This is a genomic window from Pararhodobacter oceanensis, assembly GCF_003076755.1.
Lineage (GTDB): Bacteria > Pseudomonadota > Alphaproteobacteria > Rhodobacterales > Rhodobacteraceae > Pararhodobacter > Pararhodobacter oceanensis.
Window position 1 is genome coordinate 1 of record NZ_QDKM01000015.1, and the last position, 40,372, is coordinate 40,372.

Genomic DNA, 40,372 nt, shown 5'->3' on the forward strand with positions numbered 1-40,372 from the left:
GCATCAGGCATCATGTCCCGCGTCAGCGCCAATTCCGAATACTTGAGGTTCGGAATTGACCCTGCCGCTCACAACTGGGGAATTTTCAAACGGCGGTTTTGGGGAGATTACATCCGGCGATTACAGAAGGGGCATTACTATTCGCGGTCGGGCGAAAGCCTCGCCTCCTTGAGCCTCGCCAAGCTGGATGAAATCCGCGCCCAGACGATCACAACGGATTGGAGCGCGCAGCTGGTCGAAGGGGCGACGCTGGATGATCTGGATCCCGCGGCCATCGAGCGCGCGCGCAGTGATTTCGCCCTGAAACACCAGAACCGCATTCCCCCTGACGAGGTGCGCGGCTGGTCTGTGGCCACCCTGCTGGACCGTGCCAAGGTCACGCAACGCGGCCAGGTCACCCGCGCGGCTTTGCTGTTGCTGGGACGCGGTGAGAGCGCCCATCTGTTGTCGCCGAATCCTGCCCAGATTACTTGGAAGCTGGTGGGGCAAGAAAGTGCCTACGAGCATTTCGGTCCGCCGTTCCTTCTGGCGACTTCGCAACTGTATCAACGCATTCGCAATATCCAGCTACGTCTGCTGCCGGATGATGAACTGCTGCCGCATGAGGTGTCGAAATACGATCAGAAGGTCGTGCTGGAGGCACTGCACAATTGCATCGCCCATCAGGATTACCGCCTGAACCAACGGGTGATCGTCACCGAGAAGCCGGATCGGCTGGTCTTCGAGAACGCAGGCCGGTTTTTCGAGGGCATGCCCGAAGATTACGTGCGCGGTGATAAATCGCCCCGTGGCTACCGCAACCCGTATCTGGTGCAGGCGATGGTCGAGCTGAACATGATCGACCAGATGGGATACGGGATCCAGCAGATGTATGAAACGCAGCGCAGGCGCTATCTGCCGATGCCGGATTACGAAGTGTCGGATGATGCGGTCGAGATGACGATCTCTGGTGGCGTGGTCGATCCCGCCTATACGCGGGTGCTGATGGAAAATGGCGGATTGAAATTGGTTGACGTGCTGGCGCTGGACCGCGTGCAGAAGGGGCTGGAAGTGCCAGACAGCGCGATACAGGCGCTCAAACGCAAGGGGTTAGTTGAGGGACGCAAGCCGCGGTTCCGTGTGTCAGCGGCTGTCGCAGCGGCCTCTTCCAAGAAAGTGGATTACATCAAGCATCGTGCGTTCGAAGAGCAACATTATGCGGATTGGATCGTGCAGTATCTACGAGAGTTCGGCGCCGCCTCACGAAAGGACGTTGATGATCTGCTCTGGGATAAGCTCAGCGATGCGTTGGATGAAACGCAGAAGAAAAATAAAATAGGTAATATTCTCGGTAGCTTACGGCGTAAGAAAGTGATTTTCAACGCTGGCTCCAAGGCGGTTCCATCATGGAGGCTGTGCGAATGAAACGGGAACATTCTACGAAAGAAGTTACGAAAGAAGCGCCTCGTTTACGAAAGAGACTGCCATGAAAATCAAATTCAAATCGCAGCCCTACCAGACGCAGGCCGTGGATGCGGTTGTTGAATGCTTTGCAGGTCAACCTCGTCAGGATCCGTTGAAATACACCGTTGATCCTGGGGCCGCGGCTCAGTCCCAGATGGAAGTTGAAGGCTTTGGAAATGGGGCTATCAAGCTGACTGAAGACGGATTGCTGGAGAACATCACCAAGGTTCAACGTCTTGCGATGCTGCCGCTTTCAGACAGCTTGAGCTATTTTGCGGATGACAAAGGCAAAAAGAAGCCTGCTAGCTATAAACCCGGTGCGACGGTCAATCTGGACGTTGAGATGGAGACCGGCACGGGCAAAACCTATGTCTACATCAAGACGATGTTCGAGCTGCACAAGCGTTATGGCTGGTCAAAGTTCATCATCATGGTGCCCAGCGTGGCTATCCGTGAAGGGGTGGCAAAGTCGATCGAGATGACCGCCGAGCATTTTCAGCAGGAATACGGCAAGAAGGTCCGTTCCTTCGTCTACAATTCGAAACGTTTGCACGAGCTGGAGAGCTTTTCGTCGGATTCTGGCATCAACGTTATGGTGATCAATGTGCAGGCGTTCAACGCGTCTGGGGCAGATAACCGGCGGATCTATGATGAGTTGGACGATTTCCAGTCGCGCAGGCCGATTGACGTAATTGCCAAGAACCGGCCAATCTTGATCTTGGATGAGCCGCAGAAAATGGAGGGGCCGGCGACGCAAACGGCACTCCCGAAGTTCAACCCATTGTTCATCATACGTTATTCCGCGACCCATCGCACAGTCCATAACAAGGTGCATCGTTTGGACGCCGTGGATGCCTTCAACCAGAAGCTGGTCAAGAAGATCCGTGTCCATGGTGTGGAAACAAAGGGCCTAAGCGGAACCAATCCATACCTGTTTCTGCATCGGATCGACACGTCCAGCGCATCCCCAGTGGCTTTCGTCGATATCGAGGTAAAGACCAAGACTGGCATCAAACGGGTGCACCGCAAGCTGGAACAGGGGCGTGATCTGTTCGATTTGTCGAAGGGACTGGAAGTCTACCGCGGTTTCACGGTCAGCAACATCGATGCGCGCGACGATACAGTTCACTTTACCAATGGTGATGTGCTGCACGCCGGTGAGGCATCGGGCGATGTGACGGAGCGCGATATCCGCCGGATCCAGATCCGCGAAACGATTGCCGCGCATATCGATCGCGAGCAGGTGTTGTTTGCGCGTGGCGTTAAAGTTCTGTCGCTCTTCTTTATCGACGAGGTCGTGAAGTATCGGGACTACGATCAGGATGACGATAAAGGGGAATACGCTCGCGTATTCGAAGAAGAATACACCCAGGCAGTCGCCGATCTGCTGAGTGAACTGCCTTTGGAGAGTGTCGAATATCGTAAACACCTTGAAGGAATCGATGTTTGCAAGACCCACCGAGGTTACTTTTCGATCGACAAAAAGGGGCGGATGACGGATCCGAAGGCGGCCGCGCGCGGAGAGCTTGCCGGGCAATCGACTGAGCCCAGCGACTATGATCTCATCCTGAAGGACAAAGAGCGACTGCTATCATTTGACGAGCCAACGCGGTTTATTTTCTCCCACTCTGCCCTGAGGGAGGGATGGGACAACCCCAATGTCTTTGTGATGTGCATGCTCAAGCACAACGAGAGCCAAAACACGATTTCGCGCCGCCAGGAGGTTGGCCGGGGCTTGAGGATTGCCGTCAACCGGAACGGTGAACGGATGGATCATCCCGCCACTGTGCATGACATCAATGTGCTGACTGTCGTTGCATCCGAGAGCTACAAAGGTTTTGTGACTGGACTGCAAAAAGAGATAGCGGAAAATCTTTCTGCCCGCCCTCAATTGGCAGATGCTGACTACTTCGAGGGGAAATCTCTAAAGACCGGCGATCTGGAGTTGGTGCTGGACAAAAAGCTGGCCAAAAGTCTTGAGAGATTCTTGATTAAGAACGACTACGTGGATGAAGATGGTCACATCACCGAAGCCTATCACGAAGCGCGCCAGTCCGAAGTGCTAGCCGCGTTGCCGGAAGGCCTTGAAGCACATAGGGATGCAGCTTTTGCGTTGATAGATACGGTGTTCAGTAGCGCCGCCCTCAATGGCATGCTGAGCAATGGGCGTGCTCCGAAGAAAAACAAACTGAACGACAATTTCGACCGCAAAGAATTTCAAGAACTATGGCGGCGCATCAATCGTAAGGCCGTTTATCAGGTCGATTTCGACAGCGCCGCCCTGGTCAAAAGCTGCATTGACCGACTGGAACGGGACCTGTCGGTTGCGCCGCTGCAATACTTGGTGACTGAAGGCACGCTGTCTGATGGTGTCACGGATGAGCAATTTCGCTCGGGCGACGCCTTTGTTCAACGGAAGCTTCGCACCGAAACGGGGACCAGTGCTCATTCTCGTGTTTCCTATGATGTGATCGGTGCAATTTGCGAGAATACGGACCTGACACGCCGGACAGTCGGTGAAATTCTCGGCGGTATTCAGGCTGTTAAATTTGCTGAATTTGCAAAGAATCCCGAACAGTTCATCGCCGACGCGTCGCATATGATCCAGGAGCAGAAGGCGACTGCAATTATCGAAAAGCTGACCTATGATGCATTAGAAGAGCGGTATTCATCTGAACTGTTCACAGCGGGAGAGACCGGTAATGACTTCAAAAAGGCCACTGATAAGCTGAAAAACCACGTTTATGACTATGCCATAGTTGATTCCAAGGTTGAACGCGAGTTTGTTAAGGATCTCGATACCAGCTCGGAAGTAATCATCTATTCAAAACTGCCACGAGGGTTCCTCATTCCCACCCCTGTGGGCGACTATAATCCTGACTGGGCGATCGCGTTCAAAGAGGGAGGGGTTAAGCATCTATATTTCGTTGCTGAAACGAAGTCTGACTTGCCGTCAATGAAAATGCGCGAGCTTGAACAAACCAAGATTAAATGCGCGCGCAAGTTCTTTGACGAAATTGGCAGGCGGATCAACGAAGATCAGGTGAAATATGATGTCGTGACCAACTATTCAGACTTGATGAGGCTAGTTAAGGTTACCGAATAAAAAACTATTTCTCCGCTGGTCTTCGCTGCATTGTCGAGGTCCGGTATGTGATGTGCCTTGCAAAAGCGTGTCGCGTTCAATGAGATTCCAGCATTCACCTGTTAGCGTGAGGCAGTGTTGGCAACCCCAACGCGCTCACGCTAACAGGTGAACTCAATTGGGCGCGACATGCCCTAATCCGTGTTGAAAAAAGGGCTTCACACCAAACAGGGGAGGTGATTTAAGCTGGCTTTCTATTTTGGAAGCAGTAGCTGGTGCTGCCAAGTTACGCCTGCGTTGAGCTATAATTTCCCTCTCGATTATATTCATCGCGAAAGGTCATAGTCGGGCAAGGCGTCAATAGCTTTGACTTTCGCCTTGAGGGTCACGTCACCGTAGCCGTCGCCTGCTGTGCGTCCAGCATGTCCTTGTATGGCGTCGATAACGCGGTCTGAAATCCCAAGCTCGCGCGCAGTTGTTTTTAGTCTGTGCCTCCAGGCGTGGTTCGGCTGCACTCCTTCAGGTGCGATTTTCGAACGGCGTAGCCACTTTGCCAGTTCATCTGAAACGCTCGCCGAAGCCGTCGCATACTTCTCCGGATCGCTAGCGCCGTGGAACAACGGTCCGTCGTCCGCAGCATTCACAAAATTGATGAACCCGAGGACGATGATCTGCCGATGAAGTGGCACATCCCTCCAGCCACCAGCCTTAACTGTGCCTGCGTCGGGGGTAATGCGCATGATCCAGTTATCGCCTTCTTGGCGTATGTCTTGCTTGCGAAGCTGCGTGATCTCAGAAATCCTGGCACCAGAAAATGCACAAAGAAGTGGCGCCCACCGCTTTGCTGCTGTCATGTGTGAGGTTTCTCGGACGAAGCCAAATTGGTTTGCCTTTGGCTGATGTGCGAGAGAGGCCCTTAAGACTGCGAGGGCCTCGACGTCGGTGAACCCGCGCTCTCGCCCTTGCGTTCTACGAGGCTTTGGTTGCCGAACAGACGCAGCGACGTTTTCGCTTAAGCGGTCATTCTCGTGTGCCCATTTGAACAATGAGCGAATCGTCGAAAGATATATTCCGCTGACGGTTGTCGGACTTAGCTGGCAAACGTTGAGTAAATGGTCGCGCCACGAGAGCAGATCTTTCTTCGTGATCCGACTCGCGTCATCGTGCTTCAAGAATCGGCGTAGGTTTTTAAGCACTGGCTCCTGACGCTTGCCGCCATCTCTAATAAACCCGGCTTGAACCCGTGATGCGAGATAATCCGTCCAAAGATTTGACAAGCTCACCGGCTCGGGTTTTTCAGAGATAGTGTCGAAGTTTGCGAGAAAAGGATGCCCTACGGTTCCTGAGAAATCCCCCTCATCGCGCTCGACAACCCTCGAAAGCGCCTCGAATTCAGCGATGCACAGTGCGCGCGCTAGGCTGCGCCACGCATCTGAAGGTCGTGTCACATTCGTATTCCCCTGGCGCCGATAGTGCTCAATCCAACCTCCTGCAAGTGCATGCAGGCGGTCGTCGGGCAATTTCCCCGCGATTGCGTCTCGAAGTTCCCCGACAAGCATGTCATCCAAACCGATAGATGCATAGCGAACGTCGTTTCTCAGTTCCTCATCAAAAGAAAGGCGTCCTTGATAGTGGTGTGCTGCCATCTCTTGGGCGGACAACGGGAAGATAGCGCCGCGGACCTCGGCAGAATTGAGATTTGCCTTGCGTTCGGCTGTCGCAATCTCTCGCTGCAGGCGAGCGACAGCAGCGGAATGTTCTCGCAAAGCAATTCGACGATCACTGCCAAGAGCTTCAATAAGCTCTGTTCGCGGTTCGTCGAGATACGGCCGTAACCGCTCTGGGACAGCAACTCGAGCATAGAATCGCCCGCTCTTCTCTTTCCAATACCGCAACTTTCCTGCCATGCTGCCCACCACTTTGGAACCAATTCTGGCACAGAAAATGGCACAACGCTCTGATTTGCAAGCAATTGTTTTGATTCAATCGGTTGCATTGGTAGGCCCGGAGGGATTCGAACCCCCAGCCAAGGCGTTATGAGCGCCCTGCTCTAACCATTGAGCTACAGGCCCAGCCAGCCTCTGAGTAGCAGGTTGAGCATGGCCGTCAAGAACCGGTGTTGGCGCGCGGGCGATACCACCGGCGGTTGGGGAATGGCCGCGCGGGTGGGGTGATGGCGTCGATAGCTGCCTGCCATGTGCAATATCGCCGCCCTGCATTATAGTTAACGCCGCCCCTGTGTTCGCGTGGATTCGCTGTATGAACTGCCTGCCCCTGTCTGTCGCCCTGATCGCACTGGCCGTGGCTCCTTGGGCGCTGGCCGATCCGCTGCCCGATCCCCCGCCCAATCCCTTGCCCGCCGATCCCCTGCCCGAACCACTGCCCGCCCCTCTACCCGAAGCGCCGCCCGAACTGGCCGAAGACACCACCGAGGACACCGCCGAGGACGGCAGAGAGGACGGTTTTCTGTCCGAAGCCGACGATCCTACCCTCTATGCCTATCTGCGCCCCGAGGGGGTGGAGGTGATCAACTACGGAGTGCTGCTGGACGGCATCTATGGCGAGATATTCGCGGTGCAAACCGCGCTGAACGCAGCGCTTGAGACCTGCGAGATGGAGCTGCGGGTCGAGACCGATGGCGCGTTCGGCTTTGGCACGCGCGCGGCGATCCGGCAGTTGACCAGCTGCGATGATATCCGCGCGCAGCTACCGCGCAATTCCGCCGCCCGCGACGGCGCCGTGACCCGCGCGCTGTGGCAGGCACTGCTGCCCGAACGGCCCGTCCCCGGCCCCTATCAGCGTATGCAAGCGATCCTGCAAGCCTTTGAAGACACGCCGTTTCAAGCGCCCGCGCAGTGGAACTTCTGCCAGAATGCGCCGGTCTATGACCCACAGGAAGACCAGCTTGACTGCTATTCCAACGACAGTTCCTCGTATCTGACATGGGGGCCGCATGGGGCGACGGCGGGCTGGGGGCAGGAGTTGCTGATCATCCTCGCGCAGGTCGACGCGCAGCATTCCGCGCTGATCGACGCGGCCTTTGGCGATGAGGCCGCGGCGGTGCGGCGCAGCACCCATCTGGGCCGACGACTGCATCCTGTGCTCGACCGCGAGGTGATCGACGACAGCGAGGTCGAACGCTATCTATGCAGCGTGTTCATCGACCCCGCGCGGCGCGAGATCTGGGCCGAGGGCTTCGCCAATCTGGCCGCCAGCGCGCAGGTGCGCGAGATCTATACCGCGCTGTTTCGGGCCAATAATTTCGATGGTGGCAAGATATTCACCCTGCTGCGGGCCTGGCGCTCGGTGGGGCTGGAGCCGACCGAGATCGACTTCGGCTTTTTCATGGACCGCGCCGCGCATAGTTCGGTCCGGTTCTCCACCTATATTGCCGCGCTGGAGCGGATTCGCGCGCGCAACGGCGGCTTTCCCAGCCCGGCCGAGATCCGCCGCCAGATTTCGCGCGATATCCGCCCGCGCAACCGTGAGCAGCGGCTGCAACGACTGGGCCGCGATGTGGCCTTCTATTATGATGCGCTGCAGGCGGAGTTGAACACCTATGAGCGCCGCGCATGGCGCAATCGCGGGCGGCGGCGCGCGGCGGCCATCGGGTTGAGCGATGACCGCCCCGCACCCGAGATCGCCTTTGTTCCGAACCTGATCTGGACGCCCGATGGCAGCGCCCCCTTGACCGCCGAGGAGCGCGATATCTGCCCCGAGGTGGTGCTCAACCCGCGCCCGCAATCGGCCTCGCCCGAGTATCGCCGCTGATCCGCGGGATGATCCCGCCCCTGCGCCCACTGCCGCGCGCAGAGAGCGCAAACAGTGGTAATGGCGCATTGAAGCCCGCGGCATGATACGGTAACGCAGCGGCAGATTTGGCCCGGGAGTGCGATATGAGCAATAAAGACGAGCTGACCTATGCGCAGGCAGGGGTGGATATCGACGCAGGCAACGCGCTGGTCGACCGGATCAAACCGGCGGCGAAACGCACCGCACGGTCGGGCACGATGGCCGGATTGGGCGGCTTTGGCGCGCTGTTTGATCTCAAGGCCGCGGGCTATGATGATCCGGTGCTGGTGGCAGCGACCGACGGGGTGGGCACCAAGCTGCGCATCGCGATTGACACCGGCGTGGTCGACAGCATCGGCATTGATCTGGTCGCCATGTGCGTCAATGATCTGGTCTGCCAAGGCGCCGAGCCTTTGTTTTTCCTCGATTATTTCGCCACCGGCAAGCTGGATGTCGATCAGGCCGCAACGATCATCGAAGGCATTGCCGAGGGCTGCGCGCAATCGGGTTGCGCGCTGATCGGCGGCGAGACTGCCGAGATGCCGGGGATGTATCACAAGGGTGATTTCGATCTCGCCGGTTTTGCCGTTGGCGCGATGGAACGCGGCGCGGAGCTGCCTGCGGGCGTGGCGGCGGGCGATGTGCTCTTGGGCCTCGCCTCCAACGGGGTGCATTCCAACGGCTATTCCTTGGTGCGCAAAGTGGTCGAAAAGGCCGGGTTGGGCTGGGCTGATCCTTCGCCGTTCAGCGAGGGCACGCTGGGCGAGGCATTGCTGGCGCCGACGCGGCTTTATGTCAAACAGGCGCTGGCGGCGCTGCGGGCCGGCGGCGTGCATGCGCTGGCCCATATCACCGGCGGCGGGCTGACCGAGAACCTGCCGCGCGTGCTGCCCGAGGGTTTGGGCGCCGATATCGACCTTGGCGCATGGGATCTGCCGCCGGTGTTTGACTGGCTGGCGCGCGAGGCAAATCTCTCCGAGGCGGAACTGCTGAAAACCTTCAACTCCGGCATCGGCATGATCGTTGTCGTCGAGGCCGGTCGCGCCGAGGCATTGACCGCATTGCTAGAAGAACACGGCGAGACCGTCAGCCGCTTGGGCGAAGTCACCGCCACAGCGGGCGTGCGTTACTCGGGGTCCATCCTGTGACAGACCACCACAAACGGGTCGCCATCCTGATTTCAGGCGGCGGCTCGAATATGGTGACTTTGGCGCAATCCATGCAGGGCGACCATCCGGCGCGACCGGTGCTGGTGCTGTCCAACAACCCGCAGGCCAAAGGGCTGGAGCGCGCCGCCGAGATGGGCATTCCCACCGCCGCCGTCGATCACCGCCCGTTCAAAGGCGACCGCACGGCCTTCGAGGCGGCGCTGTTGCAACCCTTGCTGGAGGCGCGCCCCGATGTGCTCTGTCTGGCCGGGTTCATGCGCATTCTGACCGGCGGGTTTATCGAGCGCTTCCACGGGCGGATGCTCAATATCCATCCCTCGCTGCTGCCCAAATACCCCGGATTGAACACCCACCAGCGCGCACTTGATGCGGGCGACGCGCAGGCCGGCTGTTCGGTGCATGAGGTGATCGCCGATCTCGACGCCGGGCCGATCCTTGCCCAAGCCACGGTGCCGGTGTTGCCGGATGACACCTCCGAGACGCTGGCAGCACGGGTGCTCGAACAGGAGCACCGGCTTTATCCGGCGGTCCTGCGGCGCTTTGCCAGCGGCGATCGCAGCTTGCTCACCCTCTGATCACTGCCCCGCGCATCGGCTGTCTCTCGCCCTGCGACAGAGCGGCCGGTTGACGCCCCGCGCGCCGCGGCCCTACCCTGCGGCATGGCAATCAATGACACCTCTGAGGCGAAATGCGGGCAACATCCGGCCCGATTCTCGGGAAAAATGCGAAACCCGCACACGGAAATTTGCGTTGTGATCACACCCTTCAAAAGTGTGATCACAAACCCGAGAAAAACCCGCCTTTCGACAGTTTTACCTGATAAAACCTTTTATAATGCAGTGGTTTCATGCCATGACTTCTAGCAATTGCACCAGACAAGGGTAGTTCCGTGAACATTCATGAATACCAGGCTAAGGCCTTGCTTCGCAGCTACGGCGTTCCGGTCTCTGACGGCCGCATCGTTCTGCGCGCCGAAGAAGCCAAAAGCGCCGCCGGCGAAATGGATGGCCCGCTGTGGGTTGTCAAAGCCCAGATTCACGCCGGTGGACGCGGCAAGGGCACCTTCAAAGAGGCGTCGGCCGGTGAAAAAGGCGGTGTGCGCCTGACCAAATCCGTCGCCGAAGCCGCCGAGCAGGCCAGCCTGATGCTGGGCCGCACGCTGGTGACGCATCAGACCGGCCCCGCCGGTAAGGTGGTCAACCGCATCTATATCGAGGACGGCTCGGACATCGAGACCGAACTCTACCTCGCGCTGCTGGTCGACCGCGCCACCAGCCGCGTGTCCTTTGTCGTCTCCACCGAGGGCGGCATGGACATCGAAGAGGTCGCCGCGTCGACCCCCGAAAAGATCCTCTCGTTCACCGTTGACCCCGCCACCGGCATTCAGGGTTTCCACGGTCGCCGCGTCGCTTTCGCGCTGGGGCTTGAGGGCAAGCAGGTCAAGCAATGCGTCGATCTGATCAACAAGCTCTATAAGCTGTTCATCGAGCGTGACGCCGAGATGATCGAGATCAACCCGCTGATCGTCACCGACACCGGCGACCTGAAATGCCTCGACGCCAAGATGGGCTTTGATTCGAACGCGCTCTACCGCCAGCCCGACATTCTGGCGCTGCGCGACGAGACCGAGGAAGACCCCAAGGAACTGGCCGCTTCGAAGTTCGACCTGAACTATATCGCCCTCGACGGCGAAATCGGCTGCATGGTCAACGGCGCCGGTCTGGCCATGGCGACGATGGACATCATCAAGCTGTATGGTGCCGAGCCTGCCAACTTCCTCGATGTGGGCGGTGGCGCGACCAAGGAAAAGGTCACCGAAGCCTTCAAGATCATCACCTCGGACCCGCAGGTCAAAGGCATTCTGGTCAATATCTTCGGCGGCATCATGCGCTGCGATGTCATCGCCGAAGGCGTGATCGCCGCGGTCAAGGAAATGGGCCTCGAAGTGCCGCTGGTCGTGCGCCTTGAGGGCACGAATGTCGAATTGGGCAAGCAGATCATCAACGAATCCGGCTTGAACGTGATCGCCGCCGACAACCTGTCGGACGCCGCGCAGAAGATCGTCAAAGCGGTGAAGGGATAACACTATGGCCATTCTCGTAAACAACAACACCAAGGTCATCTGCCAGGGCTTCACCGGCTCGCAGGGCACCTTCCACTCGGAACAGGCGATTGCCTATGGCACCAAAATGGTCGGCGGGGTAACGCCGGGCAAAGGTGGCACCACGCATCTGGACCTGCCGGTGTTCAACTCGGTGCATGAGGCCCGCGCAGTGACCGAGGCCAACGCTTCGGTGATCTACGTCCCGCCGCCCTTTGCCGCCGATTCGATCCTCGAGGCGATCGACGCCGAGATGGAGCTGATCGTCTGCATCACCGAGGGCATTCCGGTGCTCGACATGATGCGCGTCAAACGCGCGCTCGAAGGCTCGCGCAGCCGCTTGATCGGCCCCAACTGCCCCGGCGTGATCACCCCGGACGCCTGCAAAATCGGCATCATGCCCGGCCATATCCACCAGCGTGGCTCGGTCGGTGTGGTCTCGCGCTCGGGCACGCTGACCTATGAGGCGGTCAAACAGACCACCGATCTGGGTCTTGGCCAATCGACCGCAGTCGGCATCGGCGGCGACCCGATCAAGGGCACCGAGCATATCGACGTGCTCGACATGTTCCTTGACGACGACGAGACCGCCTCGATCATCATGATCGGCGAAATCGGCGGCACCGCCGAAGAGGAAGCCGCAGAGTTTCTCGCCGAGCAGAAGAAAAAAGGCCGCTGGAAGCCGACCGCAGGCTTTATCGCCGGACGCACCGCGCCTCCGGGCCGCCGCATGGGCCACGCTGGCGCCATCGTCTCGGGCGGTCAGGGCGACGCGGAAAGCAAGATCGAAGCCATGCGCTCGGCAGGGATCATCGTTGCCGACAGCCCCGCGACGCTGGGCGAAGCGGTGATGAAAGCGATCGAAGGGTGACAGAAACCGGCACGCCTAATGCCCAGCTACCAGATATTTCCTGCCCTCGGGCAGGTCTTGGCCAGCAGCGCAGCGTGCCCCCAGTTTACCCGTTTTCACCGACCATACGCGGCCCATTCTTGGGCCGCGTCATTCGTAGGGTGGCCCTCACCCTATGCGCATCTCTTTGCAAACCGTTCTCACGGAGAGGACTAGTCTCATGAACGACCAAAGCCCCAACGACGCAATGCACGCATCTTCGTTCCTTGATGGGGCGAATGCCGAATATATCGACCAGCTTCAGGCGCGTTACGCGCAGGACCCGGCCAGCGTAGACGCCGCTTGGGCCGCCTTCTTTGAAGCCACCGGTGACGATGACGCCACCGCCACCCGTCAGGCCGCTGGCCCGAGCTGGGCGCGCGCCGATTGGCCGCCAAGCCCGCGCGACGAGCTGACCAACGCCCTGACCGGCGAATGGCCCGCCGAGACCCCCGCGCCCGAAGCGCAGGCCGCCGGTGACAAAATCCGCGCCAAAGCCGAAGAAAAAGGCATTGAGCTGAGCGATACGCAGGTGCAGCGCGCTGTTCTCGACAGCCTGCGCGCCCTGATGATCATCCGCGCCTACCGCATCCGCGGGCATCTGGCCGCTGATCTCGACCCGCTCAACCACCGCGACGAGACCCCGCATCCCGAGCTGGATCCGGCCAACTACGGCTTCACCGATGCCGATATGGACCGGCCGATTTTCATCGACAATGTGCTCGGCCTGCAGGTCGCCAGCATGCGCCAGATCCTCGAGATCCTAAAGCGCACCTATTGCGGCACTTTCGCGCTGCAATTCATGCATATCTCCGACCCCGAACAGGCCGCTTGGCTCAAAGAGCGTATCGAGGGCTACGGCAAGGATATCTCCTTCACCCGCATGGGCCGCCGCGCGATCCTCAACAAGCTGGTCGAGGCCGAGGGTTTCGAGAAATTCCTCCACGTCAAATATATGGGCACCAAGCGCTTCGGCCTTGATGGTGCCGAGGCGCTGATCCCCGCGATGGAGCAGATCATCAAGCGCGGCGGTGCGCTCGGGGTCAAGGAAATCGCGGTCGGCATGCCCCACCGTGGCCGCCTCAACGTGCTGGCCAATGTGATGGGCAAGCCGTTCCGCGCGATCTTTAACGAGTTTCAGGGCGGCAGCTTCAAACCCGAAGACGTCGATGGCTCGGGCGATGTGAAATACCACCTCGGCGCCTCGTCGGACCGCGAGTTTGACGGCAACTCGGTGCATCTGTCGCTGACCGCCAACCCCTCGCATCTTGAGGCGGTGAATCCGGTGGTGCTGGGCAAGGTCCGCGCCAAACAGGACCAGTTCAACGACGAAAAGCGCGATCAGGTGCTGCCGATCCTGCTGCATGGTGACGCGGCCTTTGCCGGTCAGGGTGTGGTCGCGGAATGCTTTGGCCTCTCGGGCCTCAAGGGGCATCGCACCGGCGGCACCCTGCATATCGTGGTCAACAACCAGATCGGGTTCACCACCGCGCCGCATTTCAGCCGCTCCAGCCCCTATCCCACGGATATCGCGCTGATGGTCGAAGCGCCGATCTTCCACGTCAACGGCGATGACCCCGAGGCCGTGGTCCATGCCGCCAAGGTCGCCATCGAGTTCCGCCAGCAGTTCGGCAAGGACGTGGTCATCGACATGTTCTGCTACCGCCGCTTTGGTCACAACGAGGGCGACGAGCCCATGTTCACCAATCCGGTGATGTACAACACGATCAAAAAGCACAAAACCACGCTGCAGCTCTATACCGAGCGTCTGGTCGCTGACGGGCTGATCCCCGAGGGCGAGATCGACGATATGAAGGCCGCCTTCCAGGCCCATCTCAACGAAGAATTCGAGATCGGCAAAGACTACCGCCCGAACAAGGCCGACTGGCTGGACGGGCGCTGGAAGTCCTTCAAAGCCAAGGACATGCAGAACTACCAGCGCGGCGAAACCTGCATCACGCCGGAAACGCTGGCCGAGGTCGGCAAAGGGCTGACCACGGTGCCCGCCGATTTCAAAGGTCACCGCACGGTGCTGCGCCAGCTCGAGAACAAGAAAAAGATGTTCGAAAGCGGCGAGGGCTTTGACTGGGCCACCGCCGAGGCGCTCGCCTTTGGGTCGTTGCTCACCGAAAGCTTCCCGGTGCGTCTCTCGGGTCAGGATTCGACCCGCGGCACCTTCAGCCAGCGGCATTCGGCGCTGATCGACCAGAACACCGAAGAGCGGTATTTCCCGCTCAACCACATTCGCGCCGGTCAGGCGCGCTATGAGGTGATCGATTCGATGCTCTCGGAATACGCGGTGCTGGGTTTTGAATACGGCTACTCGCTGTCCGAACCCAACGCGCTGGTGCTCTGGGAGGCGCAGTTCGGCGACTTCGCCAATGGCGCGCAGATCATGTTCGACCAGTTCATCAACTCGGGCGAGAGCAAATGGCTGCGCATGTCCGGTCTGGTGATGCTGCTGCCGCATGGCTACGAGGGACAGGGCCCCGAGCACTCTTCGGCGCGTCTGGAGCGTTTCCTGCAACTCTCGGCCGAGGAAAACTGGATCATCGCCAATTGCTCGACACCGGCGAACTACTTCCACATCCTGCGCCGCCAGATGCACCGCGACTTCCGCAAGCCGCTGGTGCTGATGACGCCGAAATCGCTGCTGCGCCATCCGATGTGCATCAGCCGTGCCGAGGATATGACCACCGGTTCGGCCTTCCACCGCGTGCTCTGGGATGACGCGCAAAAGGGCAACTCCGAGCTGCAGCTCAAGCCCGACGAGGAGATCAAGCGCGTGGTGCTATGCTCGGGCAAGGTCTATTTCGACCTTCTGGCCGAGCGTGACAAGCGCGGGCTTGATGACGTCTATCTCTTGCGCGTCGAACAGCTCTATCCGGTGCCGACCCAGTCGCTGCGCAAGGAATTGAGCCGCTTCTTGCAGGCCGAGATCGTCTGGTGTCAGGAAGAGCCCAAGAACCAGGGCGCCTGGTCGTTCTTTGAGCCCAATCTGGAATGGGTGCTGACGCATATCGGCGCCCGCGAAACCCGCCCGCGTTATGCCGGGCGCAATGCATCGGCCTCGCCCGCCACCGGTCTGGCGTCGCGCCATAAGGCACAACAAGAAGCGCTGGTAGATGCCGCGCTGACGATTGAAGGGAACTAATCCATGAGCATCGAAGTCCGCGTGCCCACTCTGGGCGAAAGTGTTTCGGAAGCCACCATCGCAACCTGGTATAAAGCGGTCGGTGACGCTGTCGCCGTCGATGAAATGCTCTGCGAGCTGGAGACCGATAAGGTCACCGTCGAGGTGCCCGCCCCCGCCGCTGGCGTGCTGTCGGAAATCATCGCCGCCGAAGGCGAGACCGTCGGCGTTGACGCCCTGCTGGCGATGATCTCGGAAGGTGCCGGCGCCGCCGCCACTCCGGCCAAAGAAGCGCCCGAAGCCAAAGCCGCCGAGCCGGCCCCTGCCGCCGAAGCCGCCGCCACCGGTAAAGCCGGCGAAGATGCGCCCGCCGCCAAAAAGGCGATGGCCGAAGCCGGTCTGACTGCCGATCAGGTGCAGGGCTCAGGCCGCGACGGTCGGGTGATGAAGGAAGACGTGCAAAAAGCCGTCGCCTCCGGTGCCGGTGCCTCCGCGCCCGCCGCTGCCCCTGCCGCGCCGGTCTCGGTGCCGCGCGGTCCGGTCAATGGCGACGATGCCGCGCGCGAAGAGCGGGTAAAGATGACCCGCCTGCGCCAGACCATCGCCCGCCGCCTCAAGGACGCGCAGAACACCGCCGCGATCCTGACCACCTATAACGAGGTGGATATGACCGAGGTGATGGAACTGCGCAAAACCTATAAGGACCAGTTCGAAAAGAAACACGGCGTGCGCCTTGGCTTCATGTCGTTCTTCACCAAGGCCTGCTGCCACGCGCTCAAGGAAGTGCCCGAGGTCAACGCCGAGATCGACGGCACCGATGTGGTCTATAAGAACTTCGTCCATATGGGCGTCGCGGCGGGCACGCCGCAGGGCCTCGTGGTGCCGGTGATCCGCGATGTCGACGCGATGTCCTTTGCCGAGATCGAAAAGGCGATCGCCGAAAAGGGCAAACGCGCCCGCGACGGCAAGCTGACCATGGCCGAGATGCAGGGCGGCACCTTCACCATCTCGAACGGTGGTGTCTATGGCTCGCTGATGTCCTCGCCGATCCTCAACCCGCCGCAGTCGGGCATTCTGGGCATGCATAAAATCCAGGACCGGCCGATGGCGATCAACGGCGAGATTGTGATCCGCCCGATGATGTATCTGGCGCTCAGCTATGACCACCGGATCGTCGACGGCAAAGGCGCAGTGACCTTCCTCGTGCGGGTCAAAGAAGCCCTCGAAGACCCGCGCCGCCTGCTGATGGATCTGTAAGCGTCACAAATTAGGCGTGCGCCCTTTCTCCATTGATAGGGCGCGCGTTCCCACTTTTTGTAATGTCACTCCATTTGTCGGGAGGCACGATCAAATTATGACAGAGTATACAGCTTACGAGCCCTATAGTGTGTCGCCGTGGCGATATGAACGCCTTCAGCGTATTGAAAATAGCTTGCGGATGATTTTTTCGCTTGCGAGCCACGAGAGTTTTTCAGACCTCGAAAAGCAGCTACTGCTCGTACATGACCACAAGGGCAACCTTCAATGCCAATGGAAATCCGCCGCTGGCTTGGAACAGTATAGTTCGCTCATTGATGCTCTGTGGTCTTTGCAAAACGAACCCGCCGAAATCAACGAACATATCGTTGCGTAGCCCATGACCCCCGAACTCCTCATCCTCACCCTCGCCGCCCTCCTGCAAGCCCTGCAGTTCTCCATCTATTCGGTGACCGCGCAGATGCAGGTCGGCAGCCGCTACGCCGCCGGTCCCCGTGACCGCCCGCGCGAGCTTACCGGCACCGCCGGCCGCGCCCAGCGGGCGATGAACAACCATTTCGAGGGGCTGATCCTCTTCGGCATCGCCGTCATGGTCGTCACCCTTGCCGATCAATCCACCACCACCACCCAGTTCGCCGCCTATACCTATCTCGGCGCGCGCCTTCTCTATGTCCCCGCCTATCTGCTCGGCTGGGCCCCCTGGCGCTCGCTGATCTGGTTCATCGGCTTTCTGGCCACCTTCACGATGCTGATCGCTGCCCTGATCTGACATCATCTTGCCCTAAATACTCTCGGGGGGTGAGGCGCCTAGCGCCGAGGGGGGCGACGCGCCCCCTGCCCCGGGCCACCACAGGAGACCACATATGGCTGACTTCGATCTCATCGTCATCGGCGCCGGACCCGGCGGTTACGTTTGCGCCATCCGCGCCGCGCAATTGGGCCTCAAAGTGGCCTGTGTCGAGGGCCGCGAGACCCTCGGCGGCACCTGCCTCAACGTCGGCTGCATCCCTTCCAAGGCGCTGCTCCATGCCACCCATTCGCTGCATGAGGCCGAGCATAACTTCGCCAAAATGGGCCTCAATGTCGCCAAGCCCGAGGTCGATTGGGAGGCGATGCTCGCCTATAAGGACGACACCATTTCCGGCAACACCAAGGGCATCGAATTCCTGTTCAAAAAGAACAAGGTGACATGGCTCAAAGGCTGGGCGTCGATCCCCGAATCCGGCAAGGTCACGGTCGGCGACGAGACCCATAGTGCCAAACATATCGTCATTGCTTCGGGCTCCGAGCCGACCTCGCTGCCCGGCGTCGAGGTCGACGAAGAGGTCGTCGTCACCTCCACCGGCGCGCTGACCCTCAAATCCGTGCCCGAGACCATGGTGGTGATCGGCGCCGGTGTCATCGGGCTGGAGATGGGTTCGGTCTATGCCCGCCTCGGCACGCAGGTCACGGTGATCGAATACCTTGACGAGATCACCCCCGGCATGGACGCCGAAGTCGCCAAGAGCTTCAAGCGCATCCTTGGCAAACAGGGGATGAAATTCGTCATGGGCGCGGCGGTCAGCAAGGTCACCCGCTCCGACACAGGCGCCGAGGTCACCTATACCGCGCGCAAGAAAGACACCGAGCACAGCGTCAATGCCGATATCGTGCTGGTCGCCACCGGCCGCAAACCCTTCACCGAGGGTCTCGGGCTGGACGCTTTGGGTATCGAGCTGGAACCGCGCGGCCAGATCAAGACCAACGCGCAATTCGCCACCAATATCCCCGGCGTCTATGCCATCGGTGACGCGATTGTCGGCCCGATGCTGGCCCATAAGGCCGAAGACGAGGGCATGGCCGTGGCCGAAGTGGTCGCTGGCAAACATGGCCATGTGAACTACGGCGTGATCCCCAGCGTGATCTACACCTCGCCCGAAGTCGCCAGCGTGGGCCAGACCGAACAGCAACTCAAAGAGGAAGGCCGCGCCCATAAGGTCGGTAAATTCAGCTTCATGGGCAACGCCCGCGCCAAGGCGATCTTTCAGGCCGAGGGTTTCGTCAAACTTCTCGCCGACAAAGAGACCGACCGCATTCTGGGCTGCCATATCATCGGCCCCGCCGCCGGTGACCTGATCCATGAGGTCTGTGTGGCGATGGAATTCGGCGCCTCCGCCGAGGATCTGGCGCTGACCTGCCACGCGCATCCGACCTACTCCGAAGCCGTGCGCGAAGCCGCACTGGCCTGCGGCGACGGCCCGATCCACATGTGATCCGCGCCTGAGCGAAACACCTAAAGACGGGCCGCAGAGCAATCTGCGGCCCGTTCTCATTCGCTGCGCCCTCTGCGCGCGCCACCGCAAAACTTGATCGAAATCTTCGCGCCTGCCACACTCCTTGCGGTAACCAGTAAGGACCCCACCGGTATGCGTAACCTCCGCCCTCGGCCACTCCGCCTGCCGCTGCTCCTCGGCGCCGCGCTGATTGCCACCCCCGCTTTGGGCTTCGGCTGGGAGGTCTCAACCGATGTCGAGCAAGGCATCTTCTTCGGCCATGCCCGACTTCCCGGCGCCATGCTGCTACGCTGCGGCGGGCAACTCCCCGGCACCACCGGCACGGTTCCGATGTATTATATGGACAGCATTACCGCACCGGGCACCCTGCATCTGGAACTCGACATGCATGCCTTCTCGGACACCAACGAAGGCCGCGCGCTCGCCGGCGCCGCGCTGCTCATTGACGGGCAGAGCCATTCTCTGGGCGACATCGCCTATACCGATTACTACGGCGCCTTCCACCAGTCCTTCAGCCTCCATGCCCCGCTGGTCCAAGCCCTCCGACAGGCCGATAGCGTGACCCTGCTGGAACAAGGCGCCATCCGCGGCGGCATCCCCACCCAAGGCATGACAGCCGCCATAAGCAGTTTGATCGACTTCTGCATCGCCGGCGAAAACGGCGCTCCTCTTCCCACCACCGCCACGCCGCCCACCCCGCCAACCGGCGCAAGTGCCGCCGAACGCCTGCTCGCATGGATCGAGCGCGGCTGCCCTACTGGCCTGCAACGCCAGACCGGCGCTCTACTTCAAGACTTTGATCTGGATGGAGACGGTTTGGCAGACGCGGTTCTCGATAGTCGCGGCGTGACATGCGACGGCGCCTACCCCTATTGTGGACAGGTGCAATGCGACGTGCCGGTGTTCCTGTCGTCGGTCCCCGGCACAGAACCGGCAGATGTGGTATTCGGCGCACGCCCCTCGATCATCCCCTCCACATCGGGGCTGCCCGCCTTGCAAATCTACGGACGCTGTGCCGACGGAAGCTTCGACTGCCTGCCACTTTCCTACCGCTGGCAGAGTGGCCAGCGACTACGCGTCCAATGAACTCACAGATAGCGCAGTGTCTGGTGCAATGACTGGGCGGTGGCGACGGGTCCCCGTCGAATCCCCCAGAACTGCCCCTTGCGCCGCCCCGCAACAGCGGCTAAATCAGTGCCAACCTTGGCAACGGTGGGTTGGCGGAGAGGTTACGCACCGGATTGCAAATCCGTGAAGACCGGTTCGATTCCGGTACCCACCTCCAAGGTCTTCCAGAGATCCGCAAACTCCGGCGATCGGGGCCGAGACCGGCCCCCGCACGCCCGATATGCCTAGCCCTCCGGCGGCATCACCCGCCGTGGCCGCGACCGCTCCAGCCCCAGTTTGCGCTCGCGCCAGATGATCAGGATCCCCGCCGCCACCACAATCGCCGCACCCAGCAGCATGGTCGCCGTCGGCACCTCGTCAAACGCCCAATAGCCAATCGCCATAGCGAACATGATCGACACATAATCGAACGGCGCCACCAGCGAGGCATCGGCCTCACGGTAGCTCGAGGTCAGGAAAATCTGCCCGATCCCGCCCAGTATCCCCGAGAGCACCAGCACCGCGAATTGCGCGGGCGTCGGCACCACCCAACCAAATGGTAGCGTGATCAGCGACAACAGCGCCGCCGTGGCCGAGAACCAGAACACAATCGCCGAGGTGGTCTCGGTCGCCACCAGCTTGCGCACCGTCACCTGCGCCAGCGCCGCGAACACCGCGCCCCCCAGCGCCATCATCGCGCCGAGCGCCTGTGCATGGCTGACATCGCTGCCCACCGAGAGCCGCGGCGACAGCACGATCAACACGCCCGCCAGACCGATGAACACCGCGGTAAAGCGAAACAGCCGCACCTGCTCGCCCAGAAACATCGCGGCGAAGACCACCACCAGCAGGGGCGCGGCATAGCCGATCGCGGTGACCTCGGGCAGCGGCAGGAACCCGAGCGCGGCAAACCCCAGCCCCATCGCGCAGGTGCCGACCAAGCCGCGCCAGAAATGCCCCAAAGGCGCCTTTGCCCGCAAGCCGGTGGCCAACTCGCCCTGCCAGGCCAGCCAGACCAGAATCACCGGCATGGCGAAGGCCGAGCGAAAGAACACCGACTGCCCCGGCGGCACCGTATCCGACAGCGATTTGATCAGACTCGCCATGGTGATGAACATGACGACCGAGATGATTTTATACGAAATTCCGCGGATTGGACGCATGTTTGGACCTTCCTAGGCTCGCGCAGATCTGTCGCACCTATCGCTCCGGCTGACAAGAAGTTGAATCGGCAAAATTCCCTCTGGACACCAGCCGCTACCTCGCCTACATAACGCCCACCCGAAAGCCAAGCTTTCATCCGTGCCCGGGTAGCTCAGGGGTAGAGCAGTGGATTGAAAATCCTCGTGTCGGTGGTTCAAATCCGCCCCTGGGCACCACTTAATCCCATGATTTAAATGAATAAAGACCTTGTGGAGATGTGCGTCCTGGACTTGAAGTTACGTTTGGGGACGCAATGGGGACGCAGATCGTTTCGGACGTGACGCGATCATTGAGAACTTGGACCTACTTTATCGGCAGCCCCACCTGTCATCAGCAACTCGAATTCAAGAGAATGGATCGTGTCCCCGGGCATTCTCTAATCGCCCTGGTCAAGGGCTGATCTTTCTGCGGTCCGTCATGCGTGCCGGGCTCTTCGATTCTCTCCGCGGTCGCTGCTGGGGCGCCGCATGTTGGCGTTCAGGGCTGGAAGGGTCGAAGTGGTGTGCGCGGTCTTGGGCGCAACCGTGGGAGCGATCTCTTCCTCGCCGCGCGTCCCGGCTGGACGCATTCCGTCGCGCTGAGGATCGGCATCGTTTCATTTGCCGGACTATGTCATTGCAGCCTCCCGGAAGGGCGTGTTGGTGCGCCACATGGCATGCAGCGTGACCGCCAGTTTTCGCGCCAGCGCAACCTTGGCTTTCCGTGGACCGGTTCGCTCCGCGATCGACTTGGCCCAGCTGCGCAGGCGGGAGCCGCCGAGCTTTCGGCAGAAGATCGCATTCGCCGCTTCATAGAGGCATTTTCGAGTAAAGCGATCTCCACGCTTCGAGACGCGTCCGTTGCGGCTGATCTAGCCGGACTCGTAGCGCCTCGGCGTCAATCCGAGGTAGGCGCCGGCACTCGAGGAGCGGCGGAACCGCGTCGCATCGTCGAAGGCTGCAACGACGGTCATGGCGGTGATCGGACCCACGCCAGGTGTCGTCTTCAATAGCCTGACCGTCGCGTGCTGGCTGGCGACGCTCCGGATCCGGCTGTCGAGCGCAACAATACGAGCGAGGATGTCCCAGCGGGCCTGCATCAGCGCCTCGAAGATCGGAACAAGCTCGGGGGCGACGGCCAGTTCTCGTCCAATGATTCCTTCGGCACAACGTTTGATCTCGCCGACCGAGAGTGTCAGATCTTCTGAGTAACTGCGCTTTGGTCCATGCTTCCTGAGAGGAGCAAGGACGATGACGATTTCCAAGGAATTACTGGACGAGCTATTGAAGGGCTGCGAGCGGCCTGAAGATTTGCTTGGCGATACTGGGCTGATGAAAGAGTGAGGTGCTCCCCATTCCCTGGACAGAATCTGGCGCTTTTTAAGCTCTTCTTTGCTCCTGCTGATCGGGTTTCGTGACTTCGATTTGCCGTGAGTAGACCACTACCGGCGGTTGGCCGCCAAGTGCTTTGTGCGGGCGGCGGTTATTGTAGAACTCCATCCAGTTGCGGACACCGGCGCGTGCTTGCGATCCGGTTTCCCAGGCATGCAGATAGACGCATTCGTATTTGAGGCTGCGCCACAGGCGTTCAATGAAGATGTTATCTAAGTAGCGGCCCTTGCCGTCCATAGAGATGCGGATGCCGGAACGGCGCAGGCGGTCTGACCAGGCGAAGGATGTAAACTGAGATCCTTGATCGCTGTTCATGATGTCCGGAGGGCCGAACCGATAGATCGCCTCGTTCAACGCCTCGAGGCAGAAGTCGGCGTCCAACGTGTTCGAGATACGCCACGACAGAACCATGCGGGTATGCCAGTCCATGATCGCCACCAGATAGAGGAAGCCTCGGCGCATCGGTAGGTAGGTTATGTCCACGCACCAGACCTGGTTTGGCCTGTCCACACGCAGCCCGCGCAGCAGGTAGGGATAGGTCTTATGCCCTTTCGTCGGCTTGCTAGTGTTGGGTTTCTGATAAATCGGCATGAGGCCCATCAGCCGCATGAGCCGACGGATGTGCTTCTCGTTCACTGCATGGCCATCGTTGCGCAGGTGCCACGTCATCTGTCGAACACCGAAGAACGGCGTGTCGAGGAACTGCACGTCGATCAACCGCATCAGGGCAAGATTCTGCTCGGTCTCTCCCTGCGGCGCATAGTAGAACGACGACCGCGGGATCGACAGCAGCGCACACTGCTGGCCGATCGACAGATCCGGATGGTCGCGTTCGATCATACCGCGCCTCACTTCCCGCCCCAAGGCTTGAGCTTTCTTTCCAAAAAAGAGTTAGCCACCGCCAGCTCTCCGATCTTGGCGTGCAGGTCCCTGATCTGATCTTCATCGATGACCGGGGCCTTGCGGCTACCGCGTTCGAAGACACCCGACGCGCCATCCAGCAGCGCACGTTTCCATTGGTTGATCATCGTCGGATGCACGCCGAACCGGCTCGCCAGCTCCGACACGGTCGCCTCACCTTTCAGCGCTTCCAGCGCCACCTTCGCCTTGAATTCAGGGGCATGCTGCTTTCGTTTCGACATCTTCAATCTCCTTCGTAATGAAGATCAGCAGACAGCAAATCCGAGCTTGCGTCATAGTCCAGTTTTCGGGGACCACCTCAAGAGCTTAGGATCAAGCTGATGGAACGGATGCTCGGAGCCGAACTGACGGCGCATCTGGGCTATGAGGAAGGCAAAGACGCGCCACCGGGCCGGCCCAACCAGCGTAACGGCACATCAGCCAAGCGCCTGAAGGGCCAGGACGGCGAGACGGCGATTTCTGTGCCGCGCGACCGGGACGGCAGTTTTGAGCCCGAGTTGATCAAGAAGGGCCAGACCTGGATCGACGGCATGGATGACAAGATCATTGGCCTTTATGCCGCCGGCCTGACGGTTCGCGACATTCGCGCCCACCTTGAGGACGTTTATGGCCTTCAGGTCTCGCCTGATCTGATCAGCCGCGTCACTGACGCCGTGCTGGACGAGGTCCGCGAATGGCAGAGCCGAGCGCTCGACCGAATGTATCCCATCGTTATTTTCGATGCGCTCCGGGTCAAAATCCGCGATGCCGACAGCCCGATGGTGAAAAACAAGGCCGTCTATGTGGCCCTGGGCGTCTCACGGGACGGCGTCCGCGAGGTTCTGGGTCTTTGGATCGCCGAGAACGAGGGCGCCAAGTTCTGGTTGTCGGTGATGAACGAGCTGAAGAATCGCGGGGTTCAGGACATCCTCATCGCCGTCGTGGATGGGCTTAAGGGCTTCCCTGACGCAATCACGGCAGCCTTTCCCGATGCCGCGGTGCAAACCTGCATCGTTCACCTGGTCCGCCATTCCCTGAACTTCTGCGCATGGAAGGATCGCAAGGCGGTGGCCGCCGATCTGCGTCTGATTTACGGTGCGCCGACCGCCGATCTGGCTGCCGCCGAGTTGGACGCTTTCGAGGAGAAATGGGCCGGGAAATACGCCTCGATTGCCCCGGCATGGCGGCGGGCATGGCAGGAGGTGATCCCGTTCTTCGCCTTCGATCCCGCGATCCGAAAGATCGTCTATACTACCAATGCCATAGAAAGCCTGAATCGGGTGATCCGGAAATCCATCAAGACCAGGGGCTCGTTCCCAACCGAGGAGGCCGCGACCAAGCTGATCTACCTGGCCATCCGCAACTTCGAGAAGGGAGGCAGGAATGTCCGAGAATGGTTTGCTGCCCGCAATCAATTCGCTATCATGTTCGACGAGCGCTTCAATGCGTGACCGTATCTGAAACCCGCATGGACCAGGCCAGATACACAGACTTCATGACACTCCCCCCAACCTGCCTGCCGAACATGATACCGTAGGTCTTCGGCAGGCCCCGAATCTCGTTTTCCAGCCGGACGCGCATGCCAACGAGCGCCTCGCGCGCCCTGAGCATCGCCCGGTTGACATAGGCGTCGTGACTCTTGATCTGCACGGCCTTGAATCACCCGGTGAGAATGATCTACCTGCCGTTCAGTGCATCAGGCGGTGCGCTACTCTTCCATCTGCTCAGCAAACTTTACGAACGCACCAGTGTCGTCATCACCACAAACCTGAGCTGCAGCGAATGGGCCACCGTCTTCGGCGATCCCAAGATGACGACCGCACTCCTCGACCGCCTGACCCATCGTTGCCACATCCTCGAGACTGGCAACGACAGCTTCCGCTTCAAAGCCAGTTCAGCCGCAGCGACGCAGAAAAAGAGGGAGGACAATCACGTATTGACCAAAGCCTGAAACCCGAAACCTAACCTAGAGGTGGCTCACTTCTCGATGGAAAACCCGGCTGCTCATACTTTATTCATCGTTTCTCTTTCAGGCGCGCAGCCGCAGCATGGATTCCTGAATGGAGTTTCCTCACCAAGGTGTCAATGCTGACACAGTGAAATGAGCCAAACTCGCCTTTATCAGATGTGGATTACGGACTTAGACCCCATGATCGCCGTTGAGCTGACTGGTTCGGCAATGCATTAACATATCATTTGCAAGGGAAGGCAGTTCATATCAGTGACAATCCCAGCTTGAGCCGTTATGCGAACAGTAACTTGCTGCTCGCATAACGGGCCCTTGGCCCGGAAACCGACATACAGGGAATGACTTGTTACAGCGGGTTGGCAGATCTGGATTAGCTAGGAGAACATATGACTATATTAGTGCTCGCCCCGCACGCCGACGACGAAGTCCTTGGCATGGGGGGCGCGATCGCAAAATTCGTTTCGGAAGGGTTAGGTGTAGAAGTAGCTGTACTTACCGGAAGCGGAAATGAGCCACACCCAATCTGGCCAACCTCACACTGGGACGCGATTCGGGCAGAGTGCCGGACGGCAATGACTATACTAGGCTGCAAAGCCCCGATCTTCTGCGAACTCCCTGCGGCTTGCCTAGACAACATGCCCGCTCACGAAATCAATGAAGTCGTCGCTAATTTGATCGCCAACGTGGACCCTGAAGAAGTCTATGTCCCGTTCTCCTTCGACTTACATAAGGACCACGGGGCGATCGCTTATGGTGCATCGGTCGCTGCTCGCCCCTATTTGGCGGGAGCGAAGAAGATTCGGCGAGTTCTCGCTTATGAGACGCTGTCCGAAACTCACCTTTCACCACCCTATCTTGCTCCAGCGTTTCAACCCAATGTCTTCATTAATATATCCGAAACCATCGACAAGAAAATTGCTGCCATGCAAGCATATGCCAGCCAAATCCAGCCGGACAATCAGCCTCGTTCGGCAGCAGCGCTGAAAGCGCTTGCGACCTTACGTGGAACACATATTGGCGTCGCAGCAGCGGAAGCTTTTGTTCTTCTGGGGGAATATCAGCGATGATCTACCGCGATCATATAAAACGAGCGTTGGATCTTACGTTTGTTCTCTTGGCGCTCGCAGTTCTTGGCATCCCAATTCTACTCGCAATGGTCGTTGTGAAACTTTGTTCCCCCGGACCAATATTCTATTATCAAACCAGGGTCGGGCTTGGAGAGAAACCATTTAGAATCCTGAAATTGCGCACCATGACTGTCAATCCAAACCGAGTGAGTGTCCAAACCACTAACCACGACCCTGAAGTATATCCGGCAGGTAAAGTTCTACGCCGTTTGAAAATTGACGAGTTGCCGCAACTTTTTAACATCTTGAGAGGCGATATGAGCTTTGTTGGGCCACGTCCCTGCTTGGTCCAAACCCGCAATACAATGCCAGACTGGGCACTCAGACGCTTCAAGGTTCGTCCAGGTATCACGGGACTCGCTCAAGTCAATGGTAACATCACTCTGACGTGGGAGGAAAGATGGAAACACGATATAGAATACGTGGATCGCGCTAGCTTGCCACTTGATGTCGCGACATGCTTCCGAACATTCGTTGTTGTCCTTTTCGGAGAAGAGAGGTTCAAAAATCCACTATGAAGATTGCTGTGATTGGTGGTGTCAATTCCACACGTGTTTTAATACATTCACTTGCGAAACATGGCTATACCAATTGTAGGGTCTGGGGATATGTGCCCTCCGACTCATCAAGCGTTTCTGGCTGGTGTGATTTGCGTGCAGCGAGCGCCGCGCTGAATATGTCTTTTCAGCCCTTTCGCAAGGTTGCGGAGTGCGAGAACAAATTGCGGGCCTTTGCTCCCGATATTCTCTTTGTTGTTGGCCTCTCACAGATTGTGCCAACATCCATGCTTGGAATATCACGAATCGGGAATATTGGCTTTCACCCAACCGCCCTCCCGCGTGGGCGTGGCAGGGCAGCGATTGCATGGATGATTCTTCACCGAACCGACGGTGCAGCGAGCTTTTTTGAGCTTCGAGGGGGCGTGGATGACGGGCCGATTATAGTTCAGGAAACGTTTCGGGTAAATGACACCGACGATGCGGCAACGGTTGAAGCTAAGATTCTTGAGGCGGAGGCGCGCGCGCTCGACAAATGGCTGCCGACACTGCGCGAAAACGGTATTGTTGGCATTGAACAAGATCACAAACAAGCAACATGGCTTGGAAGACGAACACAAGACGACGGTTGGCTGAATTGGTCGCAGCCTCGCGAGGAAATCCTAGCTCTGATTCGAGCAAGTGCGCCACCACATCCAGGTGCATTTACCTATTATAATGATACACGCATCGAAATCACTGCGGCTCGCGTTTGCGACCGACCAGAGACCGGAGTAACAGGGCGGATTGTTGCCGTTTACAATGATCGCGGCTTTGATGTCCAATGTGGCGATGCCCTCATCACGATAAAACGTTGGCAAGGTTCCCACTCATGGCAACCGAGAGTAGGAATGAAGCTTGGTTATTATGTTGAAGTAGAGGTTTTCAAGTTGTTATCATTAGTCAAAAATCTTGAGCAGCGCATCGAAACCTTAGAACACGACATTGAAAGACTTCAACAAGGCACTTGAGCGACGGATTCGTGGGAAGGCGCATACATATCTGACTTTTGGCCAAGAATATGTGTAACGGACTTTGAAAAAGATTTAGAAAATCGGAATAACTATTTGACTAACCTAAGTTCAGTATCGTTCAATTACCAAAGGAAATAATATGAAACTGTTCGGAGTTTATGGAGCAAGTGGTTTCGGGCGTGAAGTAATGCCCTTGCTGCGTCAACAGCTCGAGGGGGAAGGAAATGTGGAATGCGTTTTCGTAGATGACGGCGGATCAATAAACACCGTCAATGGTCACAAATCCATTTCATTTGACGAATTCAGGAACCATCCAGCTGAACGCAGATTTATTTCGATTGCCATCGGCGCCGGAGAAACCAGAGTAGAGTTGGCGAAACGATGCGCCAACTTCAGCATTCCTGTACTAAATATTCGAGCGGTCAATAGTATTGTAATGGATAACGTGACAATTGGAGATGGTCATATTTTATGTGCGTTTACCACCATTACTTCTAATGTATCGATTGGACGCCATTTTCACGCCAATATCTATTCGTATGTGGCCCATGATTGTGTGATAGGGGACTTTGTGACCTTCGCCCCAGGTGTGATGTGCAATGGTAACGTCCGCGTCGAAGACCACGCATACGTAGGGACGGGTGCTGTTTTGCGACAGGGTGCGCCAGATAAACCGTTGGTAATCGGAGAGGGCGCTATCGTTGGTATGGGGGCGGTCGTGACCCGAGATGTCCGTCCGTGGACGACGGTTGTAGGAAATCCGGCCAAACCACTCATTAAGGAATAATCATGCGCATTTACCTTTCGCGCCCGCATATGTCTGGCCATGAAGAAGCCCGCGTTGCCGAGGCATTCGCGTCGAACTTCGTGGCCCCACTTGGGCCCCAGCTCGACGCCTTCGAGGATCGGGTTCGCGAGTATCTTGGGGCTGATGTCTATTGCGTAGGGCTGTCTTCGGGCTCCGCAGCGCTACATCTTGCCCTGCGTATCGCCGGCGTGGGGCGCGGCGACGAAGTATGGGTGTCCTCGATGACCTTTGCTGGCGGGGTTTTCCCGGTCAATTACCTCGGCGCCACACCCCGGTTTTTTGACCTCACCCCGGCAAGCTGGACGATAGATACAGGCATAGTTGCGGAAGAATTGGCCAAAGCATCGCGCGAAAACCGCCTGCCGAAAGCCATTGTGCCGACCGATCTTTACGGCCAATCAGTTGATCTTGATCCGTTGGAAGTCCTTGCCGAGCAATACGGCGTCCGCCTTATCGTCGACAGCGCCGAGAGCCTTGGCGCGAGCTACAAGAACGGGCGCAAGGCTGGCACTGGCGGCGACGCGGCTATCCTGTCGTTCAATGGCAACAAAATCATCACAACCTCGGGCGGCGGTATGCTGGTCACGCGGCATAAAGCCTGGGCAGATGAGGCGCGCTTCCTCGCAACACAGGCGCGTGATACTGCTCCACACTACGAGCATTCGACCTTCGGCTACAATTACCGCCTGTCCAACATCTGCGCTGCGATAGGGCTGGGACAAATGGAAGTCCTCGACGATCGCGTTGCGCGTCGTCGCGAGATTTATAAGCGCTACAAGGATGCACTATTGCGTCCGGGTATAGAATTCACGCCCGAACCCGTAGGGCTGTATTCGACACGCTGGCTTACTACATTGACCATCGACGTTGCGGAAACTGATGTCTCGCGTGAAGACATTCGTTTGATGCTATTGGAGCACCGGATCGAATCCAGACCGCTTTGGAAGCCGATGCATTTGCAGCCACTTTATGTTGGCGCATCTTATCACGGCACGGGCGTCGATCAAAGACTCTTTGAAGATGGGCTTTGTTTGCCGTCTGGCAGTGACATGCATGAAGATCAACAGGTTGAAGTGATCGAATTGGTGAAGGCATTATTGGGCGATTAGCATTGTGCCCGCCGCCGATGTTGGCGCGACGGATCTGATGCGGTTGTCTAATCGCTGTTGTCGCGTCAAGTCCTGAACGTATGAATGCGCGCCTGCCGGATGCATGGTTGTTTCCGCGGTCGGCAAAGGCCGCCGCATGATAGGGATTCGCGGGAGGAGCCTTCAATGTTGATGTCGCACCCTTGCGCCATTGGTCGGTAACCGAGCGATTGATACCGCGGCTTATGCGGCTTGACTGCGGGCCTCGTCGGCCAGCGGCACCCATTGCCACGGCAACAGCTCATCGAGCCTGTTGATCTTGTGATTATGGATGCGGGCGAGAATGTCGGCGAGATAGGCCTGCGGATCGAGGCCGTTCAGTTTGGCGGTCTCGATGATGGTCATAGCGCGGGCCAAGGTTTCGGCACCGGTGTCAGCGCCTGCAAATAGCCAGTTCTTGCGGCCTATCCGGATTGCAGAGATCTACCGCATCGAGGCTGAAATACGCGGCATGGGTCCAGGCCAACGGCGCTCTGCACGGGAGGCCCGCACCGCACCCAAGGTGGCTGAGTTCGGCGAATGGCTGCAAAGCCAGCGCCAACGGATCTCCTCAAAGTCGCGGCTTGGTGAAAAGCTGACCTACATCCATCGTCAGTGGGACGGATTGCAGACCTTCCTCGTAACCACACCATTGCTACCGCCTGCCGCGTGGCGTCGTCAGATCTTAAGCTCTGTCGTTATTGTCGTCGTTACTGACGTCGTATGAAATGGAGCCAGATATGCGTCATGAAGTGATCGTCGGCGTTGAGCGGAGACGGCGTTGGCGGGCGGAGGAGAAGCTGTCGATCCTCGACGAGGTTGGGCAGAATGGTGCCACGGTCAGCGATGTGGCGCGGCGCCACGACATCACGCGGCAGCATATCTACCAGTGGCGCCAGGAGTTTCGGCGCAAAGGGCTCTGGCCTCGGACGGCGGAAACGGTTTTTCTTTCATTGCCGCCGCCATGTGAGGGACCAGACACATCCGGGGGCACCCAACGTCCGGAGGTCGAAATTTTACTGGGGAACGGTCGCAGCCTGCGATGTGCAAGTGACTTATCGCCTGAGCGCCTCCAGCACCTTATTCGCGCGGTTGAAACGGCATGATCGGGCCCGGCACCGGCGTTCGCGTGTATCTGGGCTGCGGTGTGACCGACATGCGCAAGGGGATCGCCGGACTGTCCGCCATGGCGCAAGATGTGTTGCGGCAGAAACCGGCGGGTGGTGCCGTATTCGCCTTCCGGGGACGCCGCGGCGACCGGATTAAACTGCTCTATTGGGATGGTCAGGGATTTTGCCTCTACTATAAGGTTCTGGAGCGTGGTCGCTTTCCGTGGCCCAATACGGCCTCTGGATCGGCGCGCCTGACCTCAGCCCAGTTGGCAATGCTGTGGGAAGGAATCGACTGGCGGCGTCCCGACTGGGGCGCTCCGCCTGCGCGCGTCGGATGATTTTACGCTTTGTTTTGCGTTATTTATATGGTGTTTGCGCCTGATTTTTGGTAGTCGGGCGCATGTCGAAACCTGCCAAAGATCTGCCAAATGATCCTGCCGAATTGAGGGCGATGATTGCGGCATTACAGGCAGAGAATGCGAAAATCGCGGCGGAAAACGCCAAGATGTCGGCCACGCTGCGGGTCCATGATCAGCTGGTTCAAGCGTTGCGTTTGCGGATTGCCAAGCTACAGAAACTGGCCTTTGGCAAATCATCGGAAAAGATCGAACGCGAAATTGAACAGCTGGAACTGGCGCTGGAAGACCTGCTTGTTGCTGTCGCCGAAGGTGACGATGACCTCATAGATGAAGGTCAGGGCGAGCCTGAGCCCCATGAGGTGTCTGCCCCCACACTGCGCCGCCGTCCGCGTGTCTCGGAAGCGACCCCGCGCGAGCGCCGCGAGCTTGATCCCGGCACCTGCTGCCCCGACTGTGGTGGTGATCAGCGTGTAGTCGGCGAGGATGTCAGCGAACTCCTAGATATGATCGCGGCGCAGATGAAGGTGGTCCAGATCGCCCGCATCAAGAAGTCCTGTCGCCGTTGCGAGCGGATGGTGCAGGAGCCGGCACCCAGCCGCCCGATCCCTGGCAGCATGGCTGGCCCGAACTTGCTGGCGCATATCCTGGTCTCGAAATTCGACGACCACCTTCCCCTTTACCGACAGCACGAAATCTTCGCCCGCATGGGCGCGGACATTCCCGAAAGCACGCTTGTTGGCTGGTCCGGACGGGCGATGAAGACCCTTGCACCATTGGTCGAGCGCATTGAGGCCGACATCATGGCCAGCGATCTGCTGCACGCTGACGACACGCCAATCCGGGTGCTGGACCGCTCCAAAAGAGACAAGGGGCTTGGTAAAGGCGTGAAACAGGGACGGATCTGGGCCTATGTGCGCGATCAACGACCTTGGGCGGGGGCGTCGCCACCCGGTGCTGTTTACCGGTTTGCACCCGACTGGAAGCAGGAGCATGTGCAAAAGCATCTGGCCCAGATGCGCGGCATTCTACAGGCCGACGGCTATAAGGGCTATGCCATGCTCTACGAGCCTCAACCTGATGGCACGCCGCGTTTGCGCGAGGCAGCCTGTTGGGCGCATCTGCGGCGGGACTTCCATGACTTTTGGACATCGACCAAGTCCGAGATCGCCCGTGCGGCACTTGACCGGATCGGCGAGTTTTACGACATCGAGCGCGACATTAACGGCCAGACGGCAGAGACCCGGCAGGCCGTGCGCGAAAAGCAGAGCCGGCTCAAGGTCGAAGCCTTCTTCGCTTGGTCGGAACAACAGCTCCTGCGCATCCCGGGTAAAAGCGACCTGGCCAAAGCCTTCCGTTATGGCCTCAATCGACGAGAGGCCCTCAGCCTGTTCCTGACCGATGGGCGCGTGGCCATCGACAATAACCCCGCGGAGCGTGCCCTGCGCCCGATCGGGATAGGCCGCAAGAACTGGCTATTTGCAGGCGCAGACACCGGTGCCGAAACCTTGGCCCGCGCCATGACCATCATCGAGACCGCCAAGCTGAACGGCCTCGATCCGCAGGCCTATCTCGCCGACATTCTCGCCCGCATCCATGATCACAAGATCAACCGGCTGAACGAATTGCTGCCGTGGAACTGGGCACCAGACGATGCCGAGAACAGTCAAGCAGCATAAGCTGCGGTAGCAATGGAGCGGTTACCCGAAAACCGAGGTGCCCGAGAACCGAATGAAGATTGAAAAGCGCATCTGTAGACACCAGAGGTGCGCCAAGCTCGAAACTATGACATACCGAAGCATCCAAAACCCACGCGGGCGCCAGGATCGCTATACCTGGTTCACGCTCAAGGCCGACAAGTTGGCCATCACCGCGATTGAGCGTCCGGAAAATCTTCACGTCAGCGCCAAAATACGCATGCCATTGATAATGAACCCGATAAACCTGCCCGACATGGGCAGAATGAACGGGAACTGGGACTGACCAGAAAAAATGCGCTCTTCGCCGGCCATGACGAGGGCGGTCGTGCCTGGGGGCGTATTGCCTCGCTGATCGCCACGGCAAAGATCAACGGCGTCGAGCCCTTTGCCTACCTCAAGGCCACACTCGAAGCCATCGCGGGAGGCCATCCAGCCAGCCGCATCGACGACCTACTCCCATGGAACTTCAGCCCGTCAATCTGATCCTGAGTGCCGTGTGGGCACCGCTTACGGGGGACTTCAGCAAGATGTGCGTCATGAAGTGATCCTCGGCGTTTAGCGGCGGCGGCGCTGGCGGGCGGAGGAGAAGCTGTCGATCCTCGACGAGGCTGGGTTGAATGGCGCCCCGGTCAGTGATCTTGCGCGGCGCCAACTCAACAAGTCACAGAACCACCGCGTATATTGACCAAGCAAACGCGTTGATCAATGACAGTGCCACGGCAAGGGAACCGAGATCTTTTGCCGCGCCAGAGAGCGGATGTCTCTCCAATGAAATTCTGTCCACTATGGTCTCAATTGCAGTATTCAAAACTTCCACAATGAGAACTAAAAGCCAGCTACTCATGACAGCGATCAAGGAAAACCAATCATTGAGAAAAAATAGGCTGCACAGGATTGCAATCGCAGCTAGAAAAAGCTCCTGACGAAAAGCAGATTCATGAATAAAAACATATCTAGCCCCCTTTAACGAGGCCCCCATAGCCATCAATACTCTCTGAAGTCCTATATGCTTATCGTTACGATCCTCACTCATCTACTTTCCTCCTCTGGAGAGATCATACTCGCATTAACTCGGGCAGTATTCACATAGTTCACAATAACCTCCCGCTCGTCTTGATCAAAATCAACTCCCAAGAGCCACGTATCGTCACCGTCCAAAGTAACAATACCATGGCGATCCCCCGAGAACACTGATACCTGATTGCGCCAATCCCCGCGGCGATGCAGAATAAATCTTGGAGGCTGTAGGTCGTCACCAAATATCATACCTCTGAACGCATCATAACACACCTCACCACTGAACAGACCCATTAATGTATTGCTCAGATCAAGTTGGCTGTAGGGGGTCGTTATCTCTACAGGACTTGGTGCGATCTGGCGGCTAACTAAAATAGCAGGGATCTGCGTATAGCTCCTATCAAACCCAAAGTGTTCGACTTCTTCACGGCTGATCGGCAACATAGCCCGGTGGTCACCAACAATTACAAGATGACCATTATTGAAGAAGCCCCTTTCGCTTAACGTATCATATAATCTGCCGATCTGAGCATCGACATAGCGCATAACTGCCTCTACTGATCGCTCCCCAGTTTCAGGATGAATATGTGGGTGATGACTGCTCACCGTTTTGACGAAAATAAATGGCGTGACTTGAGCATCCTCAACTGTATTTAGGATATTATCGACTAACGCTGCATCTGTGGCAGCGCCAAATTGAAACCGCTCCATTCCGTCATAGAACGGATCTGTACTTCCTCTAACGTTCATAAATCCAATTGCCGACATCCAGTCACCTGTGGAAGAAAACAAAAGATCACTGGTTGTCAGAAAATGGCTCTCATACCCCCGGTCATTGAAAATACGAGGCAACGACCGCCTCGGGTTCCAGTGCCCATAAAATGAAGATCCGCCTCCGACCGTGTAGGTATTGGGGGGATAAAGCGCGGCTTCTCCCGTAAGTAATGACAATTCCCCATCTTCAGTAGTGAATCCGCTGGCGTAGAAATCGGTTAGCGCGGCATTGTCCTCGGCAATCTCATCCAACCGCGGCATCCAGTCATTAAGTCCACCAAAGAATCTACTTTGATAAGACGACAAGGATTCAACCATATAAATGATCACCGGCCCCGACACAGCCGAGTGAGTCGAGCAGGTTTCCTGGATCGGCCCGGCAACAGATGCGGCGAAATCGCTCGAGTATTCACGGGACTCTGACGCAATCATCTCATTGTACGATACAATATTCTGATAGAGACGGTAATGTACATACGCAACATTTTTACTTTGCCAACCGAATGCTGATGCGATTGCAATGCTGGCCATAAAAATAGAAGCCCTCCTTAAGCCAATCTGCAAGGCGAAAATGGTACGAAAAGATAAATATGAAAGTGCAAAGAAGGTGATTAGGATAACCAAAATACCGATCATTAACGCCATATTTAGATCAAGAATATAAATTGCAGAGTAATCATAAAACTTGACAACATCCTTCCATGTGAGGCGCAGAGAAAATTGACTGTAGACAAAAACATCAGAAATTAGCGCCAACTGCACGATCACTGCGCCAAGAAAGGGAAGACAGGCAAGCCAATAATTTCGAATGAAAGCCGTCAACGTAAGCAAGGCCAGCACAAGCCCTAGCAAAGGCGCATCGTTGCGGAATACTTCAAAAAATGCGATCAAGCCCTCCCCGCTTATGGCCTGAACAACCCTTGAAGCGTATATCGCGCGGGCAAGCGTAGGCGCAAAGACGGTCGCGAAAACGAGGGCTAAAACGAAAATGGGCACTTAAGGTCCTTTCAATCTGGAATATATAGATCGAATCTAAAAACTTTGAGCCGCTCCTCCATACGGTGGATGACCTGCACCCGCTGACCCTCGTTCAGAACGAGATTCTGCGGATTTCAGAATCGTAGTTTGGTTGGTCGGTTTGGGCAAGCACGCTGGGTGCGGAGCCTTCAAATGTCTCAAGCGCTCGGCGCGCTTCGAGCTGCTTCTGGTTTCCGTGCGACGAGTGCGGCATGATGGCGTTATAATCGCATTACCAGAGAGTCAACTTCCAGCGGGCGTCGTCGAGGCTGTCGAATATCTCCTCGTTGAGATGTCCGTCGCGCAGGCTGCCGTTGAACGACTCGATTGATCTAACCCTCGCAAACTGGACCACCTGAAGATGAAGTTATCCGCTACAATTCCCTGGCTGGGAGAGGAGCGGAATCACATGAAAGCATCGAAGTATTCGGACGCACAGAAGGCGTTTATCATAAAGCAGGGCGAGGAAGGCACGCCGGTAGCTGAGATCTGCCGCAAGGCGGGGATTACCCCGCAGTGAAGACCGACTATGACCGATATGTTTTGATGGCCATCGATCGCCGTCTCAATCTGAATGCTCAGAGTGAAACTCGCCCATGCGGCCACCCACCGGAACCGCCGAGATCAGTGGACCGGAGGCGACATATATAGATATATCTTCGCTTCCGAACAATCTCCCTCTTCCCTCCAACACACCATTGCCGCTACAAAGCACTATGCGCTCATCGATACCCAACTCACTCACCATTCTGCGCCTCATAGCCGCCCCCGGGATTGCTGTGATGTTCCTCTATTTCGCCCGTCCTTGGGCGGATTGGCTGGCGCTGATCCTGTTTCTGAGCGCGGCGATCACCGATTTCTTTGACGGTTATCTGGCGCGGCTCTGGCGGCAGGAAAGCCGCATCGGGGCGATGCTGGACCCAATTGCCGATAAGGCGATGGTGGTGATCGCGCTCTTGGTTATCACCGGCTATTCCGGCATGGACCCGTGGCTGATCCTACCCGCCACGGTGATCTTGTTCCGCGAGGTCTTTGTCTCGGGGCTGCGCGAATATTTGGGCAACACCTCGAAACTTCTGGCGGTCACGCAGCTGGCAAAATGGAAAACCACAGCGCAGATGACCGCAATTTCGGTGCTCTTTGCCGCGCTCGGGCTGGAATATGTCCGCGAGCAAGCCCTGATGCGCAACCGCGACGTGATCCGCGAGATGATCAACACCGGCTTTGACTCCGAATTCAACATGCTCTGGCTGGCCAATTACAGCGGCGAGGTGGTCTGGCTCTTGGGCCTCGCGCTGATCTGGATCGCCGCATTGCTGACCGCGATCACCGGCTGGGATTATCTGAAAAAGAGCTTGCCTTATCTCAAAGAGGCACGCGAATGACACTGACCGTTCCGCACCTCGATCAATTCCAATTCTGTAGAGAGCCTCATCCGTCCGATTGCTCTGCCCCGAAAAGAAACGTGCTCTTCGCCGGCCATGACGACGGCGGTCGCGTCTGGGGGGGGCGTCTTGCCTCGTTGATCGCCTCGGAAATCCCTTCCTCCTGCGACAACTGCCGAAGGGCCATTTTGTTCGGTGGAAGAATCCGCTTCAGCACAGCTAGTTTCCGTTCCGGTGAATATACCACGTCAACATCCCATCCCGCCCCACCTGAGAAATAGAGGAAAAGTAGAGCAGCGGACAACATCCCTGACAGAGGGGGAGTGACGCGACCAAGTTTCAGACATATCCAGAAAATGTGCATTGCCAATGTCTCAATCTCAACAGTAAGCGTCAGTTGAACAGCACGTCGATTTCATGTTGACGGGTTGAAGTTCCAAGGCAGCAATTCGTCGATACGGTTTTGGGGATGCCCGCGTGCGATGGCCTCGAGCGTGGCCTTGAGATAGGCGAAGGGTTCCACGCCGTTGATCTTGGCGGTTTCTATCAGCGAGGCGATGCGTCCCCAGGCTTTTCCGCCCTCGTCATGACCTGCAAACAAGGCGTTTTTCCTGTTCAACGCGATTGGGCGGATCATATTCTCGACGCTGTTGGAGTCGATTTCGACGCGGCCGTCATTAAGAAAGGTCTGCAGGCCATCCCAATGGCGGTGGATATAGGCCAGCTTTTCGCCAAGCCGGGATTTTGCCGAGACGCGCAGCCGTTTCTTCTGCAGCCAGTCGCCGAATGCAGAGACCAGAGGCACAGTGCGGGTCTGCCGGGCCGACAGGCGCTGGCCGGGTCCCATATCGCGGATCTCGCCCTCGATGTGATAGAACTCCGCTATACGGCGCAGGCCTTCGGCCGCGATCTCGGATCCATCGCGATCGAACACCTCCTTCAGCTTGCGACGTGCGTGCGCCCAACAATACGCCACGCGGATTGGGTCGCCACCCTTGCGGGAGGGGCGCGTCAGGCGATTGTAGCCCTGATAGCCATCGATTTGCAGGGTGCCATCAAAGCCGTGCAGGATCTTCTCGGCGTTCTCACCGGCGCGGCCGGGGGCGTAGGTGAAGACCACGCCGGGCGGATCGGCACCGCCCCACCCCCGATCATCACGGGCCAGTGCCCAGAGGTAGCCGGTCTTGGTCCGGCCGCGCCCGGGATCAAGCACTGGCGCCGTGGTTTCATCCATGAACAGCTTGGTGGAGGTTTTCAGATTCTCGGCCAGCCGGTCGACCACGGGCCTGAGGTGGAACGCAGCCACCCCCACCCAATCGGCCAGCGTGCCGCGATGGATGTTAACTCCGGAACGTCCGAGGATCTGGCTCTGTCGATACAGCGGAAGATGGTCGGCGTATTTGCTGACCAGCACATGTGCGATGGCCCCTTCAGTTGGCAGGCCGCCTTCGATCAGAGCGGCGGGGGCCGGAGCCTGTGTGACACCATCGGTGCAGGTGCGGCAGGCGTATTTGGGGCGGACGGTGACAAGCACGCGCAATTGCGCGGGCAGGATATCCAGCCGCTCGGTGCGGTCCTCGCCGATCTTGTGCATCTTTCCGCAGCCGCAAGGGCAAACGAGGCTGTCGGGCTCAATGATCCGCTCGATCCGCGGCAGATCCTCAGGCAGGTTGCCGCGAATGCGTTTGGCTACCCGTTTGCGCTTGGGCGTGGCATCGTCGGTCGCCTGATCCTGTTTTTGCTCCTCGGTCTCGGCGACAGCGATCTGCAAATCCTCAAAGGCCAACTGCCGCTCGTCTTCGCTCAGCTTTTCCGATCGCTTGCCATGCACCACATGGTTCAGCTCGGCCACAAGGTGCTCGAGGCGCTTGTTGATCTCTTCCAGCTCGGACACGCGCGCGGCCGTTGCCTGCAAGGCTTCGAAGGCCGTGCGGTAATCAGGCGGCAGAATGGAGAGATCGAGGACTTTGGCAGCATCGGTCATGATCAGATTTATAACGCAACATCAGATCTATAACCGCTATATTCAGCCACCTGATTCATTCTGCCGCAGCTGGCTTGTGTGCCTCCAGCGCCCTGACCTTGCGCCAATCCAATCCCGCAAACAACGCCTCGAACTGGACCCGGTTCAGCGTCATCACGCCCTCCCGGATCGCTGGCCAGGTGAACGTCGTTTCCTCCAACCGCTTGTAGGCCATGACCAGCCCGGTCCCGTCCCAGAACAGGATCTTCAGCCTGTCGGCCCGCTTGGCGCGGAACACAAACACCGTGCCGGTGAAAGGGTCTTCCTGCAAAACCGACTGCGCCAACGCCGCCAGCCCGTCATGACCTTTCCTAAAATCGACCGGCTGCGTTGCCACCAGAATGCGCACTCTGTGCGAGGGCATCACCATGTTCGGGCACCCACAGCCCGGACAATCTCCGCGATCCGCGCTGCCGAGGTGCTCTCATCCAAGCGGATCGATACTTTACCAACCATGATCTCGATCGAAGACGCGACCGGGGCCGATGTGGTCTCCGGCAATGGCCCCAAAGGCTCCTCATCGCAAAGCATCAGCGGCGCGAACCCGGCCGGCTCCGACACGGCCGGCAGAACCAGCTTGCCGTTCTTCGCGAGACGCTGTCAACGCCGTTTGAATTTTCCCCAATAGTGCCGAAGTAAAATTCCCCACTTTCTCGGGTTCGGTGATCAACCGGCTTTAGTGATCGGCGTCTCCGTTTTGGGTTTTGTGTGAACGGCCACGGCGC

At 58.3% G+C, this 40,372-nt stretch carries 32 protein-coding genes, 3 tRNA genes and 7 pseudogenes; 30 read left to right on the plus strand and 12 right to left on the minus strand.

Annotation, left to right across the window (positions count from 1 at the left end):
* Positions 1-1,404, plus strand: a 1,404-nt coding sequence (locus tag DDE20_RS17910) for an ATP-binding protein (protein ID WP_205961706.1), incomplete at its 5' end; no start/stop codon positions are given.
* A gap of 61 nt (positions 1,405-1,465) precedes the next feature.
* The gene (locus DDE20_RS17915) at positions 1,466-4,549 is read left to right on the plus strand and encodes a type III restriction-modification system endonuclease (protein WP_116559904.1); all 3,084 of its coding nucleotides are present in this window, start codon (positions 1,466-1,468) and stop codon (positions 4,547-4,549) included.
* Between the two features lie 305 nt (positions 4,550-4,854).
* Here the strand turns inward: DDE20_RS17915 and DDE20_RS17920 are convergent, their stop codons facing one another.
* Both DDE20_RS17920 and DDE20_RS17925 read right to left on the minus strand, forming a co-directional pair.
* Entirely contained in the window at positions 4,855-6,435 is a 1,581-nt protein-coding gene (locus DDE20_RS17920; RefSeq protein ID WP_116559905.1) for a DUF6538 domain-containing protein, read from the minus strand.
* Positions 6,436-6,524: 89 nt separating this feature from the next.
* A tRNA-Ile gene (locus DDE20_RS17925) sits at positions 6,525-6,600 on the minus strand.
* A 187-nt stretch (positions 6,601-6,787) separates the two neighbouring features.
* Here DDE20_RS17925 and DDE20_RS17930 point away from each other — a divergent pair.
* From DDE20_RS17930 to DDE20_RS17980, 12 genes are all read left to right on the plus strand, one after another.
* Positions 6,788-8,299 carry a hypothetical protein gene (locus DDE20_RS17930; protein ID WP_116559906.1) on the plus strand — a complete coding sequence of 504 codons (1,512 nt, stop codon included), beginning with the start codon at positions 6,788-6,790 and terminating at the stop codon, positions 8,297-8,299.
* Between the two features lie 125 nt (positions 8,300-8,424).
* Entirely contained in the window at positions 8,425-9,468 is a 1,044-nt protein-coding gene (gene purM, locus DDE20_RS17935; RefSeq protein WP_116559907.1) for a phosphoribosylformylglycinamidine cyclo-ligase, read from the plus strand.
* The gene (gene purN, locus DDE20_RS17940) at positions 9,465-10,064 is read left to right on the plus strand and encodes a phosphoribosylglycinamide formyltransferase (RefSeq protein WP_276308542.1); all 600 of its coding nucleotides are present in this window, start codon (positions 9,465-9,467) and stop codon (positions 10,062-10,064) included. The genes purM and purN overlap by 4 nt, the downstream gene beginning before the upstream one ends.
* 314 nt (positions 10,065-10,378) lie before the next feature.
* Positions 10,379-11,572 carry an ADP-forming succinate--CoA ligase subunit beta gene (gene sucC, locus DDE20_RS17945; protein WP_116559908.1) on the plus strand — a complete coding sequence of 398 codons (1,194 nt, stop codon included), beginning with the start codon at positions 10,379-10,381 and terminating at the stop codon, positions 11,570-11,572.
* Between the two features lie 4 nt (positions 11,573-11,576).
* Positions 11,577-12,461, plus strand: coding sequence for a succinate--CoA ligase subunit alpha (gene sucD, locus DDE20_RS17950; RefSeq protein ID WP_116559909.1), 885 nt, complete (start codon positions 11,577-11,579; stop codon positions 12,459-12,461).
* A gap of 199 nt (positions 12,462-12,660) precedes the next feature.
* Positions 12,661-15,633: a 2-oxoglutarate dehydrogenase E1 component gene (locus DDE20_RS17955; RefSeq protein ID WP_116559910.1), complete on the plus strand. Its 2,973-nt coding sequence runs from the start codon at positions 12,661-12,663 to the stop codon at positions 15,631-15,633.
* A gap of 3 nt (positions 15,634-15,636) precedes the next feature.
* Complete coding sequence (gene odhB / locus DDE20_RS17960) at positions 15,637-16,869, plus strand: 2-oxoglutarate dehydrogenase complex dihydrolipoyllysine-residue succinyltransferase (RefSeq protein ID WP_116559911.1); 1,233 nt, start codon at positions 15,637-15,639, stop codon at positions 16,867-16,869.
* 97 nt (positions 16,870-16,966) lie between these two features.
* Positions 16,967-17,245 carry a hypothetical protein gene (locus DDE20_RS18905; RefSeq protein WP_133240373.1) on the plus strand — a complete coding sequence of 93 codons (279 nt, stop codon included), beginning with the start codon at positions 16,967-16,969 and terminating at the stop codon, positions 17,243-17,245.
* A gap of 3 nt (positions 17,246-17,248) precedes the next feature.
* Complete coding sequence (locus DDE20_RS17965; RefSeq protein WP_116559912.1) at positions 17,249-17,638, plus strand: MAPEG family protein; 390 nt, start codon at positions 17,249-17,251, stop codon at positions 17,636-17,638.
* 94 nt (positions 17,639-17,732) lie between these two features.
* Positions 17,733-19,121 carry a dihydrolipoyl dehydrogenase gene (gene lpdA / locus DDE20_RS17970; protein WP_116559913.1) on the plus strand — a complete coding sequence of 463 codons (1,389 nt, stop codon included), beginning with the start codon at positions 17,733-17,735 and terminating at the stop codon, positions 19,119-19,121.
* A gap of 153 nt (positions 19,122-19,274) precedes the next feature.
* On the plus strand, positions 19,275-20,228 hold the full coding sequence (locus DDE20_RS17975) for a hypothetical protein (RefSeq protein WP_116559914.1): 954 nt from the start codon (positions 19,275-19,277) through the stop codon (positions 20,226-20,228).
* Positions 20,229-20,353: 125 nt separating this feature from the next.
* Positions 20,354-20,427 (plus strand) — tRNA-Cys (locus DDE20_RS17980).
* 67 nt (positions 20,428-20,494) lie between these two features.
* Here DDE20_RS17980 and DDE20_RS17985 read toward each other — a convergent pair.
* A complete protein-coding gene (locus DDE20_RS17985) occupies positions 20,495-21,412 on the minus strand; it encodes a DMT family transporter (protein ID WP_116559915.1) in 918 nt (305 codons plus the stop codon).
* Positions 21,413-21,553: 141 nt separating this feature from the next.
* Between DDE20_RS17985 and DDE20_RS17990 the strand changes: the two genes are divergently transcribed.
* Positions 21,554-21,628 (plus strand) — tRNA-Phe (locus DDE20_RS17990).
* Between the two features lie 674 nt (positions 21,629-22,302).
* On the opposite strand, the gene DDE20_RS19155 is transcribed toward DDE20_RS17990, so the two are convergent.
* Both DDE20_RS19155 and DDE20_RS18000 read right to left on the minus strand, forming a co-directional pair.
* Positions 22,303-22,695, minus strand: coding sequence for a transposase (locus tag DDE20_RS19155; RefSeq protein ID WP_205961707.1), 393 nt, complete (start codon positions 22,693-22,695; stop codon positions 22,303-22,305).
* Between the two features lie 115 nt (positions 22,696-22,810).
* A protein-coding gene (locus tag DDE20_RS18000) for an IS3 family transposase (RefSeq protein ID WP_240608220.1) occupies positions 22,811-23,964 on the minus strand; the annotation gives its coding sequence in 2 pieces (ribosomal slippage) (positions 22,811-23,712 and positions 23,712-23,964; 1,155 coding nt in all).
* A gap of 96 nt (positions 23,965-24,060) precedes the next feature.
* On the opposite strand from DDE20_RS18000, the pseudogene DDE20_RS18005 reads away from it, so the two are divergent.
* Positions 24,061-25,173: pseudogene (locus DDE20_RS18005) on the plus strand (IS256 family transposase); the annotation flags it as partial.
* Here the strand turns inward: DDE20_RS18005 and DDE20_RS18010 are convergent.
* The gene (locus tag DDE20_RS18010) at positions 25,163-25,372 is read right to left on the minus strand and encodes a hypothetical protein (protein ID WP_205961708.1); all 210 of its coding nucleotides are present in this window, start codon (positions 25,370-25,372) and stop codon (positions 25,163-25,165) included. The pseudogene DDE20_RS18005 and the gene DDE20_RS18010 sit on opposite strands and share 11 nt — an antisense overlap.
* A gap of 28 nt (positions 25,373-25,400) precedes the next feature.
* Here DDE20_RS18010 and DDE20_RS18015 point away from each other — a divergent pair.
* From DDE20_RS18015 to DDE20_RS18040, 6 genes and pseudogenes are all read left to right on the plus strand, one after another.
* Positions 25,401-25,673 (plus strand): annotated as a pseudogene (locus DDE20_RS18015) (ATP-binding protein); the annotation flags it as partial.
* Between the two features lie 404 nt (positions 25,674-26,077).
* The gene (locus DDE20_RS18020; protein ID WP_116559916.1) at positions 26,078-26,758 is read left to right on the plus strand and encodes a PIG-L deacetylase family protein; all 681 of its coding nucleotides are present in this window, start codon (positions 26,078-26,080) and stop codon (positions 26,756-26,758) included.
* Positions 26,755-27,336: a sugar transferase gene (locus DDE20_RS19415; RefSeq protein ID WP_116559917.1), complete on the plus strand. Its 582-nt coding sequence runs from the start codon at positions 26,755-26,757 to the stop codon at positions 27,334-27,336. The genes DDE20_RS18020 and DDE20_RS19415 overlap by 4 nt, the downstream gene beginning before the upstream one ends.
* Positions 27,333-28,325 (plus strand): methionyl-tRNA formyltransferase, encoded by a 993-nt coding sequence (locus tag DDE20_RS18030; RefSeq protein WP_165814567.1) that lies wholly within the window; start codon positions 27,333-27,335, stop codon positions 28,323-28,325. The genes DDE20_RS19415 and DDE20_RS18030 overlap by 4 nt, the downstream gene beginning before the upstream one ends.
* A 142-nt stretch (positions 28,326-28,467) precedes the next feature.
* Positions 28,468-29,115, plus strand: a complete 648-nt coding sequence (locus DDE20_RS18035) for an acetyltransferase (protein ID WP_116559919.1) — start codon at positions 28,468-28,470, stop codon at positions 29,113-29,115.
* A gap of 2 nt (positions 29,116-29,117) precedes the next feature.
* On the plus strand, positions 29,118-30,245 hold the full coding sequence (locus DDE20_RS18040) for a DegT/DnrJ/EryC1/StrS family aminotransferase (RefSeq protein ID WP_276308543.1): 1,128 nt from the start codon (positions 29,118-29,120) through the stop codon (positions 30,243-30,245).
* Positions 30,246-30,467: 222 nt separating this feature from the next.
* On the opposite strand, the pseudogene DDE20_RS18045 reads toward DDE20_RS18040, so the two are convergent.
* Positions 30,468-30,698 (minus strand): annotated as a pseudogene (locus DDE20_RS18045) (transposase domain-containing protein); the annotation flags it as partial.
* On the opposite strand from DDE20_RS18045, the pseudogene DDE20_RS19285 reads away from it, so the two are divergent.
* The 6 genes and pseudogenes from DDE20_RS19285 to DDE20_RS18075 form a co-directional block, all read left to right on the plus strand.
* Positions 30,694-30,903, plus strand: a pseudogene (locus DDE20_RS19285) (IS66 family transposase); the annotation flags it as partial. The pseudogenes DDE20_RS18045 and DDE20_RS19285 overlap by 5 nt on opposite strands.
* A gap of 100 nt (positions 30,904-31,003) precedes the next feature.
* Complete coding sequence (tnpA, locus tag DDE20_RS18055) at positions 31,004-31,369, plus strand: IS66-like element accessory protein TnpA (RefSeq protein ID WP_116559921.1); 366 nt, start codon at positions 31,004-31,006, stop codon at positions 31,367-31,369.
* Positions 31,366-31,713 (plus strand): IS66 family insertion sequence element accessory protein TnpB, encoded by a 348-nt coding sequence (tnpB, locus tag DDE20_RS18060; protein WP_116559922.1) that lies wholly within the window; start codon positions 31,366-31,368, stop codon positions 31,711-31,713. The genes tnpA and tnpB (DDE20_RS18060) overlap by 4 nt, the downstream gene beginning before the upstream one ends.
* 62 nt (positions 31,714-31,775) lie before the next feature.
* Positions 31,776-33,410, plus strand: a complete 1,635-nt coding sequence (tnpC, locus tag DDE20_RS18065; RefSeq protein WP_116559923.1) for an IS66 family transposase — start codon at positions 31,776-31,778, stop codon at positions 33,408-33,410.
* A 52-nt stretch (positions 33,411-33,462) separates the two neighbouring features.
* Entirely contained in the window at positions 33,463-33,714 is a 252-nt protein-coding gene (locus tag DDE20_RS18070) for a hypothetical protein (protein WP_116559924.1), read from the plus strand.
* Positions 33,699-33,914: pseudogene (locus DDE20_RS18075) on the plus strand (transposase domain-containing protein); the annotation flags it as partial. The gene DDE20_RS18070 and the pseudogene DDE20_RS18075, both read left to right, overlap by 16 nt.
* 178 nt (positions 33,915-34,092) lie before the next feature.
* Here DDE20_RS18075 and DDE20_RS18085 read toward each other — a convergent pair.
* The 3 genes and pseudogenes from DDE20_RS18085 to DDE20_RS18095 form a co-directional block, all read right to left on the minus strand.
* Complete coding sequence (locus DDE20_RS18085; protein WP_116559925.1) at positions 34,093-34,464, minus strand: diacylglycerol kinase; 372 nt, start codon at positions 34,462-34,464, stop codon at positions 34,093-34,095.
* Positions 34,461-36,218 carry an LTA synthase family protein gene (locus DDE20_RS18090; RefSeq protein WP_116559926.1) on the minus strand — a complete coding sequence of 586 codons (1,758 nt, stop codon included), beginning with the start codon at positions 36,216-36,218 and terminating at the stop codon, positions 34,461-34,463. The genes DDE20_RS18085 and DDE20_RS18090 overlap by 4 nt, the downstream gene beginning before the upstream one ends.
* Before the next feature lie 94 nt (positions 36,219-36,312).
* A pseudogene (locus DDE20_RS18095) lies at positions 36,313-36,567 on the minus strand (integrase core domain-containing protein); the annotation flags it as partial.
* Positions 36,568-36,648: 81 nt separating this feature from the next.
* Between DDE20_RS18095 and DDE20_RS18100 the strand changes: the two are divergent.
* Both DDE20_RS18100 and pgsA read left to right on the plus strand, forming a co-directional pair.
* Positions 36,649-36,750, plus strand: a pseudogene (locus DDE20_RS18100) (transposase); the annotation flags it as partial.
* A 205-nt stretch (positions 36,751-36,955) separates the two neighbouring features.
* Positions 36,956-37,624 carry a CDP-diacylglycerol--glycerol-3-phosphate 3-phosphatidyltransferase gene (gene pgsA, locus DDE20_RS18105; protein ID WP_116559927.1) on the plus strand — a complete coding sequence of 223 codons (669 nt, stop codon included), beginning with the start codon at positions 36,956-36,958 and terminating at the stop codon, positions 37,622-37,624.
* 415 nt (positions 37,625-38,039) lie between these two features.
* On the opposite strand, the gene tnpC (DDE20_RS18110) is transcribed toward pgsA, so the two are convergent.
* Together tnpC (DDE20_RS18110) and tnpB (DDE20_RS18115) are read right to left on the minus strand one after the other, a co-directional pair.
* Positions 38,040-39,608 (minus strand): IS66 family transposase, encoded by a 1,569-nt coding sequence (gene tnpC / locus DDE20_RS18110; protein WP_240608223.1) that lies wholly within the window; start codon positions 39,606-39,608, stop codon positions 38,040-38,042.
* Positions 39,609-39,663: 55 nt separating this feature from the next.
* Positions 39,664-40,017, minus strand: coding sequence for an IS66 family insertion sequence element accessory protein TnpB (gene tnpB / locus DDE20_RS18115; protein ID WP_116559928.1), 354 nt, complete (start codon positions 40,015-40,017; stop codon positions 39,664-39,666).
* Positions 40,018-40,372: the final 355 nt, after the last annotated feature.

Coding starts and splice junctions, on each gene's coding strand:
- tnpB (WP_116559928.1), bottom strand. CDS start 40,017: ATGGTGATGCCCTCGCACAGAGTGCGCATTCTGGTGGCAACGCAGCCG.
- DDE20_RS17965 (WP_116559912.1), top strand. CDS start 17,249: ATGACCCCCGAACTCCTCATCCTCACCCTCGCCGCCCTCCTGCAAGCC.
- DDE20_RS18085 (WP_116559925.1), bottom strand. CDS start 34,464: ATGAGTGAGGATCGTAACGATAAGCATATAGGACTTCAGAGAGTATTG.
- DDE20_RS17955 (WP_116559910.1), top strand. CDS start 12,661: ATGAACGACCAAAGCCCCAACGACGCAATGCACGCATCTTCGTTCCTT.
- DDE20_RS18020 (WP_116559916.1), top strand. CDS start 26,078: ATGACTATATTAGTGCTCGCCCCGCACGCCGACGACGAAGTCCTTGGC.
- DDE20_RS18035 (WP_116559919.1), top strand. CDS start 28,468: ATGAAACTGTTCGGAGTTTATGGAGCAAGTGGTTTCGGGCGTGAAGTA.
- DDE20_RS17985 (WP_116559915.1), bottom strand. CDS start 21,412: ATGCGTCCAATCCGCGGAATTTCGTATAAAATCATCTCGGTCGTCATG.
- DDE20_RS17920 (WP_116559905.1), bottom strand. CDS start 6,435: ATGGCAGGAAAGTTGCGGTATTGGAAAGAGAAGAGCGGGCGATTCTAT.
- tnpC (WP_240608223.1), bottom strand. CDS start 39,608: ATGACCGATGCTGCCAAAGTCCTCGATCTCTCCATTCTGCCGCCTGAT.
- DDE20_RS17915 (WP_116559904.1), top strand. CDS start 1,466: ATGAAAATCAAATTCAAATCGCAGCCCTACCAGACGCAGGCCGTGGAT.
- tnpC (WP_116559923.1), top strand. CDS start 31,776: ATGTCGAAACCTGCCAAAGATCTGCCAAATGATCCTGCCGAATTGAGG.
- DDE20_RS18905 (WP_133240373.1), top strand. CDS start 16,967: ATGACAGAGTATACAGCTTACGAGCCCTATAGTGTGTCGCCGTGGCGA.
- DDE20_RS18040 (WP_276308543.1), top strand. CDS start 29,118: ATGCGCATTTACCTTTCGCGCCCGCATATGTCTGGCCATGAAGAAGCC.
- tnpB (WP_116559922.1), top strand. CDS start 31,366: ATGATCGGGCCCGGCACCGGCGTTCGCGTGTATCTGGGCTGCGGTGTG.
- DDE20_RS17930 (WP_116559906.1), top strand. CDS start 6,788: ATGAACTGCCTGCCCCTGTCTGTCGCCCTGATCGCACTGGCCGTGGCT.
- sucD (WP_116559909.1), top strand. CDS start 11,577: ATGGCCATTCTCGTAAACAACAACACCAAGGTCATCTGCCAGGGCTTC.
- odhB (WP_116559911.1), top strand. CDS start 15,637: ATGAGCATCGAAGTCCGCGTGCCCACTCTGGGCGAAAGTGTTTCGGAA.
- DDE20_RS18070 (WP_116559924.1), top strand. CDS start 33,463: ATGAAGATTGAAAAGCGCATCTGTAGACACCAGAGGTGCGCCAAGCTC.
- lpdA (WP_116559913.1), top strand. CDS start 17,733: ATGGCTGACTTCGATCTCATCGTCATCGGCGCCGGACCCGGCGGTTAC.
- purM (WP_116559907.1), top strand. CDS start 8,425: ATGAGCAATAAAGACGAGCTGACCTATGCGCAGGCAGGGGTGGATATC.
- pgsA (WP_116559927.1), top strand. CDS start 36,956: ATGCGCTCATCGATACCCAACTCACTCACCATTCTGCGCCTCATAGCC.
- tnpA (WP_116559921.1), top strand. CDS start 31,004: ATGCGTCATGAAGTGATCGTCGGCGTTGAGCGGAGACGGCGTTGGCGG.
- DDE20_RS18030 (WP_165814567.1), top strand. CDS start 27,333: ATGAAGATTGCTGTGATTGGTGGTGTCAATTCCACACGTGTTTTAATA.
- DDE20_RS19415 (WP_116559917.1), top strand. CDS start 26,755: ATGATCTACCGCGATCATATAAAACGAGCGTTGGATCTTACGTTTGTT.
- DDE20_RS17975 (WP_116559914.1), top strand. CDS start 19,275: ATGCGTAACCTCCGCCCTCGGCCACTCCGCCTGCCGCTGCTCCTCGGC.